This window comes from Shinella sp., assembly GCF_035998705.1.
In the GTDB taxonomy this organism is placed as follows: Bacteria; Pseudomonadota; Alphaproteobacteria; order Rhizobiales; family Rhizobiaceae; genus Shinella.
Window position 1 is genome coordinate 619,629 of record NZ_DASYHH010000008.1, and the last position, 52,347, is coordinate 671,975.

Genomic DNA, 52,347 nt, shown 5'->3' on the forward strand with positions numbered 1-52,347 from the left:
GACCGGGTGATGGTCGAGGACCCGTGTTATCCAAGCGCACGGGCCGCCTTTGCCGGCGCGAGCCTCGCCCTTTCGGGCCTCGCGGTGGATGCCGAGGGGGCGGACATATCGCTGGCGACGGCGGGGGCGCGAGCGGTCTATGTGACGCCGTCGCACCAGTTTCCGCTTGGCGTGACCATGAGCATGCGCCGCCGGCTCGCGCTCATCGACTGGGCGCGCGAGACCGGCGGCTGGATCCTCGAGGACGATTACGACAGCGAGTTCCGCTTTGCCGGCCCGCCGCTCGCCGCCATGCAGGGCATGGACGATAGCGGCCGCGTCATCTATCTCGGCACCTTCTCCAAGGTGCTGTTTCCGGGGTTGCGCCTCGGCTATGCCGTCATCCCGGATCCGCTGCTCGAAGAGGTCATGGCGCTGCGCAGCCGCACCGACCGCAGCCCGCCGACGCTTGCCGAAGCCGCACTGACCGACCTCCTGCGCGAAGGCCATTTCGCCGCCCATCTGCGCCGCGCCCGACGGCACGCGCAGGCGGCGCGCGATGCGCTGGTCGCGGGGCTTTCGGCGGCCAAAAACCTTTCGGTCGCCGTGCCCGACCAGGGCCTGCATCTGGTGACCGGCCTGCCCGATTCGATTGCCGATACCGCGGCGGTGGAGATTGCGCGCAAGGCCGGGCTCGGTGTGAGGGCGCTGTCGTCCATGGCGGTCACCAACCCGCCGCGGCAGGGTCTGGTCATCGGCTTTTCCGGTTTTGCGCCCACGGTGCTGCAGGCCGCGGCGGCACGATTCGCCGCAGCCATCATGGCGCTTTAGGCGACGCGGCGGGTCTCGGCGGCGGCGATCGTCGCCACCCAGGCGCGGGCGATGGCAAGGCCGGTGGCGTCGGCGCTGGGACCGTTTTCGGCGGCGAGCGTCTCGCGCTGCTCGAGCCAGCCGGGCGCAAGCGTCGGAATGAGGTCGGGGAAGGTGCGCACCCATTCATCGACGACCGTGCGGCTCGCCTCGAAATGGAACTGCGTGCCGTAGACGGCGCGGCCGATGCGGAAGGCCTGGTTTTCGGCAGCGCCATTGGTGGCGAGCCGGACCGCGCCTTCAGGCAACGTGAAGGTGTCGCTATGCCACTGAAAGATCGGGAAGCTGCTTGCCGCGGCGGAGAGAACCGGGTCGCCGGCACCGTCCTTCGTCCGCGCGACCGTGCACCAGCCGAATTCCGGCGCCGTGCCGATGCGGTTTTCCGCGCCATAGGCGCGCGCCAGAAGCTGGCTGCCGAGACAGACGCCGAGCACCGATTTCTCCGCATCGCCGAAGCGGCGCATCAGCCCGGCCAGCGCCGGCAGATAGGCGTGGCGTTCGTCGTCGCGGGCGTTCTGCGGACCGCCCATCACGACGATGGCGTCATGCTTCGTCTCGTCGGCAGGGATGGCGTCGCCGGCATGCGGCCGGCAGATCTCGATCCCGGCGCCCGCCTCTTCCAGCGCGACACCGATCTGACCGAGCAGCGTCACCCTGTCGTTTTCCACCACCAGCACCCGCATGCGAAACTCCTGCTTCTCGATAGGACGCGACACAATCACGCCGCTTCGTTTCGTTCAAGGGTTTAGAGCATAAAGAACCCGGCTCTTTCGAGCCGGGCAAGGCGGGGAGGATCGACGGAAGGAAGAAATCAACGGCAAACCTTGATCTTCTTGATGATAACATTGCCGTAGTAGTCGTAGGACTTCACCTTCTTGATGAAGCAATAGGGTTCATAGCCGTAGCTGTAGTAGCCGGCCTGCGAGGGAGCGGCGAAGGAAACGGCTGCGACGAGGGCAACGGTGGCGGAAACGATGAACTTGCGCATGGGGTCTCTCCTGATCTCTGTTCGGGATGAGCCTCTCTCATCCAGTGATCAGACTTTCCCACATCGCCCCGCCGCGCGCTGTTCCGGATGGAACAGGGTCAGGGATAGATGACGCCCTTGCGCAGGATGACGTTTGCATAGAGCCGCGGCTCGCTCGTCTGCACCAGCGTATGGGCGGCGCGGACGCGGCTGTAGAAATCGGCGCCGACCAGCGGCACGACGATGCGCGTCGGCTCGCGGCGGGCGCAGCAATCGATGATCTCGTGGTGTACGGGCTGAAGCGTGTCGCGCTCCTGGCGGAAGGTGGAGCGGAAGATCGCCTCGTCGACGAAATCGTCGATCGGCAGCACCGAGAGCACGGCGTTGAGCACGGGCAAAAGCGGCACGCCGTCGAGGCGGATGAGCCTGCGGGCATGTTCGACGCCCGGATAATTGCCGTCGACGATGGCGATCTCGTCGCCGTGGCCCATGGCGCGCAGCGTCGACAGCAGCTCCGGGCTCAGGATGGGGTCGATACCTTTCAGCATTCAGGCAAGCTCCTTGAAGAGGACGTTCTGGTCGGGAAGATAGCGGGAGAACAGCGGCAGACTGGCGCCGCCGATCGAGCGGGCGTGGCTGCCGACGGCGCCTTCGAGGATTTCGGGCAGGGTGACGCCTTGCAGGTCGAGACGGGCGACGGCGGCGCGCGTCGCGGCAACCACGCGCTCGCGCACCCAGGCCGGGAAGCCGCCATCGATGATGACGGCGGAAAAGTCGATGACCGAGGCCGACGCCACGACCGCTTGAGCGAGTGCCGCCGCCATGTCGTCGATCCAGATTTCGAGCGGCGCGCCGAATTCGATCCAGTCGTCCGGCGAATACCAGAGCGGCTTCGGATCGACGCCGTGCTCGCGCAAGAGGTTCTCCAGCCGATAGATCGAGGCGATCTTCAGGAGCTGCACGGTCTCGCCGTCGCGGCCCTGCACCGGCAGCGGGCCGATGGCGCCGGCCGTGCCGGTGCGGCCGGTGAAGAGCGCGGAATTCAGCACCACGCCGCCGCCGATGAAGGAGCCGATGAACAGATAGAGGAAATCCGGATATTGCGGGCCGAGGCCGAAGACGAGCTCGGCGGCGCAGGCGCTGGTCGCGTCGTTCTGCAAGACGACCGGATAGGGCACGCGCCGGGCGATTTCTGCCTCCAGGTCGACGCCGCGCCATTGGTCCATGTCGGCCTGCGGCGCGCCGACCTCGCTTGCCCAACTCCAGAGCTCGAAGGGCGCCGCCACGCCGAAACCGGCGATGCGGGTGCGCTCCTGCGGCGTGATCGCGGCTTCCAGCTCGGCAAGCCCCTCTTCGACGAAGGCGAGCAGCGGGCCGGGCATCGGATAGGCAAAGGTGCGGCGGACCTGTCGGCGGATGCCGCCGACGAAATCCATCATGACGAGATCGGCGCTGCGGCGGCCGATCTTCAGGCCGAAGGAAAAGACGGCGTCGGGATTGAGCCGCATGGGCACGGAGGGCTGGCCGACCTTGCCGCGCATCGGCGCGCCGCGCATCAGCAGGCCTTCGGCTTCCAGCGCGCGCATGATGACCGTCACGGTCTGGGCGGAAAGGCCGCTGCGCCGGGCGATCTCGGCCTTCGAGAGGCTGCCGTGCCGACGCACCAGCGACATGACAAGCCGCTCGTTATAGGCCCGCACGCGCACCTGGTTGGCGCCCCCGCTCGGGTCGAGGATTTCGGCCGGCGCGGCGGGTGCCGTCGCGGCATTCTTTCTCATCGTCTCCTCCCGTGCCGGTCGCGGCGTCCTGCGCCTCTCCCGTCCTCTTATCGGCTGCCGTTCCGCTCTTCCACCGGAAACGACACGCCCTTGTTTGTCGAAGCATGACACATTGGATTAATAATTCAATTCGATTTATTTATTGACAGCGATTTCTTTTGGTGTTCTTTTCGTGCGTGGAAGCACGGTCTGCCGGCGGAGGAGCCGCTGGCCACCTGCGACCGGATGGCCCCAGGAGAGGGGCGCATCCCGTTCTGTCCTTGGGAGGATTACCATGAAGAAAACCATCATTTCCGCCGCTCTCGGCGCGCTCGCGCTCGGCGTCGCCTTCTCCTCGCCGGCTCTCGCCGCCGACACCACCGCCTGCCTGATCACCAAGACCGACACCAACCCCTTCTTCGTCAAGATGAAGGAAGGCGCCGAAGCGAAGGCCAAGGAAATCGGCGTCACGCTGAAGGCCTATGCCGGCAAGATCGACGGCGATTCGGAAAGCCAGGTCGCGGCTATCGAGACCTGCATCGCGGACGGCGCGAAGGGCATCCTGATCGCCGCATCCGACACGAAGGGCATCGTTCCCTCCGTGCAGAAGGCGCGTGATGCCGGCCTGCTGGTCATCGCGCTCGACACGCCGCTGGAGCCGGTCGACAGCGCCGACATGACCTTCGCCACCGACAACCTGCTCGCCGGCGAACTGATCGGCAAGTGGGCTGCCGCCACCCTCGGCGACGCCGCCAAGGACGCCAAGATCGCCTTCCTCAACCTGACGCCCTCGCAGCCTTCGGTCGACGTGCTGCGCAACCAGGGCTTCATGAAGGGTTTCGGCATCGACGTTAAGGACATCGGCAAGATCGGCGATGAGGACGATGCCCGCATCGTCGGCCATGACGTGACCAATGGCAACGAGGAAGGCGGCCGTACCGCCATGGAAAACCTTCTCCAGAAGGATCCGTCCATCAATGTCGTGCACACCATCAACGAACCGGCAGCAGCCGGCGCCTATGAAGCGCTGAAGGCCGTCGGCAAGGAAGGCGACGTGCTGATCGTATCGGTCGACGGCGGTTGCCCGGGCGTGCAGAACGTCGCGGATGGCGTCATCGGCGCGACCTCGCAGCAGTACCCGCTGATGATGGCGGCGCTCGGCATCGAGGCGATCAAGACGTTCGCCGACACCGGCGAAAAGCCGAAGGCGACCGAAGGCAAGGACTTCTTCGACACGGGCGTGACGCTCGTCACCGACAAGCCGGCAGCCGGCGTCGACTCCATCGACACCAAGGCCGGCAAGGACAAGTGCTGGGGCTGATGCCCCACCACGCCGGCCCGGGCTGACCGGGCCGGCATTCCGCTACGGACGGATCGGGTCCGCGTGAAACGCACCCTGCTTTGACATTCGCACAAGACATGGGCACCCTTCTTCGGCAGGCGACGGCGACAGCCGGGACCGCTTGGGGAGGAGACCGCCCAAAAATGGCGGCAGGTGCGCGAAAAGCGCCCGATCGGTGCGTCCGTACACCATTTCATCCGGCAAAGCCGCGACGGTCGGCACCCGGAAGGGGAGGAACTGGATCATGACTGAGACAACGACGGCCTCGCAGGGTTCGCAACCCTCGCAGCCATCGCAGGAATTCGAGAAGGTGCTGTCCGGCAGCGCGACGCAGGTCGCATCCTTCGACACGCACGACAAGACGCCCATCCAGAAATTCCAGCATTTCCTGCATTCGAGCCCGGCGGCCGTGCCGCTCATCGTGCTCGTACTGTCGGTGGCCATCTTCGGCGTCATTCTCGGCGGAAAGTTCTTCTCCGCCTTCACGTTGACGCTGATCCTCCAGCAGGTGGCGATCGTCGGCATCGTCGGCGCGGCGCAGACGCTGGTGATCCTGACGGCCGGCATCGACCTTTCGGTCGGCGCGATCATGGTGCTGTCCTCCGTCGTGATGGGCCAGTTCACCTTCCGCTACGGCCTGCCGCCGACGGTCGCCGTCCTCTGCGGGCTCGCCTGCGGCGCGCTCTGCGGCTACATCAACGGCCTGCTTGTCGCCCGCATGAAACTGCCGCCCTTCATCGTCACGCTCGGCATGTGGCAGATCATCCTCGCCTCGAACTTCCTCTATTCGGCCAACGAGACGATCCGCTCGCAGGACATTTCCTCGCAGGCGCCGCTCCTCCAGTTCTTCGGCAACAACCTCAAGCTCGGCAGCGCGGTCTTCACCTATGGCGTCATCGCCATGGTGCTGCTCGTGGCGCTGCTCTGGTACGTGCTGAACCACACCGCCTGGGGCCGCCACGTCTATGCGGTCGGCGACGACCCGGATGCGGCGGAACTTGCCGGCGTCAACGTCAAGCGCATGCTGGTCTCGATCTACACGCTGTCCGGCCTCATCTGCGCGCTGGCCGGCTGGGCGCTCATCGGCCGCATCGGTTCGGTCTCGCCGACCGCCGGCCAGTTCGCCAATATCGAATCGATCACGGCCGTGGTGATCGGCGGCATCTCGCTGTTCGGCGGGCGCGGCTCCATCCTCGGCATGATCTTCGGCGCGCTGATCGTCGGTGTCTTCTCGCTCGGCCTTCGCCTTATCGGCACGGACCCGCAATGGACCTATCTCCTGATCGGCGTCCTCATCATCTCGGCAGTCGCAATCGACCAGTGGATCAGAAAGGTAGCAGGCTGATGGAACCCATTCTCACCGCGCGCGGTCTCGTCAAGCGCTACGGCCGCGTCACCGCCCTCGACCATGCCGATTTCGACCTCTATCCCGGCGAAATCCTCGCCGTGATCGGCGACAACGGTGCCGGCAAATCCTCGATGATCAAGGCGATCTCCGGCGCCATCACGCCGGACGAGGGCGAAATCCGCCTGCAGGGCGAGGTGATCAACTTCCGCTCGCCGATCGAGGCGCGCAAGGCCGGCATCGAGACCGTCTACCAGAACCTCGCGCTCTCGCCGGCGCTGTCGATCGCCGACAACATGTTCCTCGGCCGCGAATTGCGCAAACCCGGCGTCATGGGCCAGTGGTTCCGCAAGCTCGACCGCTCGGCGATGGAAAAATTCGCCCGCGACAAGCTGTCGGAACTCGGCCTGATGACGATCCAGAACATCAACCAGGCGGTGGAGACCCTGTCGGGCGGCCAGCGCCAGGGTGTTGCGGTGGCGCGCGCCGCCGCCTTCGGCTCGAAGGTCATCATCCTCGACGAACCGACGGCCGCACTCGGCGTCAAGGAGAGCCGGCGCGTGCTGGAGCTCATCCTCGACGTGCGCCGGCGCGGCATTCCGATCGTGCTGATCTCGCACAACATGCCGCATGTCTTCGAGGTGGCGGACCGCATCCATATCCACCGGCTCGGACGGCGGCTCACGGTCATCAACCCGAAGGACTACACCATGTCCGACGCCGTCGCCTTCATGACCGGCGCCAAGCTGCCGGCGGAGGCGATCGCGGCATGATCTCGCCCGCCACCATCGTGGATGCACTCCAGCGGCGCGCGGGAGACGCGCGCCGCTTCCTGGTCGGCCTCGCCGGCCCGCCGGCGGCAGGAAAATCGACGCTGGCCGAGGTGCTGCGGGACGGCCTCGTCACCCGCGGCGAAAGCGCCGAAATCCTGCCGATGGACGGCTTTCACATGGACAACGGCATTCTCGCCGAGCGCGGCCTCTTGCCGCGCAAGGGCGCGCCGGAATCCTTCGACGGCCGCGGCTTCATCGATATCGTCACCGCGCTGAAACGGGCCGAGGGCGAAGTGCTGGTGCCGGTTTTCGACCGGTCGCGCGAGATCGCCATCAACGCCGCCCGCGCCATCCCGCGGGAAACCCGCTTCATCCTCGCCGAGGGCAATTACCTGCTCTTCAAGGATGCGCCCTGGGACGGGCTCGACGGCAAGTTCGACTTCACCATCTTCGTCGGTCCGCCCTACCCCGTGCTGGAGGAGCGGTTGCGCCGGCGCTGGATGGGCTATGCGCTGCCGGAGGACCAGATCGGCTGGAAGCTCTACGGCAACGACCTGCCGAACGGAAAGCGCATCCTGGAGAACTCGCGCCCCGCCGATCTCACCATCGACACCTTCTGAGGCGATTGTCGTTGTCGCCCGCGGATGCTATCGCAGCCGCAACACGCGGGAGATGACCGATGACCACTGAACTGACCATCCGCCGGCCGGACGACTGGCACCTGCACCTGCGCGACGGCGCCATGCTGGAAGGCGTGATCGGCGACACGAGCCGCCATTTCGCCCGCGCGATCATCATGCCGAACCTGGTGCCGCCGGTCGTCACCACCGCGGATGCCAGCGCCTATCGCGACCGTATCCTCGCCGCCCTTCCCAAGGGCGACCGGTTCGAGCCGCTGATGACGCTCTACCTCACCGAGCACACCGACCCCGACGACGTGGAAGCCGGCTATGAAAGCGGCCTGATCCGCGCCGTGAAACTCTATCCGGCTGGTGCGACGACCAATTCGCATGGCGGCGTGCGTGATATGGACAAAGCCATGCCCGTGCTGGAGCGCATGGCGAAGATCGGCCTGACGCTCTGCGTGCATGGCGAAGTGACGACACCGGAGGTCGATATCTTCGACCGCGAGGCGGTGTTCATCGAGACGGTTCTGGATCCGTTGCGCAACCGCCTGCCGGAATTGCGCGTGACCATGGAACACGTCACGACGAAAAACGGCGTCGACTATATCAAGGCCGCGAAGGCGAACCTCGCCGGCTCGATCACCACGCATCACCTGATCATCAACCGCAACGCCATCCTCGTCGGCGGCATCCGCCCGCATTATTACTGCCTGCCCGTCGCCAAGCGCGAGGAACACCGGCTGGCGCTGCGCGCGGCCGCGACCTCCGGCGACGCCCGCTTCTTCCTCGGCACCGATTCCGCGCCGCATGTCGATCCGCTGAAGGAATGCGCCTGCGGCTGCGCCGGCATCTACACCTCGATCAACACGATGAGCTGCCTTGCCCATGTGTTCGAACAGGACAGCGCGCTCGACAAGCTCGAAGCCTTCGCCTCGTTGAACGGCCCGGCCTGGTATGGCCTGCCGATCAACGAAGAGACGATCCGGCTGGTGAAACGGACCGCGCCCGTCGCCTTCCCGGCGAAGATCGAGACGGGGGCCGGGCCGGTGACGGTGTTCGACCCGATGTTCCCGCTGCATTGGGATGTCGTTTAAAACGCTAGATAAACGGGCGGGCTTCCTTCTTCATCCCTTCCCAGCCGGCCAGTGTCAGCAACCCGTCCGGGTCGAGGATCTCGCAACCCTTGTCCTGCCAGCGCATCAGATTGCGGTCGGACAGTTTGCGTAGCGTCTTGTTGGTGTGGACCAGCGACAGGCCGAGCGTGTCGGCTACATGCTGCTGCGTGATCGGGATGACGCGCCGTCCACCGTTGATGCCGGCCGATTTTGCCCGCTGGTGAATGAAGGACAGCAGATAGGCCGTACGCTCCAGCGCCGTGCGCCGGCCGATGCTAAGCAGGTGCTCGTCGAGGATGCGCTCCTCATGCGCGGCGATCCAGGTGAGATCATAGGCAAGCGAGGCATGGCGCTCGAAAAGGCGCTCCAGCTTGGAGCGCTCGAAGACGCAGAGCGTGACGGGCGTCAGCGCTTCCACCGAATGGTCCATCTCGCCCATCAGGCTGCCCTGCAGGCCGAGCAGGTCGCCGGGCAGCACATAGTTCATGATCTGGCGACGCCCGTCCGGCAGGAGCTTGTAGCGAAAGGCCCAGCCCGAGAGAACGGTGAAGAGATGGGCGCTGTGCATGCCCTCGACGACGATGGTCGCGCCGCGTTCGCTCGACAGTTCGCCGCTCTTGAACTGCGAGATGAAATCGAGTTCCTTCGCCGTAAAATCCCGGAATGTGGCGAGCCCTCTCAACGGACATTGATGGCAGGGCGTGCGCCATTTCGAATGGTGGTTGCCCGCCGTGCTGTTCGCCATGTCGCCCCTGTCCTTCCCGTTCAAAGCCCGGAACCGGGCTGGCTTCCTGAACGTCGGGCGTCGATACTTGTTCCGTGCGGCCGAATGCTATGTCTTTTTTAAATGACACCGCCCCCCCCTCGGCCCACATTCCGCGTCCAAAACCCCCGGTGATTCCGGCTGTTTCGCATGGATAGGAGTGCGGCACCATGGAACAATCTCTTCCGCACATCTTGATCGCCGAACGCGAATTCCTGATCGCGCTCGACGCGGAATACCTGATCAAGGCAGCGCTCGATTGCCGCATTTCGCTGCTGCGGCCCGAACAGCTCGACCAAATGGAAACGGCGGCGCTGGCGGATATCGATCTCTGCCTGCTCGACGTGCCGCTCGACGCGACCCGGATCACGGCGCGCATCGAACGGCTGATCGAGGCACGCGTGCCGCTGCTGTTCACCACCGTCGGCGAGATCCACCGCAATGGCGTCGCGGGCTTCGAGATCGTTCCCGTCGCCCGCAAGCCCTATGACGGCGAGACGCTGGTCGCGCTCGTCAGGGCGCGGCTGCGGCAAGGCCGGCAGCCGCACGAAGAGGTGGTTCAGAACTGACGGCCGAGCTTGGCATCGACCGAGTGGCTGTTTGCGCCGCGGATGACGAAGTAGAACATGATCAGCGTCCAGAGGATGGACTTTTCCGCGCCCATCAGGCCTTCGGCCTGCACGATACCGTGGAAATAGACGGTGACGGCCAGCACGATCATCGCCGCGAAGGCGGCGGGGCGCGTGAAGAGGCCGATGGCGATCAGGATGCCGCCGAAGAATTCGGTGGCCGCGAGCAGCGGTGACCAGAACGCACCGGGATAGAACCCGAGGCTTTCCACCATGCCGCTTGCGCCGAAGGGGTTCAGGATCTTGCCGTAGCCGTGCGTGACGAGAAGCAGGCCGGCCGCCACGCGCAGGATCGTTTCCGCGCTTTCGCTCAGCGCCGAATAGAGGCCGCCGAGCGAGGGAATGATGAGGCGCGGGCGGGAGGTGGAAAAGTCCGTCATGGGGTGTCCTGTCTCTATGTTGCAGTGCAACACCTCTCCGACAGGACCGTGGCTGCGACAAGATGTCCGCCGGTAAAACCTGATAAATTGAGTTGACATTGTTGTGAACGGATCGCGTGCCAAGCGGGCCGCCCTGCTATATGCTCCGGTGATCGAAGGAGGTGACCATGACCGGGGAAAAGCCACGCGTTTCCATTCTCTACTGTACCCAGTGCAACTGGCTGCTTCGCGCCGGATGGATGGCGCAGGAGCTGCTGTCGACCTTTTCCGGCTCGATCGGCGAGGTGGCACTCATTCCCGGAACCGGCGGCAATTTCGAGATCCGCGTCGGCGACGCCCTCGTCTGGGAGCGCAAGCGCGACGGCGGTTTTCCGGGGCCGAAGGAGCTGAAGCAGCGCGTGCGCGACGTCATCGAGCCGGGCCGCGATCTCGGTCATACGGACCGGGTGGCCGACAATATCGCCGGCTGAAACACAAACGGCGGGCCAGGGCCCGCCGTCCGTGTCATGACCTAGGATCGTTCGTGCTTACCGATAGGGCGAATAGCACAGGCGATAGACCCCGCCGCCGGCATGGTAGCGGTTGGTATAGGGGTCGTAGGTGCGGTAGCGGTTGGAGCACCATTCGACATGTGCCCCGCGTCCACCGTAATAGCGCGGCCGCTCGTAGCGCGGACGATAATAGCGGCGCTCGTAACCACCGTAATACGGGCGATAGTGGCGACGATGGTAACGGCGCTCGCAGCCATAGCCGTAGCAGAACTCCACCTGCGCCTGCGTGACGTCACTTTTCGTCTCTACCTTCGGTACGGCGAGAGGAACGGCCTGGGCCGCCCCCATGGGCGCGATCGCGGAGGCAATCCCCATCGCGCAACCGAAAACGAGATTTCGAATCTTCAACATGTTGATCCTCACTGTTCCTGGCGGGATATTTCCCTGTCACGTCCCTGCTTTGCATTACGTTCACGCATTTTGTTTTATTCATGGTCGCGCTATCCCCTGGAACACAGGACCGCTGGAGACATGAGGTGACCGCATGAGCCTGAAATTCGGAACCAGCGGCCTGCGCGGCCTGTCGGTCGATCTCGAAGGGCCTGCCACCGCGCTCTACGCCACCGCCTTTGCCCGCCACCTGCTTGCCGCCGGCTTCGCCCGCAAGGGCGACGACATCCTCGTCGGCCGCGATTTTCGCGCCTCCAGCCCGGCGATCGCGGCAATCGCCATCGCAGCCCTTCGCAAGGCCGGCTTCAACCCACGCGATTGCGGCGCGCTGCCGACGCCGGCACTCGCGCTGACCGGCCTTGCGCGAAACGCCGCCTGCCTGATGGTGACGGGTTCGCATATCCCCGCCGACCGCAACGGCATCAAATTCTATCGGCCGGACGGCGAGATCGACAAGGCGGACGAGGCCGCGATCACCGCCGCCGCCGACGCGATCCGTGCCGAGGGTACGGGCTTCGACGCGGCCCGGGAGACCGCGGACGACCTCCACGCGGAGACCATGGCGCTCTACGAGGCGCGCAACCGCGCGCTTCTGCCGGAGGGAAGCCTCGCCGGCCTCAGGGTCGGCGTCTACCAGCATTCGACGGTGGCACGCGATCTCTTCGTCGCGGTGCTGATCCACTATGGTGCGGATGTCGTGGCGCTCGGCCGGTCGGAGACCTTCATTCCGGTCGATACGGAAGCGGTTTCCCCCGAAACCGTGACGCTGCTCCAGGGCTGGGCGGTGCAGCACGGCCTGCGCGCCATCATCTCGGCTGACGGCGACGGCGACCGGCCGCTCATCACGGACGAGACCGGTATGCCGATCCGCGGCGATCTCGTCGGCCTCATCGCCAGCCGCTTCCTCGGCGCGACCATTGTGGCCACGCCGGTGACCTCGAATTCCGGCATCGAGGCGGCCGTTGCCGGCAAGGTGCTGCGCACCAGGGTCGGCTCGCCCTTCGTGATCGCCGCGATGAACGACGCCATCGCGAGCGGCGAAACCGCCGTCGCCGGCTTCGAGGCGAATGGCGGCACGCTGACCGCCACGCCCTTCACCGTGAACGGCCAGGCGCTCGCCCCGTTACCGACCCGCGACAGCCTCATGCCGTTGCTTGCCGTGCTGGCACTCGCCGCTGCGGAAAGCCGGCCGCTCTCGCAGATCACCGCCGGCTTCGCCCTGCCTGCGGCCGCCAGCGACCGACTGGAGGATTTTCCGGTCGAAACCAGCGCCGCCCTGATGGCGGAGCTGCGATCGGGCGCAGGCGCGCTTTCCGCCTTCCTCGCCCCCATCGGCGTGCCGATGAAGACAAGCGATATCGATGGGCTGCGCGTGACGCTGGACGATGCCAGCGTCATCCACTTCCGTCCCTCCGGCAATGCGCCGGAAATGCGCTGCTACGTGGAAGCCAAGGACGAGGCCGCCGCCGCCCGGTTGCTCGCGGCCGGACTGGCGCGCATTCGCGAATGGGCTCTCAGCCGGTAAACAAGGTTTTCGCCAAGCTGTTGCAAAAACTTCAAAAAGCCTGTTGACACAAGAGTGTGGGCCTTCTACATGGCTCTCCGTCGCCCAGATGGCGGAATTGGTAGACGCGCCAGCTTCAGGTGCTGGTACTCGAAAGGGTGTGGAGGTTCGAGTCCTCTTCTGGGCACCAAATTCCCACTCCGGTTTTTCCGGATTGTGCCAAAAAAGCCCGGTTTTTCCGGGCTTTTTTGTTGCCTGCGATTCGTCGCCCTCACCCTCGTTCACGGCAAAACAGAATCTTCCCGTCGCACCCTTGCGTCCCCGGCGCGTTAGGCACATAAGCCTAGAAAATAGTCATCTGCCTTTTTAAGACCAGGATCATCGTGGCCCCACCTCAGCACGATGCCCAGAAATCGGGCATTCTGTCCAAGTTCCGGCTCTTCTTTCCCATTCTCGCCGGCGCCACGCTCAAGGAACGCCTGATCGGCTGCCTCGGCGCCCTGATCGGCATCTGCCTCACCGGCCTCGTCTGCGGCCTCTTCATGGGCCAGGGCCCGCATCTCCCATTGATCGTCGCGCCCATCGGCGCCTCCGCCGTGCTTCTTTTCGCCGTGCCAGCAAGCCCGCTTGCCCAGCCGTGGTCGATCGTCGGCGGCAACACGATCTCCGCCTTCGTCGGCGTCACCGTCACCACGCTCGTGACCGACCCGACCCTCGCCATCGGCCTTGCCGTGGCGCTCGCCATCCTCGTCATGTCGCTGACCCGCTCACTGCATCCGCCGGGCGGCGCCGCGGCCCTCACGGCCGTCATCGGGGGCGCCGCCGTCACGCGGGCCGGCTTCTGGTTCCCGCTCGTGCCGATCGCCATCAATTCGCTGATCCTCGTGGCGCTCGGCATGATGTTCCACAGGCTGGCCGGGCGGCAGTACCCGCATCGCCAGACGATCGCGCCCGTCAACACGCACAAGACCGCCGATCCGCCCGCCGCCTTGCGCGTCGGCTTCAACAGCGAGGACATCGACACCGCCATTGCCAGCCTGAACGAGACGCTCGACATCAGCCGGGCCGACCTCGACGCGCTGCTCCGGCAGGTCGAACTGCAGGCGCTGTTGCGCCAGCGCGGCGAACTCACCGCGGCCGACATCATGTCGCGCGATGTGGTGACGGTCGCCGCGAATGCTTCCGCCGACGAGGCGCGCGCGCTGCTGCTCGACCACGACATCCGCACCCTGCCCGTGCTCGACGGCGACGGGCGCCTGCTCGGCACGGTCGGCCTGCGCGAACTCGCCGCCATGGCGCCCGCGACCCATCTTCCCGTCTCTGAAGCCGCGACCGCAAGCGCCTCCGACCCGGCGATCGGCCTCGTGCCGCGCCTGACCGACGGCAGCATCCACGCCGTCGTCGTCATCGATGACAACAGCCGCGTCATGGGCATCATTTCCCAGACCGATCTTCTGGCCACGCTTGCCAAAAGCCTCTCCCGGACCGGCCCGGCCGGCCTGATGGGCGGCTACGGGCAGGGCATCTGACATCATGCCCGAACGATGTCACCCGAGGCCTGCCGGTGCCAGACCGGCGGCCCCTCTTCCCGAAATATGAGACCGAAAGGAGTGTCGCCATGGCGACCGTCGACGAGAAGCTTGAACCGATCCTTGCCCAGGTGTTGCAGCGCAATCCGGCGGAACCGGAGTTCCACCAGGCCGCCCGCGAAGTGCTGGAAAGCCTCGGCCTCGTCGTCTCGAAACACCCGGACTACCTGACGGACGCGCTGATCGAGCGCATCTGCGAGCCGGAGCGCCAGATCATCTTTCGCGTGCCCTGGGTGGACGATCGCGGCCAGGTGCACATCAACCGCGGTTTTCGCGTGCAGTTCAATTCGGCGCTCGGGCCCTACAAGGGCGGCCTGCGCTTCCACCCCTCGGTCAATCTCGGCATCATCAAATTTTTGGGCTTCGAACAGATCTTCAAGAACGCCTTGACCGGCCTGCCGATCGGCGGCGGCAAGGGCGGCTCGGATTTCGATCCGAAGGGCCGCTCCGATGGCGAGATCATGCGCTTCTGCCAATCCTTCATGACGGAACTGCACCGCCATCTCGGCGAGCATACCGACGTGCCGGCCGGCGATATCGGCGTCAGCGGCCGCGAGATCGGCTGGATGTTCGGTCAGTACAAGCGGCTGACCAACCGCTTCGAGGCGGGCGTCTTCACCGGCAAGGGGCTGAGCTATGGCGGCTCGCTGGTTCGCAAGGAGGCGACCGGGTACGGCGCGGTCTATTTCACCCGCGCCATGCTCTCGACCAGGGGCTCCGGCTTCGAGGGCAAGCGGGTCACCGTCTCGGGCTCCGGCAATGTGGCGATCTACGCCATGGAACAGGCGATCAGATACGGCGCCAGGGTCGTCGCCTGCTCGGACAGCAGCGGCTACATCGCAGACGAGGAGGGCATCGACCTTTCGCTCGTCAAGGAGATCAAGGAAGTGCGCCGCGAGCGACTGTCCGAATATGCGCGCGCCAAGACCAAGGGCGTGCATTTCATCGCGTCCGGCAAGGGCTCGATCTGGGACGTGCCCTGCGACGTGGCGCTGCCCTGCGCCACGCAGAACGAACTTTCCGGCAAGGATGCGAAGACGCTGATCGCAAACGGCGTCATCGCGGTGGCCGAGGGCGCCAACATGCCGTCGACGCCGGAGGCCGTGCGCGCCTTCCAGGAGACGGGGGTGCTGTTCGGGCCCGGCAAGGCGGCCAATGCCGGCGGCGTGGCCACCTCGGCGCTCGAAATGCAGCAGAATGCCAGCCGGGACAGCTGGAGCTTCGAGCAGGCGCGTGAACGGCTCGGCCAGATCATGCAGGGCATCCACGATCGCTGCGCCGGCACGGCGGAGGAATATGGCGCCAAGGGCAATTACGTGCTCGGCGCCAACATTGCCGGCTTCACCCGCGTGGCGGAAGCCATGCGCGCGCAGGGCGTGATCTGACGGGCCTTCGCCCGCCTTCAGGCAGCAGACGGCCCCGGACCCCTTCCGGGGCCGTTTTCATTCGCCGCCGTGAAGGCGCGTTCGACGAAGCCGCCGGCAATCAGCCGGAAAGGGTGCCGTGGCGCTAACGGGACAGGATCCGCGCCGGCCGGCTGGAAGAGCACCTTCTCCAGCACGATCCAGTCCCGCCGGCCCTCCGGCCGATCGAAGGCCATCGATTGACCTTCGCGCAATCCGAGAAGGGCAAGGCCGTAGAACGTGGTGATCGGCAGGAAGGCGCCGCCCGGCGCATAGCTGCCGGGAAGGCAGAGCCTGCGGGTATCCGTAAGCCCGCTTGCGCAGCGGAACGACACGCGTGCATCGATCATCGCCAGATCGGCGGGGGCGCGCACCTCCTTGGCTAACCGGCCGGCCGACGCCTTGCGCTTCAGGAGCGCCAGCCATTCCGGCGTGAGCGGTGGCCAGTCGCGCAGCATCTTGTCCAATACATATCCGTCTCTCGCCGTGAGCATCGCGGGATCCTGTCCCATCGCCATTCTCCATCCTGCCCGCGCTTCAGGCGGGACATCCGAAAATCCATGGTGGAGAAGCCCCCTGGCCGCGGGTGCGGCACAGGGGGTCACGATCCTGCGATGAGGCAACCTCCGATGCGCCCGACGTCGGAGAAGGACAGGAATTTCATGGCCGGCAAAACCCTCAGCAGGCGCGCGCTTCGTCCGCCGCATGAACGGCGATGACGCTGAGGCGCCGCAGCCGGCCATCGCGCGCCGCCCACTGGATCGACTGGCCGGCGGAAAGGCCGAGAAGGGCGGCACCGACCGGCGTCAGCACGGAAATGCGCTGGCGGGAAATATCGGCATCCTTCGGGAACACCAGTTCGGCGCTCTGCGGTGCCTCGTCGTCGATCTGGAATTGCGCGACGGAGCCCATGCGCATCACGCCGGGCGCCAAACGCGCGTCGTCGACGACCTTTGCGCGGTCGAGTTCGGCGGCGAGCTGCTCGGCGGCATGGGGATCGCGCGCCGCCAGCATGTCGGCGAGGTTCGACAGGCGGGCATGTTCGGAACGGGCGATGGTGATGGCAGGCCGGCGCCTGTCTTTGGTCTTGGTGATCATGGGAACCTCACGACACGGTTCGCGCAGCCTGGCCGGCGCGCGGAAAAGGGAAAAACGGGGAACATGTCGCGCTCTTCTGTCGCGGTTCCCGTCATATGACGAAACCGCTATCGCCCCACGACCGGGGCGCGACGCGTCCAAGCCGAGGGGCTAGTGTCCTGCGAGCGGAAACAACCGCTTCAGAAACCGGGCTATGGAGTGCATCATCGTCATGCGGCCATGATGGCGTGAGCCTGCCGGCAAAGTCAAGCCGCCGCGGCCGAACGCCCCTGCGACAGGAATTCGTTTGCCACATAAGGAAACCGGGATCATTCTGACGACAAGCCACCCTGCGGAGGCCAACATGATGGATGACGACGACATTCCCGCCAGTTTTGCCTCGCCGGCCTGCTTCATGCATGAGGTCGATCCGGCCTATCTCGGCCTGCCCGATCAGCAGACCTGGACCGACGTCAATCGCTGGCGCAAAAACGAACGCGAGCGGCTGATCGCTGCGCGGCTCGCGGTGCCGGCTGATGTACGAGCATCCTATGGCGAGGCGATCGCCGCCGGCGTGCTGGCGGAAATCGGCGATGTCAGCGGCCGCATCCTCAGCGCCTACTGGCCCTTTCGCGGCGAGCCGGACCTTCGGCCGTTGCTTGACGAAGTGGCCAAGCGCGGCGGCAGGACGGCGCTGCCGGTCGTCGTCGAGAAGGGACGGCCGCTGGAATTCCACCTCTGGCAATCGGGCGAGGCGCTGTCGCGCGGCGTCTGGAACATTCCCATCCCGGCCGAATCGCGCCCCTGCCTGCCGGATATCGTGCTCGCGCCGGTCGTCGGCTACGATGCCGCCTGCTACCGGCTCGGCTACGGCGGCGGCTTCTTCGACCGCACATTGGCGGCCCTGCCGGCGAGGCCGCGCGTCATCGGCGTCGGCTACGGCGCGGCGCGGCTGGCGACGATCTATCCGCAGCCGCACGACATTGCGATGGACATCATCGTGACCGAGGCGGGCACCGTTCAGCCCGCGGTTTCCACGGTGCGCGCATTCACATAAAGCGCGCGCCCTGCAAACCAGCCGTTCACCGCAGCGCCGAGGCCAAGCGCCACGAAAAGCACCGCGCTCCAGGCAAAACTGCCGGTCCAGCCGCGAATGAGGCCGACGACGAGCGGCCCGATGGCGGCGAGCAGATAGCCGACGCATTGCGCCATGCCGGACAGATGCGCCGCGACATGCGGATCGCGGGTGCGCAGCACGATGACGGTCATCGCCACCGCGATCAGCCCGCCCTGCCCGATGCCCTGCAGCACCGCCCAGAACCACACCGTCCACAGCGGCGCGAAGAGCAGGCCGAGAAGGGCGACGACGGCGATGGCGCAGAGCGCGACATTGATCAGCCGCTGGTCTTTTCCACGCACGGCGAGATGCGGCGCGACGAGGCAGGCGCCGGCCTGCACCATCACGGACATGGAGACGATGGCGCCGGCCGTGACGCCGTCGAGCCCGCGTTCGCGCAGGATCGGCACCAGCCAGCCGAAGACGCAATAGGCAAGTGCCGATTGCAGGCCCATGAAAAGCGTGACCTGCCAGGCCACCCGGTCTCGCCACAGGCCTTCGACACGAAAGCCCGTGCGCTTGGCCTGCATGCGCGTGGACAGCACCTGCGGCAGCCAGAGCAGGCCGACGATCACCGCGGGCACCGCCCAGATCGCCAGCGCGCCATCGAGCGAGCCGCCGAGCGCATGCTCGACCGGCAGCGTCAGGCCGGCGGCACTCGCGGCGCCCGCGCAGAGCGCCATCGTGTAGCAGCCCGTCATCAGCGCCGCCTTGTCGGGAAAATCGCGTTTGACGAGGCCGGGCAGGAGGACATTGCCGACCGCGATGCAGGCGCCGGCGAGCGCCGTGCCGAAGAACAGCAATGGCAGGGAAGAGAAGCCGCGCAGCGCCGTGCCGAGCGCCAGCAGGAAGACGACGGCGAGCAATGTGCGCTCCGTGCCGATCCGCTGGGCAAGCCGTGGCGCCAGCGGCGAAAACAGCCCGAGGCAGACGACGGGCAGCGTCGTCAGCAGGCTGGCGCCGGTGGCGGAGAGGCCAAGATTCTCGCGGATTTCCGGCAGCAGCGCCGAGGCGCTGGAGAAGACGGGCCGCAGGTTGAAGGCGATGAGCACGAGGCTGGCGCCGAGCAGAAAGCGGGCAACCGGCGTCGGCGGCCGGTGCGGAGCCGGCGCCGGCACGCTGTCGGCTTCGGCGTCGATCAGGTCGATGGCGCCGGGATCGTTCGGGTCGGGATTTCTCATGACATCAGCAACCGGTCGAGGGCGGAAAGGACGGGCGCCATGAAGCGGCGCACCGCCGCATCCGCCGCATCCGGATCGCCGCTCTCGATGGCGTCGACGATCGCGGCATGGGCGGCCATGTCCGGCTCCGGCAGGTCCTCGCCGAGCGTCGCCTCGATGGTCTCGGTGATCAGCGTCGAGAAGAAATCGAACATGCCCGTCAGCACGCCGTTGCCCGATGCGGCGATCACCGCCTGGTGGAAAGCGAGATCGCGGGCGATGAAGGCTGCCTTGTCGCCGCCCTCGTAGTTGCCGCGCTCGGTGAGCAGGCCGCGAAGCCCGGCGATCACCGCCGGCGTCTGGCGCATAGCCGCAAGCCGCGCGGCCTGCGCATCGAGCGCCAGGCGGGCCTCGAACTGGTCGCGCAGGCCGGCGCGGCGTGCCATGGTGAGCGGACGGCTCGTATCGGCGGTCGAGAGTACATAGGTGCCGGAGCCCTGCCGCGTCTCGAGATAGCCCTGCGAGACGAGCACGCGCACGGCCTCGCGCACCGTGCCGCGGCTCACCGACAGCATAGCCGACAGCGCCGCCTCGTTCGGCAGCCTTTCGCCGATCCCCCAGCGCTGGCGAAGGATTTCATTGCGGATCGCCTCGACGGCCGTGTCGGCGAGATTGGTTTTGCTGAGGGAGCGCATCGTCAAATCACCAAGTCATCAGATGACTTGGTGATTATCGCGATTTCGGGGAAAGGTCAAAGCCAATTCCGGCGAAGCACTATTGCTTGCGCGGCCAGGTGTCGGCCAGGCGGTAGCCGGCCGGCCACGGGTCATCCGGATCGAGCATGACCTGGCTGGTGCCGGTGATCCAGGCGCGGCCGGAAATTTCCGGCACGATGGCGGGGCGTCCGCCGACGGTGATTTCGCCGACGATGCGGCAATCGAAGCGCGAATCGAGGATCGAATAACCGGAGAAGCTTTGGCCGACCTTGATCTGGCCGCGGGCATGCAGCACGGCCATGCGCGCCGAGCAGCCCGTGCCGGTCGGCGAGCGGTCGAGCTTTGCGGGCTGGATGACGACGGTGTTGCGGCCATGCAGCACGCCGTCGCGTTCCTCCACCGGCAAAGTCAGCTGGCAGAACGAGATGTGGTTCCATTCCGGATTTTCCGGATGGGTGAAGCCGAGCTGTTCGTTGGCCGCCTTTGTGATGCGGATGCCGGTTTCGGCGAGTTCGCGGGCCTCGTCCGGTGTGATGGAAAACCCGAGCGCGCGGGCATCCGCAAAGACGAAGCTGTCGCCGCCATAGGCGGTGTCGACGGTCAGCGTGCCGAGGCCCTCGACTTCCAGCTTGGCATCCAGCCTGTCGGCGAAGGAGGGCACGTTGGTGACGGTGATGCGCTCGGCCTTGCCATTGCGGCAGGTGGCGACGACATCGACCAGCCCGCCCGGCGCTTCGAGGATCATGTGCGTCTCCGGCTCGACCATCGGCACGATGCCGCTGTCCAGCAGCACGGTGGAGACGCAGATCGAGTTCGAGCCGGACATCGGCGGCGTGTCCTCCGGCTCCATGATGATGAAGCCTATGGTGGCGCGCGGGTCCTTCGGCGGCACCAGCAGGTTGATGTGGCGGAAGACGCCGCCGCGCGGCTCGTTCAGCACGAAATTCCGCAACGTCTTGTCCTCGGCGATGAAATTGCGCTGCTCCCACAGCGTGGCGCCGGGCGGCGGCGCGACGCCGCCGATGATGACATCTCCCACCTCGCCTTCGGCGTGGCAGGAGACGATGTGGATGACCTTGCTGCTGCGCATGACGCGTTCTCCGATTTTCGAGCGTTTTAACCCTGCGAGCCGACCTGCGGCCCGAACCTCGGCGACAAAGCGCCGAACTATTGCTTCTGACGGCTTGACGGCGCTTTCGCCAAAGGGCTCCCTTAAAACGATTGATAGAGCCGACAGAGAGTTGTATTTCTTATGTCGACAAGAGGATTTTTTGATGAGTGATACCGATTCCCTGCCCGAACGCAAGCGAGGCTCCGGCGTCAAGATGGTCTACGACCTTCTGCGCGACGAGATTCTGGATCTGAAGATCGCGCCCGGCAGCCCGGTCGACGAGGTGCAGCTTGCCGAGCGGTTCAAGATGTCGCGCACGCCGATCCGCGAGGCGCTGGTGCGGCTCGCCGGCGAAGGGCTGATCGAGACCCTGCCGAACCGTTCCACCATGGTGTCGAACATCGACTTCCTCAATCTCAACACGCTTTTCGACGCGCTGGTGCTGATGTACCGGGTGACGACGCGGCTGGCGGCGCAGAGCCACCGGCCGGAGGACCTGCCGATCATCCGCGGGTTTCACGAGGATTACGCGGCGGCGGTTGCGGCGCGCGACACGCTGGCGATGATCGCCACCAATGTCGCCTTCCACGCCGCGATCGCCGAGGCCGGCCGCAACCCCTATTTCACCGGATTGTTTCGCCGGCTTCTCGACGAGGCGCGTCGGATCCTGCGGCTCTATTACCAGTCCTACGAAGAGCAGTTCCCGCAGCGTTTCGTCGACGAACATGCGGAAATCATCGCGGCGATCGAGGCGCGTGACTTGGACGCTGCCGACCGGCTGGGCAAGGCGCATGCCGAGCAGATCGTGGCGCAGGTTCAAAAGCTGTTCAGCCGCAACGACCGGCTCGACATCGCCCTGTGAATGCACTGTATTTTTCTTGTCGACAAATAAAATACAAGATGCTATGACCACCATCAAGAGACGGGGAGGCATCGTGCCGGCCCGCCGGACCGACCGAACAGCCCGAGAAGGAGACCGACATGAAGGCCAAGATTTTTTCCGGCGTGATCCCCGCCCTGATGACGCCCTGCAGGGACGACCGCAGCCCGGACTTCGACGCGCTGGTGCGCAAGGCCAAGGAACTCATCGAAAAGGGCATGTCCGCAGTCGTCTATTGCGGCTCCATGGGTGACTGGCCGCTGCTCACGGACGCGCAGCGCATGGAAGGCGTCGAGCGCCTGGTGAAGGCCGGCATTCCGGTCATCGTCGGCACCGGCGCAGTCAACACCGCCTCGGCCGTGGCGCACGCCGCGCATGCCCAGAAGGTCGGCGCGCAGGGCCTGATGGTCATCCCGCGCGTGCTGTCGCGCGGCACCGTCGTCGCCGCCCAGAAGAACCACTTCAAGGCGATCCTGTCGGCCGCTCCGGACCTGCCGGCCGTCATCTACAACAGCCCCTATTACGGCTTCGCCACCCGCGCCGACCTGTTCTTCGCGCTGCGCCAGGACCACAAGAACCTCGTCGGCTTCAAGGAATTCGGCGGCGCTGCCGACATGCGTTATGCGGCGGAAAACATCACCAGCCGCGACGACGACGTCTCGCTGATGATCGGCGTCGATACCTGCGTGTTCCACGGCTTCGTCAATTGTGGCGCCGTCGGCGCGATCACCGGCATCGGCTGCGTGCTGCCGAAGGAAGTGATCCACATGTGCAACCTCGCACAGGCCGCCGCCAAGGGCGATGCAGATGCCCGCAGCCGCGCGCTGGAGCTGGAATCGGCCCTCGGCGTGCTCTCCTCCTTCGACGAAGGCCCGGATCTGGTGCTCTACTTCAAGCACATGATGGTGCTGAAGGGCGACAAGGAATACACGCTGCACTTCTACGCGGACGACGCGCTTTCCGACAGCCAGCGCGGCTATGTCGAAACCCAGCTGAAGCTGTTCGACACCTGGTATGCCGAATGGAGCAAGCTGCCGGGCGCCGTGCAGACCTACAAGGCCGCCTGATCCAGGCCGTTTTCTCGTAACGTGCTCGCCGCCGGCAGCCGACGCTGCGGGCGGCGTTCGTTCGGGATTGCCGTGACGGCTCTCTTCTGCGACGGTCGCGGCCGAACCGAACGAGAGGAACCCGAAATGCCTTCCCTGGACGTGCTGCTCACCTTTGCCGTCACCACGGCGATCTTCGCCTTCATTCCCGGCCCCGCGATGCTCTATGCCGCGGCCCGGACGATGGCGGGCGGGCGCAAGGCGGGTCTGATGGCGGTCTTCGGCCTCCATCTCGGCGCCTACGCCCATATCATCGCGGCCGCCGCCGGGCTCTCCGCTCTGTTCCACGCGATTCCGGTCGCCTATACCGGCGTCAAGCTCTTAGGCGCGGCCTATCTGGTCTGGCTCGGGATTTCGCTGTTCCGATCGAAGGACGTGGAGGCGGAGAGCGAGGCGGGCGCCGCTCCGAGAAACGGGCGCCGCGCGTTCATCGAAAGTGTCACCGTCGAGGTGCTGAACCCGAAGACGGCGATCTTCTTCCTCGCTTTCCTGCCACAGTTCGTGGATGCGGGCGCCGGCCTGCCGATATGGGCGCAGCTCGCCATTCTCGGCACGGTGGTCAACCTGATCTTCACCTTCGCCGACGTCGTCATCGTGATGCTCGCGGACGTGATCCTCGCACGGCTGAAGCGGTCTAGCGGGGTGCAGGCGCTGGTGCGCAAGGCGGGCGGCACGGTGCTCATCGGGCTCGGCGCCCATCTCGCCCTGCAAAAGGGCTGAGGACCGCGACAAAAAGGCTGCCTCGGTCCAGATTGTCACGCTACCGCGTCGAGGCCGAGCGCCAGCAGACGATCGAGCTGGTCCGTCTCGGCGGTCGTCAGCGAGACCCCTTCCGTCTCGGATTTTTTACGGGCGACGAAGCGGCGCTGCGAGGGCAGGCGCGCACCCTGGCCGACGATCGCCTCGAACAGCACTTCGGCGCGGGCGAAGGGATCACCCTGGCGGCCGGCGGAAAAGGCTTCCGGCGACAGGGCGATGATCAGCTCGCCATGGGCGGGCGCGAGCGTCGTCGTGCCGAGCTGGGCGAGTGCTTCGGGGCTTGTGAGATCGCCGATCATGACGCCGGCGAGAAGCTCGATCATCGTGCTGATGGCAGAACCCTTGTGGCCGCCGAAGGGCAGCATGGCGCCGGCGAGCGCCGCTTCCGGGTCCGTCGTCGGGTTGCCTTCGGCGTCGATCGCCCACCCCTCCGGCAGCTTTTTGCCGGCACGGCGGTGCAGCTCGATCTCGCCGCGGGCGGCAACCGAGGTGGCGAAGTCGAAGACATAGGGCGACTGGTTCGGGCGCGGCCAGCCGAAGGCGAAGGGATTGGTGCCGAACAGCGGCTTGTTGCCGCCGGTCGGCGCCACGGTCGCATAGCTCGGGCACATGACGAGGCCGGCCAGGCCCTCGCCGGTCACCGCCTCGACTTCTGGCCAGAGTGCGGAAAAATGCGTGCAGTCGTTGATGACGAGGGAGGCAAGGCCGAGCTTTCGGGCGCGCTCGGCAAGTGCGGGCACGCCGAGTTCGAAGGCCGGATTGGCAAAACCGCCATTGGCATTGACCTTCACGATGGCCGAGCCCTCGTTCAGCTCCAGCTCCGGCACCGCATCCGGATTGACCTTGCCCGCCTTGACCGTGCGCAGCGCACCCTCGATGCGGTAGATGCCGTGCGATTTGCAGGCGTCCCGCTCGCCGGCGACGATCACCCTTGCGAGCGCGCCGGCCTGCACATCGTTCAATCCGGCCTTCCGGAAGATCGCTTCGACACGCGCGTGGAGGTCGGCAATCGTCAAGATGGAGGTTTGCGTCATCGTTCGTCTCTCAAGGCTGGTGCCAACCGCGGCAGGTTGGTCATTGAACATTTGCATACATAGAGTATACAAGATTTCGACAAGTGCAATTCGCTCCGCGATATCTTACATCGGGCAATCTCTATACCGCGAGAAAGGTACGTCAAATGGCTTTCACCCCCAATGGAAAACACCTCGTCGCCGGCGAATGGCTGGAGGGCGACGGTACTTTCACCTCGTCGCCGGCCCATGGCCCCGCGCATGACTTCGCTGTCGGCACGGTGGCACTCGTCAATCGCGCCGCGGAAGCGGCCGAAGAGGCCTTCCTCAGCTACGGCTATTCCTCACGCGCGACACGCGCCGGTTTTCTGCGCGCCATCGCCGACGAGATCGAGGCGCGCGCCGACGCCATCACCGAAATCGGCAGCCAGGAAACCGGCCTGCCGGAAGCCCGCCTGCAGGGCGAGCGCGGCCGCACCACCGGCCAGCTTCGCCTCTTTGCCGACCATATCGAGAAGGGCGATTATCTCGACCGTCGCGTCGATGCCGCCCTGCCCGACCGCCAGCCGCTGCCCCGCACTGAAATCCGCCTGATCCAGCGGCCGATCGGCCCGGTTGCCGTGTTCGGTGCCTCGAACTTCCCGCTCGCTTTCTCGACGGCCGGCGGCGACACGGCCGCGGCGCTTGCCGCCGGTTGCCCCGTCGTGGTGAAGGGTCACTCCGCCCATCCGGGCACCGGCGAAATCGTCGCCGAGGCGATCGTAGCCGCAATCCGCAAGACCGGCGTGCATCCGGGCGTCTTCTCGCTCATCCAGGGCGGCAACCGCCAGGTCGGCGAGGCCGTGGTGCAGCATCCGCTGATCAAGGCGGTCGGCTTCACCGGTTCGCTCGCCGGCGGCCGCGCGCTGTTCAACCTCTGCGCCGCGCGTCCCGAGCCGATCCCGTTCTTCGGCGAACTCGGCTCGGTCAACCCGATGTTCCTGCTGCCGGAAGCGCTGAAGGCGCGCGCCGAAGGGCTCGGCCAGGGCTGGGCGGGTTCGCTCACCATGGGCGCCGGCCAGTTCTGCACCAATCCGGGCATCGCCATCGTGACGGACGGACCCGATGCCGACCGCTTCACCGCCGCCGCCGTGGAAGCGCTCGGCAAGGTCGGCCCGCAGACCATGCTGACCGACGGCATCGCCAAGGCCTATCACGACGGCCAGGCGCGCTTCGAAAGCCGCAACACGGTGAAGCCGCTGTTTTCGAGCGAATCCTCCGGCCGCACCGCGCTGCCGAACCTCTTCGAGATCTCCGGCGACCAGTTCTTGGCCGACCATGCGCTCTCCGAAGAAGTCTTCGGCCCGCTCGGCCTCGTCGTGCGCGTCGGCTCCGTCGGCGCGATGGAAGCGCTTGCCCGCACCTTCGAAGGCCAGTTGACCGCGACCATCCACATGGATGCCGGCGACCTTGAGGATGCCAAGCGGCTGCGCCCGGTCCTCGAGCGCAAGGCCGGCCGCGTGCTGGTCAACGGCTTCCCGACCGGCGTGGAAGTGGTGGATTCCATGGTCCATGGCGGCCCCTACCCGGCCTCGACGAATTTCGGCGCGACCAGCGTCGGCACGATGTCGATCCGCCGTTTCCTGCGTCCCGTTTCCTACCAGAACATGCCGGAAGGCCTTCTGCCGGAAGATTTCCTCAACTGATTCAGCACCTTGATCGGGCCGTCCGAAGGGGCGGCCCGGTCTGCATATTTTCTGCGTCCTTGGTATATACTTTTTGTATATTCGTTGTATTTTAAGGCCGGTTGCCGTTTTGGCGAAGGAGGAACCTGCGCCGACGGAATCGACTGACCAATCCAGGGAGAGAGAAATGAAGAAGACCTCGGTCCTCGCCTTCGGCCTCGTGGCCGCCACCGCTCTGACCAGCCCGGCCAAGGCCGACAAGCTGGACGACATCATCGCGTCGGGCACGCTGCGCTGCGCCGTCGTTCTCGATTTCCCGCCGATGGGCGCGCGCGACGAGAGCAACAACCCGATCGGTTTCGACGTCGACTATTGCAACGACCTCGCCAAGGCGCTCGGCGTCACGGCCGAGATCGTCGAAACGCCCTTCCCGGAGCGCATCCCGGCGCTGATGTCCGGCCGCGTCGATGTCGGTGTCGCCTCCACCTCCGACACGCTGGAGCGCGCCAAGACCGTCGGCATGACGATCCCCTACTTCGCCTTCGAAATGGCCGTCACCGCCAATGACAAGTCGGGCGTAAAATCCTTCGAGGACATGAAGGGCAAGACGGTCGGCGCCACCGCCGGCACGTTCGAGGCCATCGCGCTCGAAAACTCGGTCAAGGCATGGGGCGGCGGCGAGTTCCGTCCGTACCAGACCCAGGCCGACGTCTTCCTGGCGCTGAGCCAGGGCCAGATCGACGCCACGGTCTCCACCTCGACGGTCGCCCAGGCCAATGTCAAGACCGGCAAGTTTCCCGGCATCTCGGTGGTCGGCAAGGCGCCCTACGACATCGACTATGTCGCACTCTTCACCAACCGCGAAGAATACGGCCTGATCAACTACCTGAACCTCTTCATCAACCAGCAGGTTCGCACCGGCCGCTACAAGGAACTCTACGAGAAGTGGGTCGGCGGCGACGTGCCGGACCTCTCGGTCGGCGGCGTCTACCGCTAAGAGAGCCGTTTCCAAGGCGGCGCGGGATTTCCTTCCGCGCCGTTCCTCATTTCCAAAAGGTGAGACGGCATGTTCAACTACACCTTCCACTGGAATCAGGCGCTGAAGGCGCTGCCGCAGCTCCTCGACGGGGCGCTGGTCACGTTGCAGATCGCGCTTCTCTCCATGGTCATCGGCCTTGCCGTCGCCATGGCGCTGACGCTCTTCCGGCTTTCCGGCAACCGCATCCTTGGCGGCTTCGCCACGGCCTGGGTGGAGATCGCGCGCAACACGCCAGCCCTCTTCCAGATCTACATGGCGCATTTCGGCCTCGGCAATTTCGGCATCCACCTCAGCCCCTACACGGCGCTGCTCGTCGGCATCGCCTTCAACAATGCCGGCTATCTCGCGGAAAATTTTCGCGGCGCGCTGAAGGCCATTCCGGAGACGCAGACCCGTGCCGGCCGTTCGCTCGGCATGACGCCGCTCATGGCCTTCCGCTACATCGTCATGCCGCAGATGCTGCGCATCGCCTTCCTGCCGGCTACCAACCAGGCGGTCTGGGCGATCCTGATGACCTCGCTCGGCGTCACCGTCGGCATGAACACGGATCTTGCGGGCGTCACGCAGGCGCTGAACGCGGTCTCCTTCCGGACCTTCGAATTCTTCGCGCTCGCGGCGGTCATCTACTACGTGATCGCCAAGGCCGTGACGCTGGCAGCGCGGCTGGCTGCCACGCGCATGTTCCGCTACTGAGAGGGTAAACCATGTTCGATACCGCTCTCACGCTGGCCGATCTCGGCTTCCTCGCCAAGGGCGCGGCCATGACGCTCGCCGTCACCGCCGTCTCCGTGCTGGCCGGCACCGTGCTCGGCGTCATCTTCGGCGTCGTCCGCAACCAGGCCGGCCCCTACTGGGCGATCCCGCTGACCTTCCTGCTCGATATCTTCCGCTCCGTGCCGCTGCTCATCCAGCTCGTGCTCGGCAATGCGGCGCAATCGATCCTGAAGCTCGGCTGGGCGCCCTTCACCACCTCCTGTGTGGTGCTGTCGCTCTACACGGCCGCCTATTGCACCGAGATCGTGCGTGGCGGCATCTCCTCCGTGCCGCTGACCACGCGCCGCGCCGCCCGATCGCTCGGCATGACCTGGTGGCAGGACATGCGCTACATCGTGGCGCCGCTCGCCACCCGCGTCTCGCTGCCGTCCTGGATCGGGCTGACGCTCGGCGTCATGAAGGATTCGGCGCTGGTGCTGTGGCTCGGCCTCATCGAGCTCCTGCGCGCCTCGCAGATCCTCGTCACGCGCCTGCAGGAGCCGCTGTTCATCCTCATCATCTGCGGCGCCATCTACTTCATCATCAGCTTCCCCATCGCCCGGCTCGGCGGTTATCTCGAAAGACGGTGGTCCAATGATTGAGATCGAAAACGTCCGCAAATCCTTCGGCTCGCTGGAAGTGCTGAAGGGAATCAACCTCACCGTCCAGAAGGGCGAAGTACTGACCATCATCGGCGGCTCGGGCTCCGGCAAGTCGACGCTGCTCACCTGCATCAACGGTCTGGAGACCATCGATGCCGGCCGCATCGTGGTGGATGGCACCGACGTGCACGCCAAGGCGACGGACCTCAACAAGCTGCGCCGCAAGCTCGGCATCGTCTTCCAGCAGTTCAACGCCTTCCCGCACCTGACCGTGCTGGAAAACGTCATGCTGGCGCCGGTCAAGGTGCTCGGCCAGTCGAAGGCCGAGGCCGAGGCGATGGCCGTCAAGCAGCTGACCCATGTGGGTCTCGGCGACAAGCTAAAGGTCTACCCGAACCGCATGTCCGGCGGGCAGCAGCAGCGCATGGCGATTGCCCGCGCGCTCGCCATGTCGCCGGCCTATATGTTGTTCGACGAGGTGACCTCGGCGCTCGACCCGCAGCTCGTCGGCGAGGTGCTCGATACGCTGCGCATGCTCGCCTCCGAAGGCATGACGATGATCTGCGTCACCCATGAAATGAAGTTCGCCCGCGAGGTCTCCGACCGCGTCGCCTTCTTCCACAAGGGCGTGATGGCCGAGATCGCGCCGCCGGAACAGCTTTTTGGCGCGCCAAAGGATCCAGAGCTGCAAAACTTCCTCGCCGCCACCCATTGAGGCCATGATGAAGACTGAAACCATGCCCGATGTCGTGGTGATCGGCGCCGGCGTCGTCGGGCTTTCGGCGGCGATCGCGGCGCAGGCGCGCGGCCTATCCGTCACCGTGCTGGAACGCGAGGCGCCCGCCGCCGGCGCCTCCGCCGGCAATGCGGGCGCCTTTGCCTTCACCGACATCCTGCCGCTCGCCTCGCCCGGCATCTTGAAGAAGGCGCCGAAATGGCTGCTCGACCCGCTCGGCCCGCTCAGCATTCCGCCGTCCTATGCCGTGCGGATCGCGCCGTGGATGTTCCGCTTCTGGCGCGCCTGCTCGGCCAGCCGCGTCGCCCATTCCACCGCCGCGCAGACCGCGCTGATGGACCTCTCCAGGGCGGCGCTGGAGCCTTTCCTCGCCGAGACCGGCACGACCGCGATGCTGCGCAAGGAGGGCAACCTCCAGGTCTATGAAAGCCAGGCCGAACTGAACGCCTCGCTGCCCGGCTGGGACGTGCGCGAAAAACACGGCATCGAATTCCACCACATGGACGCGAGCGCCATGGCGGCGGTCCAGCCCGGCCTCGCCGCGCGCTTCACCCACGGCACGTTCACGCCCGGCTGGTATTCGATCGCCGATCCAAAGCTCTACACGCTGGCGCTCGCCGATCATTTTCAAGCCAAGGGCGGCGTGATCGAGCGGGCCGAGGTTCTTGGCATCAAGCCCATCGAGGGCGGCGTCGAGATCACGACCGGTAGCGGAACGCGTCGCGCGAAAAAGGTCGTGCTTTCGGCCGGCGCCTTTTCCCACCGGATCGCGCGCAGCCTGGGCGAGACCATCCCGCTCGAAACCGAGCGCGGCTACAACACGACGCTGCCGCTCGACGCGTTCGATCTGCGCACCCAGGTCACCTTCGGCGGCCATGGTTTCGTCGTGACCCGGCTTTCGACCGGCATCCGCGTCGGCGGCGCGGTGGAGCTCGGCGGGCTGAAGCTGCCGCCGAACTTCCGCCGGTCGGAAGCCATGCTGGAAAAGGCCCGCGCCTTCCTGCCCGGCCTCAGGCCCGAAGGCGGGGTGCAATGGATGGGTTTTCGTCCCTCGCTGCCCGACAGCCTGCCGGCGATCGGCCGCGCCCGCGCGACGCCAAACGTCGTCTACGCCTTCGGCCACGGCCATCTCGGCCTCACCCAGTCCGCCGGCACCGCCCGCCTCGTCGCGGACCTGTTGACAGATCGCCAAACCGCCATCGACATAGCCGCCTTCTCGCCGCAACGTTTCTAGCCGCACAGGACCACCTCATGGCCGACGTTTTCGCCCGCAGCATTCTCCCCGGCATCGCGTCCGGTCCGATCATTGCAGCGGGAGAGGCCCTGAGCTTCTGGGGCGGCGTCGACCCCGCCACCGGCAAGGTCATCGACGTGCACCACCCGCTGCACGGCGTCACGATCACCGGCGGCATCCTCATGATGCCGTCGAGCCGCGGCTCCTGCACCGGCTCCGGCGTACTGCTCGACCTTGCGTTGACGGGCCGCGCGCCGGCGGCCCTCGTCTTCAGCGAGGCCGAGGACGTGCTGACGCTCGGTGCGCTGATCGCAGCCGAAATGTTCGGCAAGTCGCTGCCCGTGCTGCGCGTCTCGCGCGATGCCTTCGCCGCGCTCTGTCGTGAAAAAACCGCCCGGATCAGCGAGACGGCGATCGAGACCGACGCCTTGACGATCCCGGTCAAGCCACCCGCGACCGCCACGCTCGACCTGACCCCCGACGACCGCGCCATGCTGGACGGCCGCGACGGCATTGCCGTACAGCTCGCCATGCGCATCACCGCGGCCATGGCTGCGCAGCAGGGTGCGGAAAAACTCATCGACGTCGTGCAGGGCCATATCGACGGCTGCATCTATGCCAGCCCCGCCAACCTGACCTTCGCGGAAACGATGGCCGAGATGGGCGCCAAGGTGCGCATCCCCACCACGATGAACGCCATCTCCGTCGACCGCGCCAACTGGCAGGCCCAGGGCGTGCCGGCGGATTTCGGCGATCCCGCCGCCCGCCTCGCCGATGCCTATGTCCGCATGGGCTGCCGTGCGACCTTCACCTGTTCGCCCTACCTGCTCGACAGCGCGCCAAAAACCGGCGAGGCGATCGCATGGGCCGAATCCAACGCCGTGATCTTCGCCAACACCGTTTTGGGCGCCCGCACGGCGAAACACCCGGATTTCCTCGATCTCTGCATCGCGCTGACCGGCCGCGCACCGCTCTCCGGCGTCTATCTCGACGAACACCGCAGGGCGGCCCGCATCATCGACGTCGATCTTCCCGCAAATATCGACGACGCCTTCTGGCCGCTCGTCGGTTACCTCGCCGGCCGCGCTGCACCCGACCGCATCCCCCTTCTGCGCAGCCTCGCCGCCGCAAAGCCGACGCAGGACGACCTGAAGGCGCTCTGCGCCGCCTTCGGCACCACCTCCGCCGCCCCGATGCTGCACATCGAGGGCGTCACGCCCGAAGCCAAGGACGCGGCCGCCACCAGTGCCGACCACACGACCATTACCCGCCCCGACATGGTCGACGTCTGGACGATGTTCAACGATGGCCCGGCCGAGGTCGAACTCGTTGCCATCGGCAGCCCGCACGCCTCGCTTTCCGAATGCCGCGCGCTCGCAGACGCCATCGGAGACCGCAAGCGACACGAGAACGTCACCGTCATCGTCACCGCCGGCCAGGACGTCATGGCCGAAGCCGGCGACGTGCTTATCCGGCTAAGGGCAAGCGGCGTGCAGGTCATCCCGGACCTCTGCTGGTGCTCGATCTCCGAACCGGTCTTCCCGCCGAAGACCCGCACCCTCATCACCAATTCCGGCAAATACGCCCATTACGGCCCCGGCCTCTCCGGCCGCACCGTCCGCTTCGGCAACCTCGCCGACTGCATCGAAGCCGCGCTTACCGGCCAAGTTCCCCCGCGATTGCCAGCCTGGCTAGCCTGACAAACGCCAAAAGCGCCCGTCGCCGGTTCCGGAGGCGGGCGGGACGAATCATAGTCGATGAGGTGTTTGCGTGTGGGGAGGGCCAGCGTTTCACTCGGAAGAAATGGCGGACAGAGCGTCCGCCTAACTGCTGTTCGCCAATATTCGGGACCGTCCGCGCAACCGGCTCTTCCCCTTGCTCTCTCATCGTGCCATGGTCGGGTTCGTTCACATCTGTTCACGGGCAACCGCGATTAGAAGTGGGGAAGGAAATGGGGAAGGCATGGCTCGGGCAATCAACATCCTTAACGAGGTAAAGATTAAGAACGCGAAGAAGGTTGGCCGCACGAGCGACGGCGGCGGGCTTTACCTCAATGTTTCGAAATCGGGGACGAAAAGCTGGCTCTTTATGTGGGCCAAAGACGGCAAGCGCAGAGAGATGGGGCTTGGACCGTATCCGGCGATCGGGCTGGCATCTGCTCGTGAAGCGGCGGCGAGGTGCAGGACAATCGTTGCGCAAGGTGGTGATCCCCTCGCCGATCGATCCAAAGACGAAGAGCCGACATTTGAGCGATGCGTAACTTTGTTTTTAGAGTCCATGGGCGCAGCGTGGCGAAACGCAAAGCATCGCGCCCAGTGGGAAATGACCCTAGGCCCCGCCTACTGTAAAGACCTCCAGGCAATGAAGGTTTCGCATATTGGGGGTGACCACATCCTCAAGGTGCTATCCCCTATATGGACGACGAAGGCGGAGACCGCATCACGGCTGCGCGGACGGTTAGAGCGCGTTCTGGACTTCGCCAAAGTCAGAGGGTGGCGAACTGGCGAAAATCCCGCGGCATGGCGCGGAAACCTAAAGTCGCTTCTTCCGTCGCCAAAGAAACTGAGTCGTGGGCACCACACAGCGATGCCATATGCGGATCTCCCTGACTTTCTCATCAAAGTGCGGAAGGCCAAGGCATTGGCGGCAAGGGCGCTGGAGCTGCTTATCCTTTGCGCGTCTCGCTCGGGCGAGGTGCTGTTTGCCGAGTGGGATGAATTCGACCTGGAGGCAAAGCTATGGATTGTCCCGGCCGCGCGCATGAAAATGGGCAAAGAGCATCGCGTCCCATTGTCGGCGCGCGCCGTGACGATCCTCAAGGATTTGCATCAAGGGAGACGTGGCAATTATGTGTTCCCAGGGCAAAAGGCGGAAAAGCCGCTCTCCAACATGTCCATGGCAATGTTTATGCGTCGAGTCGGTATGGAGGAATTCACAATTCACGGCTTCCGCAGCTCGTTCCGCGATTGGTGCGGTGATGAGACCAGCTTCCCCCGCGAGATAGCCGAATTGGCGCTGGCCCACACGGTCGGAGATGCAACCGAAAGAGCCTACCGTCGCGCCGACGCGATCGAGAAGCGCAGAAAACTATTGGAGGCGTGGGCTAAATATCTCGGAAACGCAAAAGGCGAAAACGTCGTTGCGTTTCCAGCGGCGAGTTAGCGATGCTCGACGACAACCAGCTTCAGCACATTTTGGCGGCCGTTGAAAAGGCTGGGGGTGCTATTCCTCCATCTCTCAAGGCGCGGGCAAACCTCGACAATCTTGCTGACGACATCGAGCACGCCTTCAATGTGTACGAAATGCATGGCGCTTTCTTCAGCGATGCCTCCGCCCGTATCCGGCGGACTGAGCTTACTGCGATGCACAAGAACGCCGTAGAGTTGGCCGAACGACTAAACGTAGCAAAACTCGGCGCCCTTGCGGCTGCGGTAAAGTCGCATCTCCACTCCCATGGAATTGAGGTGATCGCGGCTGCCGAACATATGAGACAGTTCGCAAAAAATATCGAGTCCGCGATTTCGGATCTCGATCGCATGTCTTTGGGCGAGAAAGCCCCCCTGGATAAGGGCGCGACAGCACAAGCAGCCCTGCTAACGCGACTTGCCGGAATTTATGAGAAACACTTCATGGCCCCGCCGCGAGTGGTTTATTTAGATCGAACCATCGATGGTCCGTTCGTCGTCTTTATCGAGCAATCGTACACGCAAGCATCGACAGAAAAGCCGCCGAAACGGACCGCCATTCAACAGGCGCTGGTCCGCGCGGGCTTGGGAAACAAGACCAAGACGCCCTGACGGCCCGAACCAGCAGACATTTTCCAAAAACATTCGTCCTGTTTGTCGGGAGGCTTATTGCTGACACAGGCGAACATGCGCGTAAATTGTCGAACGGACCTAGCGCAGTGAAGCGCTGGTGGCGGGGCTAACCGGACTGTTAGCCGTTGTTCCTAAGCGAGGACAACATGACCAAAATGGCCGTTGGCGTCTCAGAAGCAGCCAAAATGATTGGCTTGGGGCGTACGTCGATTTACGTACTTTTCAACGAAAAAAAGCTCACCCCGCGCAAGTCGGGCAAGCGCACCCTCATCCTTGTCAAAGACCTTGAAGAGTATCTCAATTCTCTTCCGGTTGCCGCTTAACGGAGGCAGCCATGAAAACGAAGAACCCCGCCACGGGTGGCCGGGGCAGGGCTCAGAATATCCAGCATCTTGGCAGAGCAGATATTCTGGACCTTACCGGAACCGCCCATGAAAATCTAGCGGCTCGAAAGCTTTCCCAGCGCTTCGGCATGCCCGCTACCACCGCCCGCCTGCTCGCAGAGCTAGCCGGCCTTGGCCCTCGCGCCGACCGCGAAGCCATTTTCCCCTTCACCTCCGTTTCGCAGCCGTTCGCCGGCTCGCATACCTATGGAGTCTGACTCATGGCTAACAGCAAAATCATCCGCAAGACCTTCCGCATCAAGGAAACCGGGCGGGAAATCATCGTGCCAGGCCGGCAGGCGTGGACCTTGGAGCGCCTTATCGATGCGGGATCGCGCGGGCTGACGACGATCGATCACCCGGCGCCGCGAACCTCGGCCTACGTCCACTTCCTGAAGAAAGACTTTGGCATCAACATCGACATGGTTCGGGAGTCGCACAAGGGTGCGTTTCCGGGTGTTCATGGGCGCTATTTCCTGAAAACGGAAATCCAGTTGGTAGAGGACGAGCGGGGCACGCCCGCATGAGCGACGAGATCGAAAATACCAAGGTTCTCGACGCCGCCAGATGGATCGCAGACCGCCACGACGATGAGGGGGGCCGGATCATTCCGGCCGTCCGCTCCCGGTTCTCGCTGACAGCAGCCGAGGCGTGCCGGGCATGCGCCCTTGCCGATCGGTTCCGCGAGGTAGGGAGGGCCGATGCATGACCGAGCAGCACGACGACCGCGCCCATGCCTCCAGTGCTTCTTGGAAGTTTGACTTCCTCGATACCGTGAACGCGGACCCACGTTGCACGCCGACCTGTCTGAAGATGATGAAGGCTTACCTTTCCTTCGCCAGCGAGGCAGCGCCGGTTGCGTTCATGGCTCGCGGTGAGATGGCACTCCGCACAGGGCTAGGTGACGCCACCATCAAACGAACGCACCGCCTCTTGATGAAGCTCGGCTATCTGGAGCGGATAAGCAAGACGAAGGGTGGCGCCATTCAGTACCGCCTCGTCAACGCTCGGAAGGCAATTATTGACGACCATCTTCTGTTCGGCCGGGAGAAGTTGGCCGACGACGCCAGGGAGAAACGGAGGCTAGAGAGGGTTAGGAAGGGGATCAAAATGAGCCCCCTTCATGAAGACGGATGGGATCAAAATGAGCCCCCCATAGGGATCAAAATGAGCCCCAATTCCCTAGAGAATACCCTGGAGGTATTAGCTATGAAGGGAGAGGTAATCTCTATAGGGGCTCCTAGCTTTTATTCCGAAGCCAAGGGCGACGATCCAAAAGCCCCTTTCCCCATCCCTGAGACCGACGACCAAGCCGAGGACATGCTTCGGCAGATCGTCTGCAACCGTGACGTTGCAGACTACGTCGTCAACGCAATGGGGCTGATGCTGAGAAAGGGAACCCTTTCCCCGGCGAATGCTGAAAGCCTCATCAATCAGTATCGCGAGGTGGCGGCGTGAGAACGATCCTCGTCTTCCCCTACCATCGGCGCCACTCCGTTGTAGCGACCATCGCGGCATGTGTGTCTGACGCTAAGCTAGGCCCGGAAGGCAGCGCGGCGATCTGCGAGGCCATGGACGAGATTATCGCCAAGGACGGCGCGCGCTTCGGCCAAACCCCGGTGGAAATTCAAATCCAGTCGCAACTCTTTTGGCAGGCCGTCCAGCGTGAGACCGGCCGCATCATCGTTGCCAGTCACAAAGAGGACCAGCCAGCATGAAGAACGGTTCCACTCAGCACCGGGACTTGCTGTCCCTCATGGCCGACGAAATCTTGCGCAATGCAAAGCGGCCCGCCAAGGCGCGCAGGCACCGCAAGGACAGCCCCCGAAGGAAAACGCACTCGCCTATCATCGATGACCGCCAGAACATCCACGTCTTCGCGGATGGCGCCGCCGTGCCGAACCCCGGCGCCGGCGGATGGGCCTTTGTCGTTTACGATGACGGCCGGGAGGTGCACAGCGCGTCCGGTGCCGCTCCCGCGACGACGAACAACAGGATGGAGCTTGCCGCCGTCCTCGCCGCATTGGAATGGATCACCGAGAATGCAGCCGAGCGGCCCGTCGCCCTCTACAGCGATAGCCGTTATGCCGTGGACGGCTGCAATAGCTGGCGGCATGGATGGAAGCTCAAGAAATGGATGCGGGGCGTTTCTCCAGTCATCAATGCCGATCTGTGGCAGGCGATCGACGCGGCCCTCACGGATCGTCCACAGGATCTGACGTGGTGCAAGGGACATAGCGGCATCCGCGGTAACGTCCGCGCCGACAAACTTGCCGGTGAGGCGCTGGCAGCGCTCAAGCGTACCGATCGGAAGGCGGCATAATGACAACCAAGACCTTTGACCTTGTCGATGATGCACAGTCGGCCATCGCCGCAATCTTCGGGCTGAATGTTCCTGTCTATATCGCCTTCAGCGGCGGCAAGGAGTCAGCCGTCCTCGCCAAGCTGTGCGAGTCCTATGCCGGGCGCTTCGAATTGCTTTGGGTGAATACGGGCCTTACCTTCCCCCATCTGGAGGCCTATGTGCGGAAAGCGGGCGAGCGCTTTGGCCTGATGGAATTGAAGTCCAACGCCCTAGCCGATTGGCGAGAGCACGGCATGCCGGTCGAGACCCTTTCCGTTTCGAACGCGCTCGGCGACGTTCGGCCTAAACTTCAATCCTGGCTGGGTTGCTGTGCCCGTAGTCGATCCGGCCCTATCCATTCGTTTATTCACGAGCGCAAAGAGCCGGCCATAATCATTCACGGCCAGCGCAAGGAGGATGGAGCGCCCGGCCTCGGACTCCAGTCGATGCCAGTTCCCGCCCATGTCGCCATGGCTGCACCGCTGGAAGATTGGACAACGGATGACGTGATGGGCTTTGTCAAAGCCAATGGCGTCGAGCTTGCGCACCACTACGCCAGGGCTATCCCGGACTCTCTCGATTGTTGGGCGTGCCCGATTAACCTGGCGAAGCCTTGGGGGCCGAAGGTTGTCGACATGATGCGGGAGGAATACCCGGAGAAGCTGGAAATCCTTCGCACGAGTGCCCAGGCCGCCCATAGGGCTGTGGCCGACGCGCAGCGCATCATGCAGGCGTCCTTGACCCGCGCAATGCCAGAACCGGAGCATGTGCCTCAGCGAGAGGGCGCGTCCGGCGATTGCTTTATCTCGGCATTCGCAACGGTTCTCGGCCGTTCTTACGAGTGGGTGGCCGAGGCGTTTGGCTTCCCGTGCCCGGATGGTGGAGGCCTTCCGTCACTGCCCAAGGGGCGTGGCATCCACATGTTCGAGACCGCCGCGGCGCTACTGGATCTTGGCGTTGAAACCACGATCATTTTAACGACCAATTTTCCTAGCTTCGAACGGTTGCAGCTCCCGTCACCCGATGACTTGCGGAAATTGCTGCAAGGTCGGAATGCCGTGCTCCTCACGGTAGGCCCTGAAGGCGTCGAACACGCCGTGGCATGGAAAGATGGTCGCGTTATCGACGGTCGGCACGAGGACCCCTTCTGGCTGGATCTGGAGGACGTGCACCTGCTCGGGGCAATGATACTCGGTCCAAAGGCGCCCGCGCATGCCCGAGCCCCAGCCAACGTGAATGTGCCGCCGGCAGCACCCATTGCACAAAATGGACACCGCACAGCGAGCCAGCGCCGGGAAGAGGTTCTATCAATTTTGGACGCCACCCCCGATTTGCCCGATCGGGAAATAGCGCGGCGCGTAGGGGTTAGCCCGCAGACCGTCGGCAACTTGCGCCGTCGCCAGGCGTCGAAGCTTGAGAGGGGTACGGCATGATGACCGAGGCCAGAAAGACGATTGCGCCGGTCGGTGAAAGCATTGGCCTAAAGGCCGCTTCTGAGTTTGCCAAGGTGGACGAGCGCACGATGCGGCGCTGGCACAAAACGCATGGTCTCGGCTTCAAGCGCGGCACGGGGCACAATGCGCCCCTGCAATTCCCGATGCTTGAACTGGCCGCGTTCACATGGGGGCAGCAAGAGGCGCTGGAGCAGCTTCGGAACGGAAACCATGAGCACGAAAGCGTTGCGCAACTTCGCACGCTCTTGGCGCTTTTTTCTTAGCCAAATGTCCGGTTATGTCCGGTCTTGCCCGGTTATGCCAAGTGGTGGAGCTCGGATTTAACCTGTAGAATCAAGCATCTTTTTGAGGTGCTGTAATGAACGCCCTGCCATTCGCATCCTATGCTTTCGATCGCGGTATCCTAACCAGCAGGATTGCGCAGGAAGAGATGCAGCGTTGCTTGCGACATGCTGTTGAAGCTTTTCGCGAGGAATGGGAAAGCGGTCGGCCGCTGGAACACGTCGCCGAAAGCGCCGCTGAATTCTGGCGGGCTTATCGCGCTGGTGTCCTAGCCGTCGCTCCGGTCTCGGTTTTCCCGCACTGGAGCGATTTGCCGGAAATCCTGAAGCGCCCTTGCCTGGAGGGCATGGAGCGGGCGGCGAACGCGCTGGAGCCCTTCCGAGACGATCCCTTCGCCGATGCATTCCCGATGCCGGCAACAGACAGGGTGGCTCTCCCCATCGAACCTGTGGAAGCCGAAACCGCCAATGGGCGGAAGGCCAGCCATTTCGAAACTCTCCCCGAACCCGAAATGGTTGGACACGATCATGATTAAATCAGGCTACACGGCCCAAGACCTTCAGAGCATGGAAGCAATGCGCAAGCGGCAGGCCCTTACGGACGCGCTCATCAACGGCACGCCTCGCAAGATTTCCCACCCCATGCAGGGCATAGCGCAGATGGCTGAGGCCGCCATGGCCGGAAATCAGGCCCGCAACGCAATGTTCCCCGACGCTCCAGGCGGGAAAGCCCCGTCGTTCGGGACACAGATGCGCAACATGGTCACCCGCGGCAACAACGGCGGCATGTACTGAGGAACGGGCGATGGCTATCAAATCCGGTTACACGGCCGAAGACCTCGCACGGCTCGGCCCTGACGAATTGACGAGGCGCCGCCGCATGGCGGAAGCGCTGGCCCTGAAGGCGGGTAGTCCGCGGGAGATTAAACACCCGCTGCAAGGCTTTGCCCAGTTGGCCGACGCGCTCATTGGCGGTCTTCAGATGAAGCGGCTGGATGAGGCCGAGAAAATTCAGCTTGGGCAACGGGAAGAGGGCAACAAGGCCCTTCTCGACTACGCCTTCAGCGGCGGAGGCTCTACCGGCTCGTCCACCACCATGCCCGCAGGCGAGGCCGAGGCTGAGTTGTCTGCGACGACGCCCGGAACGGGGACTGGTGGCAACTACCGCGATGCCATCGCTTCGATCGAGAGCAAGGGCAGCGGCGGCTATGCGGCGGTTGGCCCTACCCATGATACCATGGGACGGGCCCTCGGGCGCTACCAGGTAATGGAGGCGAATATTCCTCAATGGTCAAAGGAAGCCCTTGGCCGAGAGGTAACCGCTGATGAATTCCTCGCCAACCCCGAGCTTCAGGACGCTATTTTTGACAATCGATTTGGCAAGTATGTAGATAAATATGGTCCTGAAGGCGCCGCGCAGGCATGGTTTGGCGGGGAAGGTGGCGTCGGGAAACTTGATCGTAAGGACTCGCTCGGCACCACCATCGGCGCCTATACCGACAAATTTCGCAACGCCATGGGCGGGCAGACTGGACAGCAAGAGGTCGCATCGCTCGATCCGACCGCCAGCCTTTCGCAGGAAGTCGCCGATTTTCAGCAGAGCCCGGAATATGCTCAGCAGTTTCCCGGCATGGACGCGCAGAAAAATACCCCGCAAAACCAACAGAAACTCGCCCAGGCCCTGCTAGTTGGCGAGCAGCATAGCAGCGGGCGTCAACGCGACGGAACGACTTCGCTCGATGCCGTGAACGCCATGGCGACGGGTGGGCGCCCTGAAGGTGGGCCACGCATTGCCATGTTCGCCAACGCCCTCTTGTCTGGAGGCGAGCAGAGCGACAACCCGATCGAGGCGCAGCGCAACGCAATGATCGCCAATGCCCTTATTGGACAGGACGGCAACCAGATGCCCATCCAGGGCGGAGAGATGCCGGTTGACGCGTCTGGCCTTCCGCCCGAGTTCCAGCGCTCGGCACAGCTTCAGACGGCCATGCAGCGCCCCGAGGGCTCGATCATTCAAGCGCTGATGGGTGGAACCCCCGCAGACCCTGCGCAGCTTGCCCAGGCTCGCGCCGCTGGCATGAGCGGACAGGGTATCAATGGCGGCATGCCGGAAGGAGGCGACAAGCGGCAGCTTATCGAAAACCTCATGCGCAATCCGGCGACACAGGAAATCGGCCAGCGCCTTTTGCTTCAGGAGATGGAGCAGCGCGCCCAGGCAAACGACCCGATGCGGGCACTGGAGTTGCAGAAGCTTCGCCGCGACGTTGAGCGCGGGCAGCCGATGATTAATCTAGGCGATGGTCGCCTCTTCGATCCCAACACGCGCGAATTCCTCAATGCACCCGGATCTGAGACAATGGAGGCGCCGGAGGTCAAGGAGTTCTTCGACGAGAGCGGTATGCCTTACAAGGCCGCCTGGAACCCGAGGAGCGGCCAGTGGGAGAAGGTGGGCAACTCGAAGGCCCCTAACGGCACGCGGCTGGAGGTCGATCCGGCAACCGGCGCTGTCACGTTCACACAGGGCGCAGGCGTCAAGCCCCTGACAGAACAGCAGTCGAAGGATACGGTCTATTCGGTTCGTGCCGAGGGCGCGCTTCCCCTTATCGACAAGCTGGGCGACTCGCTGACGAGTCTGCCGGAAGCTGTTGGCGGGCAGGTTCCGGGTATCGGCAATTACCTGAAGTCTCCCGAATATCAGCAGGCAGAACAAGCCGGCCGGGAATTCCTTGCCGCGATCCTTCGCAAGGATACCGGCGCGGCAATCACGCCGTCGGAAATGGAGGATTACGGTTCCGTCTACCTGCCGCGGCCCGGTGACAGTGCCGAAGTGCTTACGCAGAAACAGCAGTCCAGATCCCGAGCCTTGGCAGCGTTGAAGGCTGGTATGCCGCCCCAGGCCATCCTTGCCCAGCAAAAGGCACTGGCAGCCGGCAGGGATGCGCTCGGTGATGCGCGGAAGGCGATTGCAGCGGGAGCCGATCGTAACGCGGTAATCCAGCGCCTGAAAGAAAACGGCATCGACCCGGAGGGCCTGTAACATGGCTGGCATGTTTGACGATCTGATCCCCGGCAACAAGGGCGGCGCCATCAGCTTTGACGACCTGATCCCCCAGGCCAAGGGCCGGCATCTCACCTTTGAGGAAGGGCAAAAGCTCCTGGAGGAAGAAGAGCGCGCGAAGCGCATGGCGTCTCTTCCCGGCAAGGTGGGCGCCTTCACGTCCTCGGCCGTCGAAGGCCTGCCCGTCGTCGGCCCGTATGTCCTCGACAAGACACAGCGCGCAGCGGCGATGCTTGCCAATGCGCTTGGCAATCCCGATGCATCAGCAGAGGACGCACGCGCCGTCACTCAGCAAGCGCAGGAAGAGAACCCCTATACTAGCCTCGCCGGAACCGTGACGGGCGCCGTTGGCGGCTCGGTGCCTCTCGCCGCGGCACTACCTAGTGCATTCGGTGCGGGAGCGGGTGGCCTTCTCGTGCGCACGATCGGTTCCGGGCTTGGGGGGAGTGGGCTAGCAATGGCAGATGCCGCCGCCCGCGGTGAAGATATTGGAGAGGCCGGATTGTATGGGGGCGCATTCGGCCTTGCAGCACCGGGCGCCGGATATCTTATCGGCAAGGGTGGCGCCGCCCTCAAAGATTTCATTCGCAATCAGCGCATTGCCAAAGCCGCCGGAACCACGCCCTACGCTCTGTCCAAAATCAATCAGGCGATGACGGCCGATGCCATCGACCCGGCGACACTTCGCGCGCAGCTCGACCAACTCGGCCCGGAAGGAATGATTGCAGATCTCGGCGGAAACCTTCAGCGCCGCCTCTCCGGCCTCGCCAACATGCCGGGTGAAGCAAACCGGATGGTCCGTACCGCCTTGGACGCCCGACAGGCTGGGGCTAACGCACGGCTTGCCACCGGGCTTGACGATACGATCGGGCGCGCGGCGATCCCGTCGCAGATCGATGACGCGCTGAAGGCTGCACAGCGCCAGGTCGGGCAGCAATATGACGAGGTATTTAAGAACGCTCGTGCTGTGGACACGTCGAAGATTGCCGAGGGGCTGGAGAGCAAGGCAGTGAACCTGCGCGGCGATGCGCAAAGCGCCATGCAGAAAGTCCGGTCCATGCTCAACATCACCGGGGCGGATGCTCTCGACCCGAACCCCGGAACGCTGTTCCAGACCCGGCAGGCAATCGACGGCATGTTGGAGACTGAGACCAATTCCAAAGCGATCGGCGCCTTGCGTGACGTGCGCCGCCAGATTGACGAAACGCTATCCTCTGCCGTTCCGGGCATTAAGGACGTGGACGCTCAGTTTGCGGAGCTTGCCAAGCAGCGACAGGCGCTTGAGCGGGGGCAAACCGTGCTCGGTGAGGGGCGAAGCGTTCCCCGCCCGAGTGAGTTGGCAGACGAGGCCACCGCAGGGGCATTGCCTTCTGGAACCCTGGTCGGGCCATCTGGCGTTACGGCACGGATGCGACAGGGCGCGCGCGCCGAGATTGACCGCATCCTCGGCAACAATGCCAATGACGTTGCGAAGCTCAACCAGCTTATCAAATCCGAAGGCGACTGGAACCGCTCCCGGCTGGCGACCCTCTTCGGGCAGGATAAGGCCGACCGCCTTTTCGGCGTCCTGGACAATGAGCTGAAGTTCGCACAGACGCGCCATATCGCGACCGGGAACAGCGTCACCGCAGGCCGCGGCGAAGAAATCCGCGATCTAGGGGGCAAGGTGGCCGATGGTTTCGGCGTGCGTGATGCATACGCCGCTGGCGGCCTTATGGGCGGCGCTCGGGGTGCGGCAATGAAGTTGGCCGACAAGCTTATTGGTGGAGCCCGCCAGGCTGGCCGGCAGGCGAAGAACGCTTCTCTTGCTGAGGCCATCACCGGCCAGCGCCAGGCGCTCGTTGACGCGCTGATAGACGCTAATGCCTCCAAAGCCGATCCGCGGCAGCTCGACCAGCTTGCCCGGGCGCTAATTTACGGAAGCCCAACACTCTTGCCGAGGTAATGACGATGACGCCCGAACGGAAATTCAAATCGAGCCTGGATCTTGTCGCTTCCCTCGACGCGCTGTTGATGGCGGCAGGGCTCGGCCTGGACGTTGAAGACAGTGTTGAGGAGGCCGTATGCGCGCTTCAAGGTCTTCCCGTGAACGACATGGAAGACGCTCTTGCCACCCTCGCATTCTCGGAACGCTTTCGGCGCCGAGCGTTGGAGTGCGCCGCCTCGGGGGAACCGGTTGACCCCGTGCTGTTGATTGCGGCTGGCGACAGTCTGGCAAAGGCCATGGCGTTTCTCGAAAAGATCGCGGGGCTGGAGTGTTCCCCGGTCAGGGTGCATTGATGCCACGCCACGAAACGCTCACCGGCAAGGGACTGGCGGCAGCTCGCAAGGAGGCAGGCCTTTCCCAGTCGCAGCTCGCCAAACGCGCGTATATCGGCCGGCATGCTGTCAGCTATTGGGAAACAAGCGACCACGTAGACCCCAGCGCTTATGCCGTCCGTTTAATGGCAGTAATTCTCGGCATCGATCTGAAGGCCTATGAACTGCCATCACGCAAAACCGCAGCGGTTGCGGATTTGGAGCCGGGAGCGCCTCCCCAGCCAGCGCGTTGTGGTGCCCGGAACCGAAGGGGGTTTTCCTGCGCGATGAAGCCCGAGCCCGGCAAGCACCGCTGCAAGTTTCATGGCGGACGGAGCACGGGGCCGAAGACAGACGAGGGCCGCCAGAGGATCGCGGAAGCACAGCGCCGCCGTTGGTCTCGATACCAAATGGCCCGCATGGGCTCTTAGGTTTGCCGTATTCTCAGGCAAGCATCCAGACGGCGCCGATCGGAAACGCGAACAGCAAGCCGGTAAAGAAAAGCCGCTCGAACGGTTGGGAAATTCGCCTCGTGCGCAACCCTTGGACCGTCGCCACCAATCCACAGGCCAGCAGGTTCCCATAGAGAATATGAAGAACGGTGGATAAGCTGGGGTGGTGGGTGAAAATCCAGTCGCTTAGATAGTTGGTTGCAAGCAGGAAGCCGCTCAAAGCGAAGACGAAGCAAAGCGCGGCAAAGCTCTCGTTGCGGCCGAGCTTCTGGTCATGCTTTGTGATCCGATAGCCGACCAGGACCACGACGAACGTAATCATAGCGGCGAGGAATGAGGCGGGGAACAGATCAGGTTGCGGCATGCCCATAGCCTATACCGTCGAAGGCCGTTGGCAATAGGGGCTGCTTGACTCAGGGGAGCCCGCCAGCGCGCATTTCGATGCGCCCCGGTACTCGGACAGCGGAGATAGCGAGAAACGCGCCCACGAGTCATTACGGGCGAATTTACTGACAGGTGACACACCTGACCGTCTCGATGTTGGGTTTTCTAAGGTTCCATGTGTGGGCGTTAACCAGATATCGGTTAATCACGCTGTGGCGCCCGCGCCGAGTATTCTAGCCGCCTCGACCTGCACGGCCATCCAGAACACCCGTGTCTGCTCGTCGGCTTCCTCTTCAGACAGGCCAATCCGCAGAAAGCTGGCCCTCATGGGGTCCAAGACCTGGCCGCGGTAGTAGTCGGCACTTTTGACGGTCGGCCGCTCTAGGAGCTTCAGGGCTGTGTCTCGGATCTTGCGAACCCTGGCTGTAACCGGGAATGCTATTATCACCGCCATGGGTTCCACCGCGCGGAAATCCAATCCCCCACCTTCTCAGAATGGTTTATTGGCTCGCCGTCGTGGCGATCGATCCACCGCCATGCCGCTGCCATCTCTTCGAACGGGCCTGCGACTTCAGCGCCATCTTTCATTACAGCCCACTTCCCGTCCTCCCGGCGCGTGACGGTCATGCCTTGAGCTTTCTCTGCGAGACGTTCGCCACGATCACTTTGCCCGGATGTTTGGCGATGATGGTGCCTCGATCTCCGACCTTCTCCAGAGCCCCTGCACCCTTGCGGCTTGGCTCGGCCTCTCGGGTCTTGCTGCCCGGTTTCGGGAGGTAGAGTTCCATTTTGGTCATAACTCAATGGCCTCCGAGCTGGCATCTCCGCAGGCAATCGGCGTCCATTTCGAGCCTTGTTGCCGGCACTGACGATCGATCGCCACGAGATAATCGCGCCTCTCTTGCGCGACATGAGCACTGGAGATTGAGGCGACGGCCATCTGTCGTTCGAACGTCTCAACTGCACGCCCGATGATATGGTGAGCTTCGCGCTCGGACCGTGCGCTCTTTAACATGCCTGCGATTTTTCGCGCGTGGCCTATGCGCTTTCGGCCTGGAAATGGAATTACTTCCGTCACGCAGCATCCTCCCTGCAAATAACGGTCTCGAGGAGCCTATATGCACGGCCGGCGACTGGATCGGTCATATAGTCAGCGTCCGTGTGTATTTGAGTGAGTCGCCTATAAAGGAGATCAGCAAACTGCCTACTGAAAAGGCGTCCGTTGCTGACCTCCCGATCTAACACTGCGACGAAAGCAGGGTCTGCTTTGATGCCTAGCATTTTTTCAGCAACGTCATCGTCGCCGACGAAATCATAGCTTTCACCATTCGCAGAAATGGTGCCGACCCGGAACACGGGTTCATTCCCAGTGTTAGCTGCCGAGAGTTTGGGCGCAATTTCTTGCGCCAGGTCAGGCGCGAGTTTCTGCGCCTGTGGGGCGCAAGTTTCCGCGCCTGGTCTTCGCCGGTTTCGTTGTTCTACAACCTCGACGCCGTCACGGGCGCGCGCTTCATATGCCGCAACATGATTAGAAAGCGCAGTCCATTGGACTTGGTAGGTGCTGCTATTCTGGTTCCGCAGGCGGCGGGAAATCAAGCCCGAGCCAACTAGCTCCTGAACGGCGGTCTGAACGGTTCGTCGCGAAAGGCCTGTTTCGCTTCTAATTCTTGCTTGCCCGGGGTCGCATCTGCCCGTCGTCGCGTTTGCGTGCCAGACGAGCCAAGCGCCGACGCGTCGTGCGGATGGTGACAGATCAGGCAGCCAGTGAAGCGCGTACAACGCTTGGGTTTTCTGGCCTTTCGCAGGTGCTGCCCCCATTGCTCACTCATTCTTCCCGGAGAGCCTAACGCCCCGCCCACCATTGGTCATCTCGCCGTCGGCTTGAAAGATAATTCCAGCCTGTTCTAGCGCGGATTGTATTGCCCGAAGGGTAGACGCTTTCGGATCTGCGTTCCCGCGCTCGATATTGTTTAAACCGGTCGTGGAAATGCCGGCAACCTTGGCTAGCTCGGCCTGGGTCATCCCAAGCATTGAGCGCGCCGCTCTTATCTGATCTGGCTCTATCATGCGTATTTCATACAGTTGAATTGTTTTTTTATCAAGCCGGCTTGACCTAATCTGAAATTAAGGTTAATTCAAGTACAGTTGAGAAATTAACAAGAGAGAAACGCAAATGCCGAACCGCACCGTTCCGGCCAACGCCGGAGGCATGCCCAAATTCAACCGTTCTGGGATCATGAAAGCCGCATGGACGATCTACCGCAACATGACGCGCACGGCTCGTCCGTCCACGGTAGCCGGCCGCCGTCGTTGGTTTGCCGATGCTCTTCGCGGCGCGTGGGAAGCTGCCAAGAAAGTAGCAGCCGAGGCAGTGAAGACGGAAGCGGATCGTGCCGCGGATCGCCGTGCCGAACTCATCCGCCAGCTTCAGACGCTCGACGCCCGTTCCTTCCGCTACAGCATCACCGACGAGCGTCGAGCTCTAGTCTCCGAACTGTCAACACTCGAAAGGGAGCACGCATAATGTTCATTCCGCTCGAAGGTGAATTGTCGGACCTGGAGCCGATGCTTTGCGACCTGGCAATTGTTGCCGGTCTCGCTCGCCATATCGCACAAGGCCTGTTGGAGCGGCCGACCCTTGAAGACGCCATAGGCACGCATTTCGTCCTGTCTGACGACGAGCGGGAACGCGTGTTCTTCCTCGTCGGTGAAGTCGAGCAGCGCGCCCGTGACGTGAAGGCGACCTATTACCGCGCTCTTGAAGCGGGGACGACGCGATGACGGATACAACGCTTCGCCGCCTCGGCGCCGCCTTTGCCGCCCTCATGGAGCAATACCGCGCCGCACAGTCGCAGCTTGCCGCGCTCCAGCACGAGTGCGACCGCGCCGCGGCTGATGCCGGGCTGGTCTATGGCACGTCCGCATGGTCCGCGCATCGGTTCGCCGTCTGTGGCCGCGCCGTGCATCGCGTCAATGACCTGTACGTCAAGCTCGAAGACCTTGCGCTCGAAATCGAGCCATTCAAGCCCGCAACCTTTGCCGGCCTGCTCATCAAGGCCCGCGCCCATGACTTCACCGGCAACCCTGCCGCCATCATTCCCGAGATCCAAGCCCTGGCCGATGCCAGCAACCCGGAGGCTGCATAAATGGAAACGACCCGTCGCACATTCCTTGGTGGCCTCGCTGCCGCATCCGTCCCGGCCGGCGCTGGTGTCGCAGTCGCCGCTATGCCAACTGCCGGCGACTACCATGTCGGGCAAGAGAACCCCGACCTGATTGCAGCCTATGCGGACTTCAACGCTGCGCAGTCGGAGATTGCCGCGGCAAAGGACGCCCTGGAATGGCTTGCCGATGAGTGGAAACACGTTTGGCCGCTCGCTCCTGAAGAGCTGCTTGAATGCGCGAACGCGGAACGACGCAGCACTTACATTGCGTCCGTCGCAATCGAGAGCGACCTTGTCGGCCGCCCGCTGATGCGGGATACCGAGGCACTGACCAAGCGCTTCACGCCTGCGCAGCGCCGGAGCCTCCCGACGACCTGCTTTACCCTCTGGACCGAAGATAGCGCAAAGAAGCGGCTAGCCGAGTGGGAGGCCTACACGCCCAAGGGCCGCACGCCCAAGGCCCTTGCAAACTCGCAAGCGAGAAAGGAAAAGTTCATCTTCGAGCTAACCCGTAGGGTGGATCTTGCACGGGAGTACGAAGCGGCGACGGCACGGGTTAAGCTCGCATCTGGCGTTGATGCCGTGCAGGACCGGGTAGCAATGGCGGGGACGCGATGCCGCGCCGCCTGTGCTGAAATATCAAGAGTACCGGCGCGCACGGGTGAAGGTCTCCGCATGAAGGCAGAGGCGCTTCTATTCACGGCGCAAGGCCTGTTTGACGCCGAATGCCTGCAAGGGGGTCTCATGCGCGTCATGGGGTTTTATCAACCCAGCATCTAGACGCCAGTTCTCCCGACAATTCCGGGCGAGGGGTCGCGGAATGCGCTATAATCTGGCCGTTCATAATAAGAACAACGCCATACGTATTCAGAACAATGCGCTATCAATGGGATAGGTGAATTTAATGGCCCAATCGCCAATCGCCGCCGCTACGCATGCCTATCTCGGGCAGATCGCTCTTGGACATGACAAATATCGGCAAGACCTGGAGTACCGAGCCGATGTTGATGCCCGGATGAAAGAGGCAGTGCAGGCGCTCAAAACCTCCTGGCCGTGTATCAATCCCGACGAGAACATGCGGGCAATGGCCCACCGCTACTGGACCGTCATTCCCGGCAAGAGCGCATGGGGCGCAAGCGATCCCTACCAGCACGAGGCTATGGCAGGAATATTCGCGGCCATCCATGCGCTAGAGCGGTTCACAGACATGACGTTTGCTGAAGCGTTCGAAGGCGCCTCGCGCCCGACGTTCGGGCCGGTTATCAAAATAGGCCGGTAACGAAAATGTGAAGTGGGGAAAGAAGTGGGGAAGAGTTAAACCCCTCCGCTGTTCCGCCAGCATATTCAACGCCTTACGGAGAAAGAATGGCGGACAGAGCGGGATTCGAACCCGCGATAGAGTCTCCCCTATACACACTTTCCAGGCGTGCGCCTTCAACCACTCGGCCACCTGTCCATCCGCTCGCAGCCGTCGGTCAATCCGGCGCGGACCGCTTTCCTGTTTCCATTCCGGCGAGACGGCGCGATATATACCGAGGTTTCACGCGGGATCAACCGCTTTCTGACAGATTCTTGAAGGTTCTTTCACGCGTCGGTGCGAAGGATTGCGGAACGTCAGCCGTCTTCCTATTTATAGGCAGGAATGAAGCGGAGCAAAATCGAGGCTCCCGCAGGCGGCACCAGGAGGGTGCGCGATGATACGGTTCGTCTTGAGGGCTATCAGTCTTGTTGCCCTGGTCATTGCCGTGATGGCGGGCACGATCGACGCAATCCAGTCGGTTTCGGCCTCCGAGCCGGTGCTGACGCCCCTGGCGGTCGCCTGGAGCACGGCGAGCCCGGATACGATCGCGCTCGTCGCCGACGGCATCATGCGCAATCTTCATCCCTATGCCTGGGACCCGGCGGCGATGTGGGTGCTCTCCCAGCCGGCCTTTGCCGTGCTGCTCGCCGTCTCGCTGTTCTTCTGGGTGATCGCCTACAAGCGCTCGCCCGCTGCCGGCCGCTTCACCGCCTGACACCGAACCGCCGCCCCTGTCGCGGCCTGGCCAGGAGGCCAAATATGTTCCTGATCGACATGTTCAACAAGAAGACCACCATGCCCGCGCCGGACGCAGCCCTGCCCGGCCGCGACCAGCCCATTCCGACATCCGCCACCCATTTCGTCAACGGACGGCCGCTCCAGGGGCCATATCCGGAGGGTTTCAAGACCGTGCTGCTTGGCATGGGCTGCTTCTGGGGCGCCGAACGCGCGCTGTGGAAGATCCCCGGCGTATGGGTGACGGCGGCCGGCTATTCCGGCGGCATCACGCCCAACCCGACCTATCACGAGACCACGACGGGGCTCACGGGCCATACCGAAGTGGTGCTCGTCGTCTACGACCCTTCCGTCGTGTCGCTCGAAACGCTGCTGAAGACCTTCTTCGAGGCGCACGACCCGACCCAGGGCATGCGCCAGGGCAACGATATCGGCACGACCTATCGTTCGGCGATCTACCTTGACGACGAGGCGGACCTCGCTGTCGCGCGCCGTGCCCGCGACATCTACCAGGCGGCGCTGACGGCCGCGGGACGGACGGACCGCATTACAACGGAGATCGCCGAGGCGGGGCCGCTCTACTTCGCCGAGGAGGTGCACCAGCAATATCTCGCCAAGAATCCGGGCGGCTATTGCAGCATGCGCGGCACCGGCGTTTCCTGCGCAATCGGCTGATTCCGCTGACATTTTCGATAGGCCAAGAGCCGCTGCGAATGAGATTCCCCATCTCCGTTCGCAGCGGCTCATATTTTTTACCAATTGAAAAATTTCTGGTGAATTTTTCCCGGAGCCGTGCAAGGATGCCGACAGCCTGACCCAAGGGAACGGGTCGGTGGCTCCGTCGCGCGCCTTTTCGGGCGGTGCACGGAAGGTCCCTATAAAACCAATAGCGAACAGGGCTGCACAATGAAAAAAACCCTTCTCACCCTTCTTGCCACCGCCGCCATGTCGGCAAGCGCCTTTGCCGCGGACATCAAGCCGGCGATCATCTATGACCTCGGCGGCAAGTTCGACAAGTCGTTCAACGAGGCAGCCTATAACGGCGCGGAAAAGTTCAAGGCCGAGACCGGTATCGAATATCGCGACTTCGAAATCGCCAATGACGCGCAGCGCGAACAGGCACTCCGCCGCTTCGCCAGCGACGGCAACAACCCGATCGTGATGGCCGGCTTCTCCTGGGCTGCCCAGCTCGAGAAGGTCGCAGCCGAATATCCGGACACCAAATTCGCCATCATCGACATGGTCGTCGACAAGCCGAACGTCCGCTCGGTCGTCTTCAAGGAAGAAGAGGGCGGCTGGCTCGCCGGCATCCTCGCCGGCATGGCGTCCAAGTCGAAGACCGTCTCGTTCGTCGGCGGCATGGACATCCCGCTCATCCACAAGTTCGCCTGTGGCTACATCGGCGGTGCCAAGTCGCTGGGTTCGGATATGAACGTGCTCGAAGCCTATACGGGCACGACGCCGGACGCCTGGAACGACCCGGTCAAGGGCGGTGAAATCGCCAAGTCGCAGTTCGACCAGGGTTCGGACGTGGTCTACCATGCTGCCGGCGGCACGGGCGTGGGCGTGCTCCAGGCCGCCGTCGACGCCGGCAAGCTCGGCATCGGCGTCGATTCCAACCAGAACGGCATGCATCCCGGCAAGGTCCTGACCTCCATGGTCAAGCGCGTCGACGTTGCCGTCTACGACGCCTTCATCACCGCCAAGAACGACACGTTCAAGCCCG

Annotated in this window: 66 protein-coding genes and 2 tRNA genes (2 of these 68 running past the window's edge); 48 read left to right on the forward strand and 20 right to left on the reverse strand. The window is 63.9% G+C overall.

The genetic code is table 11. The features are described 5' to 3' along the window. Positions 1–810, forward strand: the 3' portion of a protein-coding gene (locus VGN93_RS06010; protein WP_327506738.1) for a PLP-dependent aminotransferase family protein. It extends 543 nt beyond the left edge of the window; 810 of the gene's 1,353 nt are visible here — the last part of the coding sequence; its start codon lies beyond the left edge, outside the window; the stop codon is at positions 808–810. Here VGN93_RS06010 and VGN93_RS06015 read toward each other — a convergent pair. The 4 genes from VGN93_RS06015 to VGN93_RS06030 all read right to left on the reverse strand — a co-directional run bounded on the left by VGN93_RS06015 (position 807) and on the right by VGN93_RS06030 (position 3,594). After that, a complete protein-coding gene (locus VGN93_RS06015; RefSeq protein WP_327506739.1) occupies positions 807–1,532 on the reverse strand; it encodes a type 1 glutamine amidotransferase in 726 nt (241 codons plus the stop codon). The two genes, VGN93_RS06010 and VGN93_RS06015, sit on opposite strands and share 4 nt — an antisense overlap. Positions 1,533–1,660: 128 nt before the next feature. Beyond that, positions 1,661–1,837 (reverse strand): hypothetical protein, encoded by a 177-nt coding sequence (locus VGN93_RS06020; protein WP_319322159.1) that lies wholly within the window; start codon positions 1,835–1,837, stop codon positions 1,661–1,663. A gap of 98 nt (positions 1,838–1,935) precedes the next feature. Further along, the gene (locus VGN93_RS06025) at positions 1,936–2,364 is read right to left on the reverse strand and encodes an RbsD/FucU family protein (protein WP_327506740.1); all 429 of its coding nucleotides are present in this window, start codon (positions 2,362–2,364) and stop codon (positions 1,936–1,938) included. Next, positions 2,365–3,594, reverse strand: coding sequence for an ROK family transcriptional regulator (locus VGN93_RS06030; protein ID WP_327506741.1), 1,230 nt, complete (start codon positions 3,592–3,594; stop codon positions 2,365–2,367). It lies immediately after the preceding gene. Positions 3,595–3,868: 274 nt separating this feature from the next. On the opposite strand from VGN93_RS06030, the gene VGN93_RS06035 reads away from it, so the two are divergent. The 5 genes from VGN93_RS06035 (at position 3,869) to pyrC (ending at position 8,753) form a co-directional block, all read left to right on the forward strand. Beyond that, positions 3,869–4,894 carry a sugar ABC transporter substrate-binding protein gene (locus VGN93_RS06035; RefSeq protein ID WP_327506742.1) on the forward strand — a complete coding sequence of 342 codons (1,026 nt, stop codon included), beginning with the start codon at positions 3,869–3,871 and terminating at the stop codon, positions 4,892–4,894. A gap of 265 nt (positions 4,895–5,159) precedes the next feature. Continuing rightward, positions 5,160–6,260, forward strand: coding sequence for an ABC transporter permease (locus VGN93_RS06040; RefSeq protein ID WP_256118241.1), 1,101 nt, complete (start codon positions 5,160–5,162; stop codon positions 6,258–6,260). Further along, positions 6,260–7,033, forward strand: a complete 774-nt coding sequence (locus tag VGN93_RS06045) for an ATP-binding cassette domain-containing protein (RefSeq protein WP_319322146.1) — start codon at positions 6,260–6,262, stop codon at positions 7,031–7,033. The genes VGN93_RS06040 and VGN93_RS06045 overlap by 1 nt, the downstream gene beginning before the upstream one ends. Continuing rightward, positions 7,030–7,653, forward strand: a complete 624-nt coding sequence (locus VGN93_RS06050) for a nucleoside triphosphate hydrolase (RefSeq protein WP_327506743.1) — start codon at positions 7,030–7,032, stop codon at positions 7,651–7,653. The genes VGN93_RS06045 and VGN93_RS06050 overlap by 4 nt, the downstream gene beginning before the upstream one ends. Before the next feature lie 59 nt (positions 7,654–7,712). Next, on the forward strand, positions 7,713–8,753 hold the full coding sequence (pyrC, locus tag VGN93_RS06055) for a dihydroorotase (RefSeq protein WP_327506744.1): 1,041 nt from the start codon (positions 7,713–7,715) through the stop codon (positions 8,751–8,753). 4 nt (positions 8,754–8,757) lie between these two features. Here the strand turns inward: pyrC and VGN93_RS06060 are convergent, their stop codons facing one another. Next, positions 8,758–9,519 (reverse strand): Crp/Fnr family transcriptional regulator, encoded by a 762-nt coding sequence (locus tag VGN93_RS06060; protein WP_327506745.1) that lies wholly within the window; start codon positions 9,517–9,519, stop codon positions 8,758–8,760. 188 nt (positions 9,520–9,707) lie between these two features. Between VGN93_RS06060 and VGN93_RS06065 the strand changes: the two genes are divergently transcribed. Next, positions 9,708–10,106 carry a hypothetical protein gene (locus VGN93_RS06065; RefSeq protein ID WP_319322136.1) on the forward strand — a complete coding sequence of 133 codons (399 nt, stop codon included), beginning with the start codon at positions 9,708–9,710 and terminating at the stop codon, positions 10,104–10,106. Here VGN93_RS06065 and VGN93_RS06070 read toward each other — a convergent pair. Continuing rightward, the gene (locus tag VGN93_RS06070) at positions 10,097–10,546 is read right to left on the reverse strand and encodes a DoxX family protein (RefSeq protein WP_319322133.1); all 450 of its coding nucleotides are present in this window, start codon (positions 10,544–10,546) and stop codon (positions 10,097–10,099) included. The two genes, VGN93_RS06065 and VGN93_RS06070, sit on opposite strands and share 10 nt — an antisense overlap. Before the next feature lie 167 nt (positions 10,547–10,713). Here VGN93_RS06070 and VGN93_RS06075 point away from each other — a divergent pair, with 167 nt between their 5' ends. Next, the gene (locus VGN93_RS06075; RefSeq protein ID WP_327506746.1) at positions 10,714–11,016 is read left to right on the forward strand and encodes a SelT/SelW/SelH family protein; all 303 of its coding nucleotides are present in this window, start codon (positions 10,714–10,716) and stop codon (positions 11,014–11,016) included. 57 nt (positions 11,017–11,073) lie between these two features. Here the strand turns inward: VGN93_RS06075 and VGN93_RS06080 are convergent, their stop codons facing one another. Continuing rightward, positions 11,074–11,448, reverse strand: coding sequence for a BA14K family protein (locus VGN93_RS06080; RefSeq protein WP_319322127.1), 375 nt, complete (start codon positions 11,446–11,448; stop codon positions 11,074–11,076). A gap of 133 nt (positions 11,449–11,581) precedes the next feature. On the opposite strand from VGN93_RS06080, the gene VGN93_RS06085 reads away from it, so the two are divergent. The 4 genes from VGN93_RS06085 to gdhA all read left to right on the forward strand — a co-directional run bounded on the left by VGN93_RS06085 (position 11,582) and on the right by gdhA (position 15,965). After that, positions 11,582–13,012, forward strand: coding sequence for a phosphomannomutase (locus VGN93_RS06085; RefSeq protein ID WP_327506747.1), 1,431 nt, complete (start codon positions 11,582–11,584; stop codon positions 13,010–13,012). Positions 13,013–13,094: 82 nt separating this feature from the next. Next, positions 13,095–13,181: transfer RNA gene (locus VGN93_RS06090), tRNA-Leu, on the forward strand. Positions 13,182–13,368: 187 nt separating this feature from the next. After that, positions 13,369–14,520 (forward strand): HPP family protein, encoded by a 1,152-nt coding sequence (locus VGN93_RS06095; protein WP_327506849.1) that lies wholly within the window; start codon positions 13,369–13,371, stop codon positions 14,518–14,520. A gap of 89 nt (positions 14,521–14,609) precedes the next feature. Continuing rightward, positions 14,610–15,965 (forward strand): NADP-specific glutamate dehydrogenase, encoded by a 1,356-nt coding sequence (gdhA, locus tag VGN93_RS06100; protein ID WP_319321986.1) that lies wholly within the window; start codon positions 14,610–14,612, stop codon positions 15,963–15,965. 17 nt (positions 15,966–15,982) lie between these two features. Here the strand turns inward: gdhA and VGN93_RS06105 are convergent, their stop codons facing one another. Both VGN93_RS06105 and rnk read right to left on the reverse strand, forming a co-directional pair. Continuing rightward, positions 15,983–16,495, reverse strand: coding sequence for a hypothetical protein (locus VGN93_RS06105; RefSeq protein ID WP_327506748.1), 513 nt, complete (start codon positions 16,493–16,495; stop codon positions 15,983–15,985). 166 nt (positions 16,496–16,661) lie between these two features. Continuing rightward, positions 16,662–17,081, reverse strand: a complete 420-nt coding sequence (rnk, locus tag VGN93_RS06110) for a nucleoside diphosphate kinase regulator (RefSeq protein WP_327506749.1) — start codon at positions 17,079–17,081, stop codon at positions 16,662–16,664. A 343-nt stretch (positions 17,082–17,424) separates the two neighbouring features. Between rnk and VGN93_RS06115 the strand changes: the two genes are divergently transcribed. Continuing rightward, positions 17,425–18,117, forward strand: a complete 693-nt coding sequence (locus VGN93_RS06115) for a 5-formyltetrahydrofolate cyclo-ligase (protein WP_414714032.1) — start codon at positions 17,425–17,427, stop codon at positions 18,115–18,117. Here VGN93_RS06115 and VGN93_RS06120 read toward each other — a convergent pair. From VGN93_RS06120 to VGN93_RS06130, 3 genes are all read right to left on the reverse strand, one after another. Beyond that, entirely contained in the window at positions 18,081–19,358 is a 1,278-nt protein-coding gene (locus VGN93_RS06120) for an MFS transporter (RefSeq protein WP_327506750.1), read from the reverse strand. The genes VGN93_RS06115 and VGN93_RS06120 overlap by 37 nt on opposite strands. Then, positions 19,355–20,032 carry a FadR/GntR family transcriptional regulator gene (locus VGN93_RS06125; RefSeq protein WP_327506751.1) on the reverse strand — a complete coding sequence of 226 codons (678 nt, stop codon included), beginning with the start codon at positions 20,030–20,032 and terminating at the stop codon, positions 19,355–19,357. Before VGN93_RS06125 ends, VGN93_RS06120 begins: the two co-directional genes overlap by 4 nt. A gap of 79 nt (positions 20,033–20,111) precedes the next feature. Next, positions 20,112–21,143 carry a trans-3-hydroxy-L-proline dehydratase gene (locus VGN93_RS06130; RefSeq protein ID WP_327506752.1) on the reverse strand — a complete coding sequence of 344 codons (1,032 nt, stop codon included), beginning with the start codon at positions 21,141–21,143 and terminating at the stop codon, positions 20,112–20,114. Positions 21,144–21,327: 184 nt separating this feature from the next. On the opposite strand from VGN93_RS06130, the gene VGN93_RS06135 reads away from it, so the two are divergent. The 3 genes from VGN93_RS06135 (at position 21,328) to VGN93_RS06145 (ending at position 23,870) form a co-directional block, all read left to right on the forward strand. Then, entirely contained in the window at positions 21,328–22,026 is a 699-nt protein-coding gene (locus tag VGN93_RS06135; protein ID WP_327506753.1) for a GntR family transcriptional regulator, read from the forward strand. A 119-nt stretch (positions 22,027–22,145) separates the two neighbouring features. Continuing rightward, positions 22,146–23,111: a dihydrodipicolinate synthase family protein gene (locus tag VGN93_RS06140; protein WP_327506754.1), complete on the forward strand. Its 966-nt coding sequence runs from the start codon at positions 22,146–22,148 to the stop codon at positions 23,109–23,111. A 126-nt stretch (positions 23,112–23,237) separates the two neighbouring features. Further along, a complete protein-coding gene (locus VGN93_RS06145; protein WP_327506755.1) occupies positions 23,238–23,870 on the forward strand; it encodes a LysE family translocator in 633 nt (210 codons plus the stop codon). A 35-nt stretch (positions 23,871–23,905) separates the two neighbouring features. On the opposite strand, the gene VGN93_RS06150 is transcribed toward VGN93_RS06145, so the two are convergent. Beyond that, the gene (locus VGN93_RS06150; RefSeq protein WP_327506756.1) at positions 23,906–24,943 is read right to left on the reverse strand and encodes an Ldh family oxidoreductase; all 1,038 of its coding nucleotides are present in this window, start codon (positions 24,941–24,943) and stop codon (positions 23,906–23,908) included. A 146-nt stretch (positions 24,944–25,089) separates the two neighbouring features. Here VGN93_RS06150 and VGN93_RS06155 point away from each other — a divergent pair, with 146 nt between their 5' ends. The 24 genes from VGN93_RS06155 to VGN93_RS31270 all read left to right on the forward strand — a co-directional run bounded on the left by VGN93_RS06155 (position 25,090) and on the right by VGN93_RS31270 (position 45,017). Continuing rightward, positions 25,090–26,607: an aldehyde dehydrogenase (NADP(+)) gene (locus tag VGN93_RS06155; RefSeq protein ID WP_327506757.1), complete on the forward strand. Its 1,518-nt coding sequence runs from the start codon at positions 25,090–25,092 to the stop codon at positions 26,605–26,607. Positions 26,608–26,773: 166 nt separating this feature from the next. Continuing rightward, the gene (locus VGN93_RS06160) at positions 26,774–27,583 is read left to right on the forward strand and encodes a transporter substrate-binding domain-containing protein (RefSeq protein WP_327506758.1); all 810 of its coding nucleotides are present in this window, start codon (positions 26,774–26,776) and stop codon (positions 27,581–27,583) included. Positions 27,584–27,652: 69 nt separating this feature from the next. Beyond that, complete coding sequence (locus tag VGN93_RS06165; protein ID WP_319321949.1) at positions 27,653–28,318, forward strand: amino acid ABC transporter permease; 666 nt, start codon at positions 27,653–27,655, stop codon at positions 28,316–28,318. A gap of 11 nt (positions 28,319–28,329) precedes the next feature. Further along, entirely contained in the window at positions 28,330–28,980 is a 651-nt protein-coding gene (locus VGN93_RS06170; RefSeq protein WP_327506759.1) for an amino acid ABC transporter permease, read from the forward strand. Further along, complete coding sequence (locus VGN93_RS06175) at positions 28,973–29,695, forward strand: amino acid ABC transporter ATP-binding protein (protein WP_327506760.1); 723 nt, start codon at positions 28,973–28,975, stop codon at positions 29,693–29,695. The genes VGN93_RS06170 and VGN93_RS06175 overlap by 8 nt, the downstream gene beginning before the upstream one ends. 7 nt (positions 29,696–29,702) lie before the next feature. Next, complete coding sequence (locus VGN93_RS06180; RefSeq protein ID WP_414714033.1) at positions 29,703–30,950, forward strand: NAD(P)/FAD-dependent oxidoreductase; 1,248 nt, start codon at positions 29,703–29,705, stop codon at positions 30,948–30,950. A 17-nt stretch (positions 30,951–30,967) separates the two neighbouring features. Further along, positions 30,968–32,650 carry an aconitase X gene (locus VGN93_RS06185; protein ID WP_327506761.1) on the forward strand — a complete coding sequence of 561 codons (1,683 nt, stop codon included), beginning with the start codon at positions 30,968–30,970 and terminating at the stop codon, positions 32,648–32,650. A gap of 262 nt (positions 32,651–32,912) precedes the next feature. Continuing rightward, positions 32,913–34,112 carry a tyrosine-type recombinase/integrase gene (locus tag VGN93_RS06190; protein WP_327506762.1) on the forward strand — a complete coding sequence of 400 codons (1,200 nt, stop codon included), beginning with the start codon at positions 32,913–32,915 and terminating at the stop codon, positions 34,110–34,112. Positions 34,113–34,114: 2 nt separating this feature from the next. Beyond that, positions 34,115–34,747, forward strand: coding sequence for a hypothetical protein (locus VGN93_RS06195; protein ID WP_327506763.1), 633 nt, complete (start codon positions 34,115–34,117; stop codon positions 34,745–34,747). Positions 34,748–34,914: 167 nt separating this feature from the next. After that, complete coding sequence (locus VGN93_RS06200; RefSeq protein ID WP_278026346.1) at positions 34,915–35,091, forward strand: helix-turn-helix domain-containing protein; 177 nt, start codon at positions 34,915–34,917, stop codon at positions 35,089–35,091. An 11-nt stretch (positions 35,092–35,102) separates the two neighbouring features. Beyond that, entirely contained in the window at positions 35,103–35,369 is a 267-nt protein-coding gene (locus VGN93_RS06205) for a hypothetical protein (protein WP_327506764.1), read from the forward strand. 3 nt (positions 35,370–35,372) lie between these two features. Further along, the gene (locus tag VGN93_RS06210) at positions 35,373–35,678 is read left to right on the forward strand and encodes a winged helix domain-containing protein (protein WP_327506765.1); all 306 of its coding nucleotides are present in this window, start codon (positions 35,373–35,375) and stop codon (positions 35,676–35,678) included. After that, on the forward strand, positions 35,675–35,860 hold the full coding sequence (locus VGN93_RS06215) for a hypothetical protein (protein ID WP_327506766.1): 186 nt from the start codon (positions 35,675–35,677) through the stop codon (positions 35,858–35,860). The genes VGN93_RS06210 and VGN93_RS06215 overlap by 4 nt, the downstream gene beginning before the upstream one ends. Next, positions 35,857–36,609, forward strand: coding sequence for a hypothetical protein (locus VGN93_RS06220; RefSeq protein ID WP_327506767.1), 753 nt, complete (start codon positions 35,857–35,859; stop codon positions 36,607–36,609). The genes VGN93_RS06215 and VGN93_RS06220 overlap by 4 nt, the downstream gene beginning before the upstream one ends. After that, entirely contained in the window at positions 36,606–36,869 is a 264-nt protein-coding gene (locus VGN93_RS06225) for a hypothetical protein (RefSeq protein WP_327506768.1), read from the forward strand. The genes VGN93_RS06220 and VGN93_RS06225 overlap by 4 nt, the downstream gene beginning before the upstream one ends. Beyond that, positions 36,866–37,474 carry a ribonuclease H gene (locus VGN93_RS06230; protein ID WP_327506769.1) on the forward strand — a complete coding sequence of 203 codons (609 nt, stop codon included), beginning with the start codon at positions 36,866–36,868 and terminating at the stop codon, positions 37,472–37,474. The genes VGN93_RS06225 and VGN93_RS06230 overlap by 4 nt, the downstream gene beginning before the upstream one ends. Then, positions 37,474–38,928 carry a phosphoadenosine phosphosulfate reductase family protein gene (locus tag VGN93_RS06235; RefSeq protein ID WP_327506770.1) on the forward strand — a complete coding sequence of 485 codons (1,455 nt, stop codon included), beginning with the start codon at positions 37,474–37,476 and terminating at the stop codon, positions 38,926–38,928. Before VGN93_RS06230 ends, VGN93_RS06235 begins: the two co-directional genes overlap by 1 nt. Next, the gene (locus tag VGN93_RS06240) at positions 38,925–39,212 is read left to right on the forward strand and encodes a hypothetical protein (RefSeq protein WP_327506771.1); all 288 of its coding nucleotides are present in this window, start codon (positions 38,925–38,927) and stop codon (positions 39,210–39,212) included. Before VGN93_RS06235 ends, VGN93_RS06240 begins: the two co-directional genes overlap by 4 nt. A 95-nt stretch (positions 39,213–39,307) precedes the next feature. Next, complete coding sequence (locus VGN93_RS06245) at positions 39,308–39,766, forward strand: hypothetical protein (protein ID WP_327506772.1); 459 nt, start codon at positions 39,308–39,310, stop codon at positions 39,764–39,766. Continuing rightward, a complete protein-coding gene (locus tag VGN93_RS06250; RefSeq protein WP_327506773.1) occupies positions 39,759–40,025 on the forward strand; it encodes a hypothetical protein in 267 nt (88 codons plus the stop codon). Before VGN93_RS06245 ends, VGN93_RS06250 begins: the two co-directional genes overlap by 8 nt. A gap of 10 nt (positions 40,026–40,035) precedes the next feature. After that, the gene (locus tag VGN93_RS06255; RefSeq protein WP_327506774.1) at positions 40,036–42,267 is read left to right on the forward strand and encodes a hypothetical protein; all 2,232 of its coding nucleotides are present in this window, start codon (positions 40,036–40,038) and stop codon (positions 42,265–42,267) included. Position 42,268: 1 nt separating this feature from the next. Continuing rightward, positions 42,269–44,233, forward strand: a complete 1,965-nt coding sequence (locus VGN93_RS06260) for a hypothetical protein (RefSeq protein ID WP_327506775.1) — start codon at positions 42,269–42,271, stop codon at positions 44,231–44,233. 5 nt (positions 44,234–44,238) lie between these two features. After that, a complete protein-coding gene (locus tag VGN93_RS06265) occupies positions 44,239–44,568 on the forward strand; it encodes a hypothetical protein (RefSeq protein WP_327506776.1) in 330 nt (109 codons plus the stop codon). Continuing rightward, positions 44,568–45,017, forward strand: a complete 450-nt coding sequence (locus VGN93_RS31270) for an HGGxSTG domain-containing protein (protein WP_414714034.1) — start codon at positions 44,568–44,570, stop codon at positions 45,015–45,017. The genes VGN93_RS06265 and VGN93_RS31270 overlap by 1 nt, the downstream gene beginning before the upstream one ends. A 13-nt stretch (positions 45,018–45,030) precedes the next feature. Here VGN93_RS31270 and VGN93_RS06270 read toward each other — a convergent pair whose 3' ends face one another. From VGN93_RS06270 to VGN93_RS06290, 6 genes are all read right to left on the reverse strand, one after another. Continuing rightward, on the reverse strand, positions 45,031–45,402 hold the full coding sequence (locus VGN93_RS06270; RefSeq protein WP_327506777.1) for a hypothetical protein: 372 nt from the start codon (positions 45,400–45,402) through the stop codon (positions 45,031–45,033). A 225-nt stretch (positions 45,403–45,627) separates the two neighbouring features. Then, a complete protein-coding gene (locus VGN93_RS06275; RefSeq protein ID WP_327506778.1) occupies positions 45,628–45,876 on the reverse strand; it encodes a DUF6074 family protein in 249 nt (82 codons plus the stop codon). Between the two features lie 169 nt (positions 45,877–46,045). Beyond that, entirely contained in the window at positions 46,046–46,219 is a 174-nt protein-coding gene (locus tag VGN93_RS06280; protein ID WP_327506780.1) for a hypothetical protein, read from the reverse strand. Next, complete coding sequence (locus tag VGN93_RS06285; RefSeq protein ID WP_327506781.1) at positions 46,216–46,500, reverse strand: DUF6074 family protein; 285 nt, start codon at positions 46,498–46,500, stop codon at positions 46,216–46,218. The genes VGN93_RS06280 and VGN93_RS06285 overlap by 4 nt, the downstream gene beginning before the upstream one ends. Continuing rightward, the gene (locus VGN93_RS31275; RefSeq protein WP_414714035.1) at positions 46,497–47,240 is read right to left on the reverse strand and encodes a helix-turn-helix domain-containing protein; all 744 of its coding nucleotides are present in this window, start codon (positions 47,238–47,240) and stop codon (positions 46,497–46,499) included. Before VGN93_RS31275 ends, VGN93_RS06285 begins: the two co-directional genes overlap by 4 nt. A gap of 3 nt (positions 47,241–47,243) precedes the next feature. Continuing rightward, positions 47,244–47,489, reverse strand: coding sequence for a helix-turn-helix domain-containing protein (locus VGN93_RS06290; protein WP_327506782.1), 246 nt, complete (start codon positions 47,487–47,489; stop codon positions 47,244–47,246). 106 nt (positions 47,490–47,595) lie between these two features. Here VGN93_RS06290 and VGN93_RS06295 point away from each other — a divergent pair, with 106 nt between their 5' ends. The 5 genes from VGN93_RS06295 (at position 47,596) to VGN93_RS06315 (ending at position 49,865) form a co-directional block, all read left to right on the forward strand. Continuing rightward, a complete protein-coding gene (locus VGN93_RS06295) occupies positions 47,596–47,946 on the forward strand; it encodes a hypothetical protein (protein ID WP_327506783.1) in 351 nt (116 codons plus the stop codon). After that, positions 47,946–48,203, forward strand: coding sequence for a hypothetical protein (locus VGN93_RS06300; protein WP_327506784.1), 258 nt, complete (start codon positions 47,946–47,948; stop codon positions 48,201–48,203). The genes VGN93_RS06295 and VGN93_RS06300 overlap by 1 nt, the downstream gene beginning before the upstream one ends. Next, positions 48,200–48,568 carry a hypothetical protein gene (locus VGN93_RS06305; RefSeq protein ID WP_327506785.1) on the forward strand — a complete coding sequence of 123 codons (369 nt, stop codon included), beginning with the start codon at positions 48,200–48,202 and terminating at the stop codon, positions 48,566–48,568. Before VGN93_RS06300 ends, VGN93_RS06305 begins: the two co-directional genes overlap by 4 nt. Then, on the forward strand, positions 48,569–49,366 hold the full coding sequence (locus VGN93_RS06310) for a hypothetical protein (RefSeq protein ID WP_327506786.1): 798 nt from the start codon (positions 48,569–48,571) through the stop codon (positions 49,364–49,366). It begins immediately after the preceding gene. A gap of 124 nt (positions 49,367–49,490) precedes the next feature. Next, positions 49,491–49,865, forward strand: a complete 375-nt coding sequence (locus tag VGN93_RS06315; RefSeq protein ID WP_327506787.1) for a hypothetical protein — start codon at positions 49,491–49,493, stop codon at positions 49,863–49,865. Between the two features lie 87 nt (positions 49,866–49,952). On the opposite strand, the gene VGN93_RS06320 is transcribed toward VGN93_RS06315, so the two are convergent. Continuing rightward, positions 49,953–50,042: transfer RNA gene (locus VGN93_RS06320), tRNA-Ser, on the reverse strand. Between the two features lie 238 nt (positions 50,043–50,280). Here VGN93_RS06320 and VGN93_RS06325 point away from each other — a divergent pair. From VGN93_RS06325 to VGN93_RS06335, 3 genes are all read left to right on the forward strand, one after another. After that, a complete protein-coding gene (locus VGN93_RS06325) occupies positions 50,281–50,601 on the forward strand; it encodes a hypothetical protein (RefSeq protein WP_319321939.1) in 321 nt (106 codons plus the stop codon). Positions 50,602–50,645: 44 nt separating this feature from the next. After that, positions 50,646–51,296: a peptide-methionine (S)-S-oxide reductase MsrA gene (gene msrA / locus VGN93_RS06330; RefSeq protein WP_327506788.1), complete on the forward strand. Its 651-nt coding sequence runs from the start codon at positions 50,646–50,648 to the stop codon at positions 51,294–51,296. Positions 51,297–51,527: 231 nt separating this feature from the next. Continuing rightward, positions 51,528–52,347, forward strand: partial view of a BMP family ABC transporter substrate-binding protein gene (locus VGN93_RS06335; RefSeq protein WP_327506789.1) — the 5' portion only. It continues 173 nt past the right edge of the window; 820 of the gene's 993 nt are visible here — the first part of the coding sequence; it begins with the start codon at positions 51,528–51,530; its stop codon lies beyond the right edge, outside the window.

Excerpts from the sequence above, each read along its gene's own strand:
- VGN93_RS06155 (WP_327506757.1), top strand. The coding sequence starts at position 25,090 with ATGGCTTTCACCCCCAATGGAAAACACCTCGTCGCCGGCGAATGGCTG.
- VGN93_RS06025 (WP_327506740.1), bottom strand. The coding sequence starts at position 2,364 with ATGCTGAAAGGTATCGACCCCATCCTGAGCCCGGAGCTGCTGTCGACG.
- VGN93_RS06315 (WP_327506787.1), top strand. The coding sequence starts at position 49,491 with ATGGCCCAATCGCCAATCGCCGCCGCTACGCATGCCTATCTCGGGCAG.
- VGN93_RS06120 (WP_327506750.1), bottom strand. The coding sequence starts at position 19,358 with ATGAGAAATCCCGACCCGAACGATCCCGGCGCCATCGACCTGATCGAC.
- msrA (WP_327506788.1), top strand. The coding sequence starts at position 50,646 with ATGTTCCTGATCGACATGTTCAACAAGAAGACCACCATGCCCGCGCCG.
- VGN93_RS06310 (WP_327506786.1), top strand. The coding sequence starts at position 48,569 with ATGGAAACGACCCGTCGCACATTCCTTGGTGGCCTCGCTGCCGCATCC.
- VGN93_RS06200 (WP_278026346.1), top strand. The coding sequence starts at position 34,915 with ATGACCAAAATGGCCGTTGGCGTCTCAGAAGCAGCCAAAATGATTGGC.
- VGN93_RS06060 (WP_327506745.1), bottom strand. The coding sequence starts at position 9,519 with ATGGCGAACAGCACGGCGGGCAACCACCATTCGAAATGGCGCACGCCC.
- VGN93_RS06040 (WP_256118241.1), top strand. The coding sequence starts at position 5,160 with ATGACTGAGACAACGACGGCCTCGCAGGGTTCGCAACCCTCGCAGCCA.
- VGN93_RS06140 (WP_327506754.1), top strand. The coding sequence starts at position 22,146 with ATGAAGGCCAAGATTTTTTCCGGCGTGATCCCCGCCCTGATGACGCCC.
- VGN93_RS06085 (WP_327506747.1), top strand. The coding sequence starts at position 11,582 with ATGAGCCTGAAATTCGGAACCAGCGGCCTGCGCGGCCTGTCGGTCGAT.
- VGN93_RS06190 (WP_327506762.1), top strand. The coding sequence starts at position 32,913 with ATGGCTCGGGCAATCAACATCCTTAACGAGGTAAAGATTAAGAACGCG.
- VGN93_RS06305 (WP_327506785.1), top strand. The coding sequence starts at position 48,200 with ATGACGGATACAACGCTTCGCCGCCTCGGCGCCGCCTTTGCCGCCCTC.
- VGN93_RS06035 (WP_327506742.1), top strand. The coding sequence starts at position 3,869 with ATGAAGAAAACCATCATTTCCGCCGCTCTCGGCGCGCTCGCGCTCGGC.
- VGN93_RS06175 (WP_327506760.1), top strand. The coding sequence starts at position 28,973 with ATGATTGAGATCGAAAACGTCCGCAAATCCTTCGGCTCGCTGGAAGTG.
- VGN93_RS06275 (WP_327506778.1), bottom strand. The coding sequence starts at position 45,876 with ATGGCGGTGATAATAGCATTCCCGGTTACAGCCAGGGTTCGCAAGATC.
- VGN93_RS06250 (WP_327506773.1), top strand. The coding sequence starts at position 39,759 with ATGATTAAATCAGGCTACACGGCCCAAGACCTTCAGAGCATGGAAGCA.
- VGN93_RS06325 (WP_319321939.1), top strand. The coding sequence starts at position 50,281 with ATGATACGGTTCGTCTTGAGGGCTATCAGTCTTGTTGCCCTGGTCATT.
- VGN93_RS06050 (WP_327506743.1), top strand. The coding sequence starts at position 7,030 with ATGATCTCGCCCGCCACCATCGTGGATGCACTCCAGCGGCGCGCGGGA.
- rnk (WP_327506749.1), bottom strand. The coding sequence starts at position 17,081 with ATGATCACCAAGACCAAAGACAGGCGCCGGCCTGCCATCACCATCGCC.
- VGN93_RS06105 (WP_327506748.1), bottom strand. The coding sequence starts at position 16,495 with ATGGGACAGGATCCCGCGATGCTCACGGCGAGAGACGGATATGTATTG.
- VGN93_RS06245 (WP_327506772.1), top strand. The coding sequence starts at position 39,308 with ATGAACGCCCTGCCATTCGCATCCTATGCTTTCGATCGCGGTATCCTA.
- VGN93_RS31275 (WP_414714035.1), bottom strand. The coding sequence starts at position 47,240 with ATGGGGGCAGCACCTGCGAAAGGCCAGAAAACCCAAGCGTTGTACGCG.
- pyrC (WP_327506744.1), top strand. The coding sequence starts at position 7,713 with ATGACCACTGAACTGACCATCCGCCGGCCGGACGACTGGCACCTGCAC.
- VGN93_RS06020 (WP_319322159.1), bottom strand. The coding sequence starts at position 1,837 with ATGCGCAAGTTCATCGTTTCCGCCACCGTTGCCCTCGTCGCAGCCGTT.
- VGN93_RS06180 (WP_414714033.1), top strand. The coding sequence starts at position 29,703 with ATGAAGACTGAAACCATGCCCGATGTCGTGGTGATCGGCGCCGGCGTC.
- VGN93_RS06145 (WP_327506755.1), top strand. The coding sequence starts at position 23,238 with ATGCCTTCCCTGGACGTGCTGCTCACCTTTGCCGTCACCACGGCGATC.
- VGN93_RS06165 (WP_319321949.1), top strand. The coding sequence starts at position 27,653 with ATGTTCAACTACACCTTCCACTGGAATCAGGCGCTGAAGGCGCTGCCG.
- VGN93_RS06170 (WP_327506759.1), top strand. The coding sequence starts at position 28,330 with ATGTTCGATACCGCTCTCACGCTGGCCGATCTCGGCTTCCTCGCCAAG.
- VGN93_RS06130 (WP_327506752.1), bottom strand. The coding sequence starts at position 21,143 with ATGCGCAGCAGCAAGGTCATCCACATCGTCTCCTGCCACGCCGAAGGC.
- VGN93_RS06300 (WP_327506784.1), top strand. The coding sequence starts at position 47,946 with ATGTTCATTCCGCTCGAAGGTGAATTGTCGGACCTGGAGCCGATGCTT.
- VGN93_RS06135 (WP_327506753.1), top strand. The coding sequence starts at position 21,328 with ATGAGTGATACCGATTCCCTGCCCGAACGCAAGCGAGGCTCCGGCGTC.
- VGN93_RS06185 (WP_327506761.1), top strand. The coding sequence starts at position 30,968 with ATGGCCGACGTTTTCGCCCGCAGCATTCTCCCCGGCATCGCGTCCGGT.
- VGN93_RS06260 (WP_327506775.1), top strand. The coding sequence starts at position 42,269 with ATGGCTGGCATGTTTGACGATCTGATCCCCGGCAACAAGGGCGGCGCC.
- gdhA (WP_319321986.1), top strand. The coding sequence starts at position 14,610 with ATGGCGACCGTCGACGAGAAGCTTGAACCGATCCTTGCCCAGGTGTTG.
- VGN93_RS06215 (WP_327506766.1), top strand. The coding sequence starts at position 35,675 with ATGAGCGACGAGATCGAAAATACCAAGGTTCTCGACGCCGCCAGATGG.
- VGN93_RS06265 (WP_327506776.1), top strand. The coding sequence starts at position 44,239 with ATGACGCCCGAACGGAAATTCAAATCGAGCCTGGATCTTGTCGCTTCC.
- VGN93_RS06270 (WP_327506777.1), bottom strand. The coding sequence starts at position 45,402 with ATGCCGCAACCTGATCTGTTCCCCGCCTCATTCCTCGCCGCTATGATT.
- VGN93_RS06115 (WP_414714032.1), top strand. The coding sequence starts at position 17,425 with ATGATGGATGACGACGACATTCCCGCCAGTTTTGCCTCGCCGGCCTGC.
- VGN93_RS06240 (WP_327506771.1), top strand. The coding sequence starts at position 38,925 with ATGATGACCGAGGCCAGAAAGACGATTGCGCCGGTCGGTGAAAGCATT.
- VGN93_RS06065 (WP_319322136.1), top strand. The coding sequence starts at position 9,708 with ATGGAACAATCTCTTCCGCACATCTTGATCGCCGAACGCGAATTCCTG.
- VGN93_RS06255 (WP_327506774.1), top strand. The coding sequence starts at position 40,036 with ATGGCTATCAAATCCGGTTACACGGCCGAAGACCTCGCACGGCTCGGC.
- VGN93_RS06075 (WP_327506746.1), top strand. The coding sequence starts at position 10,714 with ATGACCGGGGAAAAGCCACGCGTTTCCATTCTCTACTGTACCCAGTGC.
- VGN93_RS06160 (WP_327506758.1), top strand. The coding sequence starts at position 26,774 with ATGAAGAAGACCTCGGTCCTCGCCTTCGGCCTCGTGGCCGCCACCGCT.
- VGN93_RS06030 (WP_327506741.1), bottom strand. The coding sequence starts at position 3,594 with ATGAGAAAGAATGCCGCGACGGCACCCGCCGCGCCGGCCGAAATCCTC.
- VGN93_RS06150 (WP_327506756.1), bottom strand. The coding sequence starts at position 24,943 with ATGACGCAAACCTCCATCTTGACGATTGCCGACCTCCACGCGCGTGTC.
- VGN93_RS06045 (WP_319322146.1), top strand. The coding sequence starts at position 6,260 with ATGGAACCCATTCTCACCGCGCGCGGTCTCGTCAAGCGCTACGGCCGC.
- VGN93_RS06295 (WP_327506783.1), top strand. The coding sequence starts at position 47,596 with ATGCCGAACCGCACCGTTCCGGCCAACGCCGGAGGCATGCCCAAATTC.
- VGN93_RS06220 (WP_327506767.1), top strand. The coding sequence starts at position 35,857 with ATGACCGAGCAGCACGACGACCGCGCCCATGCCTCCAGTGCTTCTTGG.
- VGN93_RS06080 (WP_319322127.1), bottom strand. The coding sequence starts at position 11,448 with ATGTTGAAGATTCGAAATCTCGTTTTCGGTTGCGCGATGGGGATTGCC.
- VGN93_RS06290 (WP_327506782.1), bottom strand. The coding sequence starts at position 47,489 with ATGATAGAGCCAGATCAGATAAGAGCGGCGCGCTCAATGCTTGGGATG.
- VGN93_RS31270 (WP_414714034.1), top strand. The coding sequence starts at position 44,568 with ATGCCACGCCACGAAACGCTCACCGGCAAGGGACTGGCGGCAGCTCGC.
- VGN93_RS06195 (WP_327506763.1), top strand. The coding sequence starts at position 34,115 with ATGCTCGACGACAACCAGCTTCAGCACATTTTGGCGGCCGTTGAAAAG.
- VGN93_RS06280 (WP_327506780.1), bottom strand. The coding sequence starts at position 46,219 with ATGACCAAAATGGAACTCTACCTCCCGAAACCGGGCAGCAAGACCCGA.
- VGN93_RS06230 (WP_327506769.1), top strand. The coding sequence starts at position 36,866 with ATGAAGAACGGTTCCACTCAGCACCGGGACTTGCTGTCCCTCATGGCC.
- VGN93_RS06205 (WP_327506764.1), top strand. The coding sequence starts at position 35,103 with ATGAAAACGAAGAACCCCGCCACGGGTGGCCGGGGCAGGGCTCAGAAT.
- VGN93_RS06125 (WP_327506751.1), bottom strand. The coding sequence starts at position 20,032 with ATGCGCTCCCTCAGCAAAACCAATCTCGCCGACACGGCCGTCGAGGCG.
- VGN93_RS06210 (WP_327506765.1), top strand. The coding sequence starts at position 35,373 with ATGGCTAACAGCAAAATCATCCGCAAGACCTTCCGCATCAAGGAAACC.
- VGN93_RS06070 (WP_319322133.1), bottom strand. The coding sequence starts at position 10,546 with ATGACGGACTTTTCCACCTCCCGCCCGCGCCTCATCATTCCCTCGCTC.
- VGN93_RS06235 (WP_327506770.1), top strand. The coding sequence starts at position 37,474 with ATGACAACCAAGACCTTTGACCTTGTCGATGATGCACAGTCGGCCATC.
- VGN93_RS06015 (WP_327506739.1), bottom strand. The coding sequence starts at position 1,532 with ATGCGGGTGCTGGTGGTGGAAAACGACAGGGTGACGCTGCTCGGTCAG.